The 57,671-nt window shown below is 36.3% G+C and carries 53 protein-coding genes (1 of these 53 only partly in view); 36 read left to right on the top strand and 17 right to left on the bottom strand.

Features of this window, described 5'->3' with window-relative positions; translation table 11 throughout:
- Positions 1 to 206, bottom strand: partial view of a hypothetical protein gene (locus ODR02_RS14370; protein ID WP_309513379.1) — the 5' portion only. Its footprint begins 298 nt before the window's first position; the window shows 206 of its 504 coding nt (coding positions 1-206); it begins with the start codon at positions 204 to 206; its stop codon lies off the left edge, out of view.
- Positions 207 to 255: 49 nt separating this feature from the next.
- Positions 256 to 1,098: an alpha/beta hydrolase family protein gene (locus ODR02_RS14365; RefSeq protein ID WP_309513378.1), complete on the bottom strand. Its 843-nt coding sequence runs from the start codon at positions 1,096 to 1,098 to the stop codon at positions 256 to 258.
- A 61-nt stretch (positions 1,099 to 1,159) separates the two neighbouring features.
- On the opposite strand from ODR02_RS14365, the gene ODR02_RS14360 reads away from it, so the two are divergent.
- From ODR02_RS14360 to ODR02_RS14340, 5 genes are all read left to right on the top strand, one after another.
- Positions 1,160 to 2,416 (top strand): PKD domain-containing protein, encoded by a 1,257-nt coding sequence (locus ODR02_RS14360; RefSeq protein ID WP_309513377.1) that lies wholly within the window; start codon positions 1,160 to 1,162, stop codon positions 2,414 to 2,416.
- A gap of 15 nt (positions 2,417 to 2,431) precedes the next feature.
- Positions 2,432 to 3,205: a HipA family kinase gene (locus tag ODR02_RS14355; protein WP_209785789.1), complete on the top strand. Its 774-nt coding sequence runs from the start codon at positions 2,432 to 2,434 to the stop codon at positions 3,203 to 3,205.
- Positions 3,192 to 3,575 (top strand): DUF3037 domain-containing protein, encoded by a 384-nt coding sequence (locus tag ODR02_RS14350; RefSeq protein ID WP_209785790.1) that lies wholly within the window; start codon positions 3,192 to 3,194, stop codon positions 3,573 to 3,575. The genes ODR02_RS14355 and ODR02_RS14350 overlap by 14 nt, the downstream gene beginning before the upstream one ends.
- A 20-nt stretch (positions 3,576 to 3,595) precedes the next feature.
- The gene (locus ODR02_RS14345) at positions 3,596 to 4,630 is read left to right on the top strand and encodes an alpha/beta hydrolase (protein ID WP_309513376.1); all 1,035 of its coding nucleotides are present in this window, start codon (positions 3,596 to 3,598) and stop codon (positions 4,628 to 4,630) included.
- 194 nt (positions 4,631 to 4,824) lie between these two features.
- Complete coding sequence (locus tag ODR02_RS14340; RefSeq protein ID WP_245169770.1) at positions 4,825 to 6,666, top strand: carbon starvation CstA family protein; 1,842 nt, start codon at positions 4,825 to 4,827, stop codon at positions 6,664 to 6,666.
- Positions 6,667 to 6,890: 224 nt separating this feature from the next.
- On the opposite strand, the gene ODR02_RS14335 is transcribed toward ODR02_RS14340, so the two are convergent.
- Positions 6,891 to 9,659 (bottom strand): TonB-dependent receptor plug domain-containing protein, encoded by a 2,769-nt coding sequence (locus ODR02_RS14335; protein WP_209785792.1) that lies wholly within the window; start codon positions 9,657 to 9,659, stop codon positions 6,891 to 6,893.
- A gap of 413 nt (positions 9,660 to 10,072) precedes the next feature.
- Positions 10,073 to 12,403 (bottom strand): ATP-dependent helicase, encoded by a 2,331-nt coding sequence (locus ODR02_RS14330; protein ID WP_209785793.1) that lies wholly within the window; start codon positions 12,401 to 12,403, stop codon positions 10,073 to 10,075.
- Between the two features lie 431 nt (positions 12,404 to 12,834).
- On the opposite strand from ODR02_RS14330, the gene ODR02_RS14325 reads away from it, so the two are divergent.
- From ODR02_RS14325 to secG, 3 genes are all read left to right on the top strand, one after another.
- Positions 12,835 to 14,148 (top strand): M16 family metallopeptidase, encoded by a 1,314-nt coding sequence (locus ODR02_RS14325; RefSeq protein ID WP_309513375.1) that lies wholly within the window; start codon positions 12,835 to 12,837, stop codon positions 14,146 to 14,148.
- A 52-nt stretch (positions 14,149 to 14,200) separates the two neighbouring features.
- Positions 14,201 to 16,246 carry a M16 family metallopeptidase gene (locus tag ODR02_RS14320; RefSeq protein WP_309513374.1) on the top strand — a complete coding sequence of 682 codons (2,046 nt, stop codon included), beginning with the start codon at positions 14,201 to 14,203 and terminating at the stop codon, positions 16,244 to 16,246.
- Between the two features lie 133 nt (positions 16,247 to 16,379).
- Positions 16,380 to 16,730, top strand: coding sequence for a preprotein translocase subunit SecG (gene secG, locus ODR02_RS14315; protein WP_079240630.1), 351 nt, complete (start codon positions 16,380 to 16,382; stop codon positions 16,728 to 16,730).
- Positions 16,731 to 16,781: 51 nt separating this feature from the next.
- Here secG and ODR02_RS14310 read toward each other — a convergent pair whose 3' ends face one another.
- Positions 16,782 to 17,615: a glycosyltransferase family 2 protein gene (locus ODR02_RS14310; protein WP_309513373.1), complete on the bottom strand. Its 834-nt coding sequence runs from the start codon at positions 17,613 to 17,615 to the stop codon at positions 16,782 to 16,784.
- A gap of 1 nt (position 17,616) precedes the next feature.
- The gene (gene recR / locus ODR02_RS14305; RefSeq protein WP_209785798.1) at positions 17,617 to 18,228 is read right to left on the bottom strand and encodes a recombination mediator RecR; all 612 of its coding nucleotides are present in this window, start codon (positions 18,226 to 18,228) and stop codon (positions 17,617 to 17,619) included.
- 237 nt (positions 18,229 to 18,465) lie between these two features.
- Between recR and ODR02_RS14300 the strand changes: the two genes are divergently transcribed.
- From ODR02_RS14300 to ODR02_RS14285, 4 genes are all read left to right on the top strand, one after another.
- Positions 18,466 to 19,071 carry a hypothetical protein gene (locus tag ODR02_RS14300; protein WP_309513372.1) on the top strand — a complete coding sequence of 202 codons (606 nt, stop codon included), beginning with the start codon at positions 18,466 to 18,468 and terminating at the stop codon, positions 19,069 to 19,071.
- Between the two features lie 23 nt (positions 19,072 to 19,094).
- Entirely contained in the window at positions 19,095 to 19,586 is a 492-nt protein-coding gene (locus ODR02_RS14295) for a hypothetical protein (RefSeq protein ID WP_309513371.1), read from the top strand.
- Positions 19,587 to 19,670: 84 nt separating this feature from the next.
- On the top strand, positions 19,671 to 21,113 hold the full coding sequence (locus tag ODR02_RS14290; protein WP_209785800.1) for an aminoacyl-histidine dipeptidase: 1,443 nt from the start codon (positions 19,671 to 19,673) through the stop codon (positions 21,111 to 21,113).
- A gap of 96 nt (positions 21,114 to 21,209) precedes the next feature.
- Positions 21,210 to 21,791 (top strand): TIGR00730 family Rossman fold protein, encoded by a 582-nt coding sequence (locus ODR02_RS14285; protein ID WP_209785801.1) that lies wholly within the window; start codon positions 21,210 to 21,212, stop codon positions 21,789 to 21,791.
- A 58-nt stretch (positions 21,792 to 21,849) separates the two neighbouring features.
- On the opposite strand, the gene ODR02_RS14280 is transcribed toward ODR02_RS14285, so the two are convergent.
- Positions 21,850 to 22,179: a 2Fe-2S iron-sulfur cluster-binding protein gene (locus ODR02_RS14280; protein WP_034697026.1), complete on the bottom strand. Its 330-nt coding sequence runs from the start codon at positions 22,177 to 22,179 to the stop codon at positions 21,850 to 21,852.
- A 12-nt stretch (positions 22,180 to 22,191) separates the two neighbouring features.
- Positions 22,192 to 23,247 carry an NAD(P)/FAD-dependent oxidoreductase gene (locus ODR02_RS14275; RefSeq protein WP_034697025.1) on the bottom strand — a complete coding sequence of 352 codons (1,056 nt, stop codon included), beginning with the start codon at positions 23,245 to 23,247 and terminating at the stop codon, positions 22,192 to 22,194.
- 151 nt (positions 23,248 to 23,398) lie between these two features.
- On the opposite strand from ODR02_RS14275, the gene ODR02_RS14270 reads away from it, so the two are divergent.
- Positions 23,399 to 24,169, top strand: coding sequence for a DUF3108 domain-containing protein (locus tag ODR02_RS14270; RefSeq protein WP_309513370.1), 771 nt, complete (start codon positions 23,399 to 23,401; stop codon positions 24,167 to 24,169).
- 286 nt (positions 24,170 to 24,455) lie between these two features.
- Here the strand turns inward: ODR02_RS14270 and pheS are convergent, their stop codons facing one another.
- Both pheS and ODR02_RS14260 read right to left on the bottom strand, forming a co-directional pair.
- Entirely contained in the window at positions 24,456 to 25,466 is a 1,011-nt protein-coding gene (gene pheS / locus ODR02_RS14265) for a phenylalanine--tRNA ligase subunit alpha (protein WP_047429302.1), read from the bottom strand.
- A 127-nt stretch (positions 25,467 to 25,593) separates the two neighbouring features.
- On the bottom strand, positions 25,594 to 26,253 hold the full coding sequence (locus tag ODR02_RS14260; RefSeq protein ID WP_105684498.1) for a YceI family protein: 660 nt from the start codon (positions 26,251 to 26,253) through the stop codon (positions 25,594 to 25,596).
- A gap of 75 nt (positions 26,254 to 26,328) precedes the next feature.
- On the opposite strand from ODR02_RS14260, the gene ODR02_RS14255 reads away from it, so the two are divergent.
- Positions 26,329 to 27,264: a sulfate/molybdate ABC transporter ATP-binding protein gene (locus tag ODR02_RS14255; RefSeq protein ID WP_309513369.1), complete on the top strand. Its 936-nt coding sequence runs from the start codon at positions 26,329 to 26,331 to the stop codon at positions 27,262 to 27,264.
- 306 nt (positions 27,265 to 27,570) lie between these two features.
- On the opposite strand, the gene ODR02_RS14250 is transcribed toward ODR02_RS14255, so the two are convergent.
- Complete coding sequence (locus tag ODR02_RS14250) at positions 27,571 to 27,915, bottom strand: zinc ribbon domain-containing protein YjdM (RefSeq protein ID WP_089694356.1); 345 nt, start codon at positions 27,913 to 27,915, stop codon at positions 27,571 to 27,573.
- Positions 27,916 to 28,160: 245 nt separating this feature from the next.
- On the opposite strand from ODR02_RS14250, the gene ODR02_RS14245 reads away from it, so the two are divergent.
- The 14 genes from ODR02_RS14245 (at position 28,161) to ODR02_RS14180 (ending at position 42,195) form a co-directional block, all read left to right on the top strand.
- Positions 28,161 to 29,366, top strand: coding sequence for an RsmB/NOP family class I SAM-dependent RNA methyltransferase (locus ODR02_RS14245; RefSeq protein WP_309513368.1), 1,206 nt, complete (start codon positions 28,161 to 28,163; stop codon positions 29,364 to 29,366).
- A 187-nt stretch (positions 29,367 to 29,553) separates the two neighbouring features.
- Entirely contained in the window at positions 29,554 to 31,221 is a 1,668-nt protein-coding gene (locus tag ODR02_RS14240) for a GLPGLI family protein (RefSeq protein WP_309513367.1), read from the top strand.
- A 320-nt stretch (positions 31,222 to 31,541) separates the two neighbouring features.
- Complete coding sequence (asnB, locus tag ODR02_RS14235; RefSeq protein WP_309513366.1) at positions 31,542 to 33,209, top strand: asparagine synthase B; 1,668 nt, start codon at positions 31,542 to 31,544, stop codon at positions 33,207 to 33,209.
- 408 nt (positions 33,210 to 33,617) lie between these two features.
- Complete coding sequence (locus ODR02_RS14230; RefSeq protein WP_245169771.1) at positions 33,618 to 34,460, top strand: hypothetical protein; 843 nt, start codon at positions 33,618 to 33,620, stop codon at positions 34,458 to 34,460.
- A gap of 139 nt (positions 34,461 to 34,599) precedes the next feature.
- On the top strand, positions 34,600 to 36,003 hold the full coding sequence (locus ODR02_RS14225; protein ID WP_309513365.1) for an MFS transporter: 1,404 nt from the start codon (positions 34,600 to 34,602) through the stop codon (positions 36,001 to 36,003).
- Positions 36,004 to 36,134: 131 nt separating this feature from the next.
- Positions 36,135 to 37,010 (top strand): pirin family protein, encoded by an 876-nt coding sequence (locus ODR02_RS14220; protein WP_309513364.1) that lies wholly within the window; start codon positions 36,135 to 36,137, stop codon positions 37,008 to 37,010.
- A gap of 147 nt (positions 37,011 to 37,157) precedes the next feature.
- Positions 37,158 to 37,469 (top strand): GNAT family N-acetyltransferase, encoded by a 312-nt coding sequence (locus tag ODR02_RS14215; RefSeq protein ID WP_209785811.1) that lies wholly within the window; start codon positions 37,158 to 37,160, stop codon positions 37,467 to 37,469.
- A 60-nt stretch (positions 37,470 to 37,529) separates the two neighbouring features.
- Positions 37,530 to 38,429, top strand: coding sequence for a pirin family protein (locus ODR02_RS14210; protein WP_309513363.1), 900 nt, complete (start codon positions 37,530 to 37,532; stop codon positions 38,427 to 38,429).
- Positions 38,430 to 38,450: 21 nt separating this feature from the next.
- On the top strand, positions 38,451 to 38,981 hold the full coding sequence (locus ODR02_RS14205) for an NADPH-dependent FMN reductase (RefSeq protein ID WP_309513362.1): 531 nt from the start codon (positions 38,451 to 38,453) through the stop codon (positions 38,979 to 38,981).
- A complete protein-coding gene (locus ODR02_RS14200; RefSeq protein ID WP_309513361.1) occupies positions 38,982 to 39,560 on the top strand; it encodes a TMEM175 family protein in 579 nt (192 codons plus the stop codon).
- A gap of 1 nt (position 39,561) precedes the next feature.
- Positions 39,562 to 39,780 (top strand): (4Fe-4S)-binding protein, encoded by a 219-nt coding sequence (locus tag ODR02_RS14195; protein ID WP_209785815.1) that lies wholly within the window; start codon positions 39,562 to 39,564, stop codon positions 39,778 to 39,780.
- Positions 39,780 to 40,175 carry an OsmC family protein gene (locus tag ODR02_RS14190; RefSeq protein ID WP_209785816.1) on the top strand — a complete coding sequence of 132 codons (396 nt, stop codon included), beginning with the start codon at positions 39,780 to 39,782 and terminating at the stop codon, positions 40,173 to 40,175. The genes ODR02_RS14195 and ODR02_RS14190 overlap by 1 nt, the downstream gene beginning before the upstream one ends.
- Before the next feature lies 1 nt (position 40,176).
- On the top strand, positions 40,177 to 40,464 hold the full coding sequence (locus ODR02_RS14185) for a GNAT family N-acetyltransferase (protein WP_209785817.1): 288 nt from the start codon (positions 40,177 to 40,179) through the stop codon (positions 40,462 to 40,464).
- A gap of 171 nt (positions 40,465 to 40,635) precedes the next feature.
- Positions 40,636 to 42,195, top strand: coding sequence for a sodium:solute symporter (locus ODR02_RS14180; protein ID WP_309513360.1), 1,560 nt, complete (start codon positions 40,636 to 40,638; stop codon positions 42,193 to 42,195).
- Positions 42,196 to 42,261: 66 nt separating this feature from the next.
- Here the strand turns inward: ODR02_RS14180 and ODR02_RS14175 are convergent, their stop codons facing one another.
- Both ODR02_RS14175 and ODR02_RS14170 read right to left on the bottom strand, forming a co-directional pair.
- The gene (locus tag ODR02_RS14175; protein WP_309513359.1) at positions 42,262 to 44,490 is read right to left on the bottom strand and encodes a reprolysin-like metallopeptidase; all 2,229 of its coding nucleotides are present in this window, start codon (positions 44,488 to 44,490) and stop codon (positions 42,262 to 42,264) included.
- Between the two features lie 301 nt (positions 44,491 to 44,791).
- Positions 44,792 to 47,029, bottom strand: a complete 2,238-nt coding sequence (locus ODR02_RS14170; protein WP_209785820.1) for a reprolysin-like metallopeptidase — start codon at positions 47,027 to 47,029, stop codon at positions 44,792 to 44,794.
- A gap of 341 nt (positions 47,030 to 47,370) precedes the next feature.
- Here ODR02_RS14170 and ODR02_RS14165 point away from each other — a divergent pair, with 341 nt between their 5' ends.
- The 3 genes from ODR02_RS14165 to ODR02_RS14155 all read left to right on the top strand — a co-directional run bounded on the left by ODR02_RS14165 (position 47,371) and on the right by ODR02_RS14155 (position 49,895).
- Complete coding sequence (locus ODR02_RS14165) at positions 47,371 to 47,889, top strand: hypothetical protein (RefSeq protein ID WP_209785821.1); 519 nt, start codon at positions 47,371 to 47,373, stop codon at positions 47,887 to 47,889.
- A 78-nt stretch (positions 47,890 to 47,967) separates the two neighbouring features.
- A complete protein-coding gene (locus ODR02_RS14160) occupies positions 47,968 to 48,852 on the top strand; it encodes a transketolase (protein WP_309513422.1) in 885 nt (294 codons plus the stop codon).
- A gap of 98 nt (positions 48,853 to 48,950) precedes the next feature.
- On the top strand, positions 48,951 to 49,895 hold the full coding sequence (locus tag ODR02_RS14155) for a transketolase family protein (RefSeq protein ID WP_105684517.1): 945 nt from the start codon (positions 48,951 to 48,953) through the stop codon (positions 49,893 to 49,895).
- Between the two features lie 172 nt (positions 49,896 to 50,067).
- On the opposite strand, the gene ODR02_RS14150 is transcribed toward ODR02_RS14155, so the two are convergent.
- The 4 genes from ODR02_RS14150 to ODR02_RS14135 form a co-directional block, all read right to left on the bottom strand.
- Positions 50,068 to 50,586, bottom strand: coding sequence for a hypothetical protein (locus ODR02_RS14150; RefSeq protein ID WP_309513358.1), 519 nt, complete (start codon positions 50,584 to 50,586; stop codon positions 50,068 to 50,070).
- A complete protein-coding gene (locus ODR02_RS14145) occupies positions 50,564 to 51,043 on the bottom strand; it encodes a hypothetical protein (RefSeq protein ID WP_209785823.1) in 480 nt (159 codons plus the stop codon). Before ODR02_RS14145 ends, ODR02_RS14150 begins: the two co-directional genes overlap by 23 nt.
- A gap of 153 nt (positions 51,044 to 51,196) precedes the next feature.
- Positions 51,197 to 51,730, bottom strand: a complete 534-nt coding sequence (locus ODR02_RS14140; protein WP_309513357.1) for a DUF4303 domain-containing protein — start codon at positions 51,728 to 51,730, stop codon at positions 51,197 to 51,199.
- 205 nt (positions 51,731 to 51,935) lie between these two features.
- On the bottom strand, positions 51,936 to 52,256 hold the full coding sequence (locus ODR02_RS14135) for a DUF4870 domain-containing protein (RefSeq protein WP_309513356.1): 321 nt from the start codon (positions 52,254 to 52,256) through the stop codon (positions 51,936 to 51,938).
- Between the two features lie 238 nt (positions 52,257 to 52,494).
- Here ODR02_RS14135 and ODR02_RS14130 point away from each other — a divergent pair, with 238 nt between their 5' ends.
- The 5 genes from ODR02_RS14130 (at position 52,495) to ODR02_RS14110 (ending at position 57,252) form a co-directional block, all read left to right on the top strand.
- Positions 52,495 to 54,345 (top strand): helix-turn-helix transcriptional regulator, encoded by a 1,851-nt coding sequence (locus tag ODR02_RS14130; RefSeq protein WP_309513355.1) that lies wholly within the window; start codon positions 52,495 to 52,497, stop codon positions 54,343 to 54,345.
- A gap of 609 nt (positions 54,346 to 54,954) precedes the next feature.
- On the top strand, positions 54,955 to 55,155 hold the full coding sequence (locus ODR02_RS14125; protein ID WP_209785827.1) for a TIGR04139 family peptide modification target: 201 nt from the start codon (positions 54,955 to 54,957) through the stop codon (positions 55,153 to 55,155).
- A gap of 113 nt (positions 55,156 to 55,268) precedes the next feature.
- Positions 55,269 to 56,174, top strand: coding sequence for a hypothetical protein (locus tag ODR02_RS14120; RefSeq protein ID WP_209785828.1), 906 nt, complete (start codon positions 55,269 to 55,271; stop codon positions 56,172 to 56,174).
- Positions 56,171 to 57,073 carry a grasp-with-spasm system ATP-grasp peptide maturase gene (gene gwsG, locus ODR02_RS14115; RefSeq protein ID WP_309513354.1) on the top strand — a complete coding sequence of 301 codons (903 nt, stop codon included), beginning with the start codon at positions 56,171 to 56,173 and terminating at the stop codon, positions 57,071 to 57,073. The genes ODR02_RS14120 and gwsG overlap by 4 nt, the downstream gene beginning before the upstream one ends.
- On the top strand, positions 57,070 to 57,252 hold the full coding sequence (locus tag ODR02_RS14110) for a hypothetical protein (RefSeq protein WP_209785830.1): 183 nt from the start codon (positions 57,070 to 57,072) through the stop codon (positions 57,250 to 57,252). Before gwsG ends, ODR02_RS14110 begins: the two co-directional genes overlap by 4 nt.
- Positions 57,253 to 57,671 lie beyond the last annotated feature (419 nt).

Genomic DNA, 57,671 nt, shown 5'->3' with positions numbered 1-57,671 from the left:
TATTTCCCTACATTTTTAGTAATAATCCGAGCAGATGTAGCAGAAGGTGGTGGTGCAACAGAGTCATTTTTTGGAGTGGACACGGAATCTTTAGGCATTACTGTAGCCAGAGTATCTGTACTTGTTGAAGATTCTGTTTTAGTTTCTTTTTTACAGGAAACGACACACAATGTAAGCGCGAATGCGCCCGCAATAACTTTTTTCATAATTATACTGATATGGTGGTTAATTTATAATAACGGCATTTTATCTGTTTTATTTCAATTTTTCCTTGATAAAATCAATACACTTTTCGGTTACAGTATGCAGATCCTTTGGTAGATCTTTTTCTGTCCATGGTTCTTTTGCTCCGAAGGTATGGTTGGCATTTTCAATCAGAAACAGTTCAGAATTCGGGTGAAGAATATGAAGGTGTTCCGCCTGTTTCACCTCTACCGCTTCATCGTCTGTTCCATGAATAATCAACATATGAGCTTTAGCCATCTCTGTAGCCCGCTCTACATCAAAACGATGAATATTGTTCTCATAATCTTCATAAAACTGATAATAATGAGGCATTTCCTGCTTCGTACGTCCGTTCAGCGCATAATATACTCCATTATTTTTCCAGTTCTCAAAAGCTTCTCCTTTTGGAAAACGATCTAGAGTATCTACACTGGCCAATGTAATCAATCCGTTGATTCTCTCGTCTTCAAAGGTTTTAATAATAGAAATCCCTCCTCCTCTGCTATGTCCTATCAAAACAATCTTTTCCCCATCCACATGAGGATTCCCACTAAAATGATCAATGACCACACCAAGATCAGAAAGCTCTTTAGAATAATTGTTATGACCAAAGGCTTCAAGATCTGCAAAGTCTAGCGGATCAGCAACCGTAGTTCCATTATGGGAAAAATTAAACTTAACGAAGAAAAAACCTGCTTCTGCAAATTTTTCAGCCATCAGATGCCAGGCTCCCCAATCTTTATACCCTTTATATCCGTGAACAAATATGATCAGGGGAAGTTTTTCTGTGGTGTCTTTATAAAAAATATCAGCAAGAAAACCTTTTGTTTCTTTATTTTCTAAGTATATATTCTTTTCAATAATCAAATTCATAATATAATTAAATTTTGTTTAATAATATTTATATTTATAACCATAATCTAAACTGAAATTTATGAAAAAAACTCTACTTTTTTTATTTTTAATTACTTTTTCTTTACTCCTCAGTCAGACCACCAAAAGGGTTTTCTTTATTGGAAACAGCTACACGTATGTTAATAATCTGCCCGGGCTTATCCAAAGTATTGCGGCTTCTAACGGAGATGTACTGGAACATCATAGCCAGACTCCGGGAGGTGCTACCCTACAGAACCATGCCAATAATCCCGATGTTGCTTCAGACATGAATCAGGGAAACTGGGATTACGTGGTATTACAGGAACAAAGCCAGCTGCCATCATTTCCTTATTCTCAGGTTCAAAACGAGGTATATCCTTTTGCTCTTCAACTTTCAAATCTTTTTAAAAATGCAAATGCATGTGGAAATGTAATATTTTATATGACCTGGGGCCGTAAAAATGGAGATGGAACCATCTGCCCGGGCTGGCCATCTGTCTGTACTTATCAGGGAATGGATGATTTGATCTATGCACGCTACATGGAAATGGCAATGAATAATGAAGGGATTATCTCTCCTGTAGGCAAGGTTTGGAGAACGATCCGAGAACAGAATCCGACTATTGAATTGTATGATCAGGACGAATCACATCCGAGTTACATTGGTTCTATGGCTGCAGCCTATACATTTTACACTATTATATTTAAAAAAGATCCCACACAAATTTCTTTTAACGGGAACCTTAGTCCGGCACATGCTCAATTGATTAAAGATATTGTTAAAACAGAGGTGTATAATCAGCCTGGTAAATGGTATGTAACGAACAATGATGTTCACAGCAGATTCACCTATCAGATGAATGGAGCAGGAACCGTTCAATTTACCAATACCACACAGAATGCAGCCAACTATTCATGGGATTTTGGTGACGGAACGACTTCTACCCTGGAAAATCCGGCACACACCTATACTACAGGCGGAAATTATAATGTAAAACTTACAACAGATGCGTGTGGAGCGACTACGACCAAAATGAAACTGGTAGTTGTAAGTACATTAAATACCTCAGAAACACTAATGGAGAATGGAATTCAAATTTATCCAAATCCGGCTCTGGAACATATTGACATTGTTTCTAAAAAGAAATTTGAAGTAATTTCACTTACTGAAGCTTCAGGAAAAATCATGTCTTATCATTTGAATAAGACAGAGACTGGCTACCGTATTTCACTTCAGCATTTAACGAGTGGAGTTTATTTCCTTCAATATAAAACAGATGAAAAGGAGTTCACTAAAAAAATAATTAAAAAATAACCTTATTTTTGCTTCATGCAGAATTTAAGAACTGTAACCGTGATGCGTTACATTCTGCCACTGAGAGAGGGAGGATCTCTTCCCGCCCTGGCAGAAGCTGATGATGATTTCAAGTATGTATTAAAATTCCGTGGTGCAGGCCATGGAGTAAAAATGCTGATCTCCGAACTTATAGGCGGAAAGATTACGGAAGCTTTAGGACTTAAAATTCCTGAATTAGTTTTTGTAAATCTTGATGCTGATTTTGGGAGAACGGAAGCCGATGAAGAAATACAGGATCTTCTGAAACATTCTGAAGGCCTGAATCTCGGGCTGCATTATCTTTCCGGTTCTATTACCTATGACCCGGGAGTAAGTGTAGATCCGCTTCTGGCTTCAAAAATAGTATGGCTGGATGCATTCATTACCAACATCGACCGTACTTTTAAGAACACCAATATGCTCATGTGGCATAAAGAACTTTGGATCATTGATAATGGTGCTTCATTCTATTTCCACCACTCATGGCAGAATTTTGATGCAGCAGCAAAGACACCTTTCAAATATGTAAAAGACCATGTTCTTCTTCCTAAAGCAAAAATGCTTGACGAAGCAGATCAATTTGCTCATGGAATCCTGAATGATGCTCTTTTCAGAGAAATTGTCAATATGATTCCTGAAGACTGGTTGCATTGGAATGATGCCGATGAAACACCCGATGAAATCCGTGAGATCTATTTTCAATTTATGAAAACCAGATTAGAAAATTCTCAAATCTTTGTAAACGAAGCGAAAAATGCAAGAGGATAAAATATATGAATATGCGGTAATACGCCTGGTGCCCAAAGTTGAAAGAGAAGAGTTTTTCAATATCGGACTGGTGATGTTTTCTAAGAAAGAAAAATTCATCAAAGCGGAATTCTATTTGTGTCCGGACAAATTCAAACTGATGCACAGTAAGCTTGATTATGATGATATTATCCACAATCTGGAAAGCTTTCAGAAAATTGCGAATGGAGATAAAGATGGCGGGCCTATTGCTTTTCTGGATATTCCGGAACGCTTCCGCTGGCTTACGGCTGTAAGAAGTTCTGTGGTACAGACCTCAAGACCTCATCCGGGGAAATCTAAAGATCTGAATACTACTTTTGGTAAGCTTTTTGAGGAGTTAGTAAAATAACACATCCTTAAAAATTTATTATGAATTCATCGATAAACAACATATCAATCTACAGGTTTTTTACAAACCTGTTTTTTGTTTTATTCTTAGGTTTTTCTAGTTTATTTTTTTCCCAGAACTTTTCACAAGTACAGGTTAAAACACCTCCAGTAAAAAGTACAGTACTTCCTAATATAGCCAATCTGTCTGAGGATATTGTATATAAAACCAATAAAAAAGGAAAACCTCTTGCTCTGGATTTATATATTCCTAAAAATGTTTCCACTGAAAAAATACCTGTACTGATCTATGTTCATGGAGGCGGATGGATTGAAGGCGATAAAGTAGTTCATGCAGACAATTATCTGGAAACCACTGTTGAAAAATTATTGGCAAAGCAATATGCCGTGATCAGCATTAATTATACACTGCTGAATGACAGTACTCATTTTCCATTGCCTCTGGAAGATACCAAAGATGCTATCAGATGGGTAAGAAAAAATGCAGATAAATATCATTTCGATACCCATAATATAGGTCTGTTCGGAGCTTCAGCTGGAGCTCACCTTTCCCTGATGGCGGCTTATACTCCCGACAATACCTATCTGGGAAGTCCGGAGCTTTCGTCTTATTCTGCCAAAGTAAATTATGTAATTGATCATTATGGTCCTGCTGATCTCAACAAACTTTTCCATACAAGACTAGGAACAATTCCGGTAGGAATGATCGGGTTGATGTCAAAAAAGATTGTCAGTTTACAGGAAAATCTGGTGAAAGGAATTTCCGGATATGATATCAGAAAAGATCAGGACAGAGCTATTGATTACCTTAAAACCCTATCTCCAGTTAATTTTGTTTCGGAAGGAGTTCCAACTTTAATTGTTCAGGGCAATAATGACAAAATTGTTCCGTTAAACCAATCTAAAAAACTTCACAGAAAATTAAACAGAGCCAAAATACAGAACTCCCTGATCGTCGTTGATGGCGGAGTACATGGTTTTGGAACAACTGATAAAGCTTATCTGGACAAAATTACTGATGAAATGGTAGATTTTGTTCTTTCACAAAAGAAGTAATATACATTCACCTGTCAAATCATAATACAAACAACTACAAATCAATACAATAAAATACATTTCGACAACAAATTTGCTAGATTGATATACATATTGATATTTTTTCATTGAGAATTAATTACCTTGGCTATTATTTAAATTATTAACAACGAAAATGCCAATCAATTAATTATTTATCAATAAAAATAAGCAATATGGAATCTTTAAACAATATCAATGCGCTTACTCTCATATTTGTATCTGTTCTTATTTTTGCGATAGCTTACCGTTTCTATGGTATTTTTATTGCCAATAAAGTCCTCCGGCTTAACGACCAGAATACCACCCCTGCCGTGGAATTTGCAGATGGTAAAGATTATGTTGCAACCAATAAAAATGTACTTTTCGGACATCATTTTGCCGCTATTGCTGCTGCCGGACCTTTGGTAGGGCCTGTTCTTGCAGCACAGTTCGGATATCTTCCCGGCGCTTTATGGATACTGATAGGATGCGTACTGGGTGGCGGAGTACATGATATGATCGTACTTTTTGCTTCAGTAAGGCATAAAGGACAGAGTCTTGCGACTATCGCCTCTAAAGAAATCGGAAAAACAACAGGAACTGTAGCAGGTTTTGCCATCCTTTTTATTTTGATTCTCACATTGGCAGGATTGTCTCTGGCTTGTATCAATGCAATGCATGAGGCTTCATGGTCTCTTTTTACCGTTGTAATTACCATGCCCATTGCCATCATTATGGGACTGATTATGCGTTATAAAAAGAACAGTGTTCTGTTTGCCAGTATCCTTGGAGGAATCCTCCTGATTGCCGGAATTATCGGGGGACATACGCTCATGCAGAATCCTACGATGAATGGTTTATTTTCATGGGATATTAAAACAATTTCAATTGCAATTCCTTTGTATGGCTTTATTGCGTCTGTATTACCGGTTTGGCTTCTTTTAGTTCCTAGAGATTATCTTTCAACCTATTTAAAGATCGGAACTATTATTATGCTGGCTATCGGGGTAATTGTTATTCATCCTACGATACAGATGCCTGCGATTACAGCTTTTGTGAATGGTGGCGGCCCTATTATTGGCGGCCCTGTACTTCCTTTTATCTTCATTGTAATTGCCTGTGGTGCTATTTCCGGATTTCATGCTGTGATTGCAACAGGAACCACTCCGAAAATGCTTAACAAAGAGAGAGAAATTCTTTTCGTTGGATATGGAGCAATGCTTGTGGAAGGTTTTGTAGCCTTAATGGCACTTATTGCTGCCTGTACGCTAATGCCTGGTGATTATTTTGCCATCAATACTCCAAAAGAAGCTTATGATTCATTTCTTGCAGCCCATCCGTCACTACACGGAGTAGATATTGATTATTACTCACAGAAAATTGGGATTGATCTTTATGGCAGAACCGGAGGTGCTGTATCTCTGGCTGTAGGAATGGCTCATATTTTCAATAAAATCCCGTACATGGATCAGCTGACAGCTTATTGGTATAATTTCGCCATTATGTTTGAAGCAGTATTTATTCTTACCGCTATTGACGCGGGAACAAGGGTGGGACGCTTCTTTTTACAGGAAATGCTGGGGTCAGTAGTTCCAAAATTCAATGATAAAAACTGGATTCCGGGAATTATTATCAGCAGTATTCTTTTCACTTTTGCCTGGGGATATCTGGTGTATACCGGAAATGTAAACAGCATCTGGCCATTATTTGGAATCAGTAATCAGCTATTGGCAGCCTGCGGACTCATTGTCTGTACAACAATGCTGATCAGGATGAACAGAGGAAAATATGCTTTATGCTCGGCTATTCCCGGCGTTTTTATGGCTGGAATTACATTCTGGGCGGGCTATATTCAGGTGACCGCTATTTATATTCCAAAAGGACAGTATTTACTCGCAGTTTTAGCAGCAACAGCAATGGCTCTTATGCTTGTTGTATTTATAGGAGCTTTCATCAAGTGGTATCAGCTGCTTAAAATCAACACCACGGAAATTGATCATTATGGTGAACCCGTGAAGGAGCTGGTAGAAAGATAAAATTCAAATTTTATAAAGAAAAACTATTTAGGATGATTAAAGAAATAAGTATAGTTAAGATGAATCTTTCTGATTCTTAAGCTAAAAGCGAAGCTTATCTTAATACTCTTAAGCTCTTATTACATCTTAATGGTTCAAAAATAAAAGTTTAATTCATATTAAATAAAGAAAAACAGTTCAGGATTTCTGAACTGTTTTTTTTAAGCATTATCTTTTGTTTTTATTTAAAAATTGAAATTAAGTCTTGCGAAAACATACCTTCCATTCTGTCCAAACTGTGAAGTGGAACGTGAATAGATGAATTGGTCGTTATTAGTAGAAGCGGTAAGGTTTTTTGTTGGATAAATATCAAACAAATTATTTACCCCTAAGGTCAGTCCTACATTTTTAGTAAACTGATAAGCAGCAGATAAATCAGTGATAATCTTATCTCCGATCGGTTGGTGCTCATTAAAATCAATGATTCCGTCTCCATTCACATCAATAATATCAGCGCCTGTTACTTTTCCGAAATAGGTATTTCTCAGGTAGAAAGTTGCATTCTTCCATGACAGCGTGTGCGAAAGACTGGCTTTCACTCTCGGTACGGCTTCTTCCAGATACACTCTTGATTTTTCAGAAAAGTATACTTTCTCAAGCTGTGGCGACTGTAAAAGTCCTGCAGAATGGATATCTCCTACCTGCTTGGTTTTATTAAGGTTAATGGCAAAATTATTATCCAGTTTAAATCCTGAGAATCTTGCATTATGTGAGATTACCACATCTAAACCTTTTGTTTCAGTATCAATGGCGTTGGTAAAGAACTGTGCGGCATTGATTCCTAACTGATCATAAGCTTCCTGTGCTTTCTGAGGAACGCTTGCTCTCAGGAACTGGTCAGTAAGAATAATACGGTTATCAATTCTCGTGAAATATCCGTCTGCAGTAAAGCTAAGTCCAACAGCAGGGATTCTGTAAGTAAATCCTACACTTGCCGATTTTGAAGTCTCCTGCTTCAGTTTTGGCATATCCAGCAATCCTGCCAGCTGCGAATCATTACTGAAAGTTCCTACTTCCAGAAGTTGATTATTCGTAAACAATGTAGACGTTACGTTATAATAAATCTGGTGAATAGATGGTGCTCTGAACCCTGTAGAACCTGCAAATCTCACATTGAAATTAGGGGCTACCTTGATTCTTGAAGCCAGTTTATAATTGAAAGTCGATCCGAAATCCGAATAGTTTTCATATCTCGCTGCAGCATCTACCAGTAACCAGTTGGTAAAATTAAATTCAACATCTGCATAGGCTGCTACCGACTGTCTGTTTTTATCTACGGCATTTCCAGGTTTAAACCCGTTGAATACCTGAGATCCCCCGGGAAGCGCTGCTCCGAAGAAATCTGTAGGTCTCACGGAATTTCCGTTCCATACATTTCCGGAAACATCATAGGTTGCATAGGAAGCTTCCTCACCCTGAGTAATTTTAAAATTCTCATAACGGTGTTCAGCTCCAAATGCTACGTTGATTCCTTCCCATACATCATATTTTTTAGAGAAATCTAAATTGATGGTATTTTGAGAAAATCGCAGTCCACCCGCATTAAACTCTCTTGGTGAAGCAAAACGCAAAGAGGTATTTCCTGTATTCTGAATATTATAGGTAAAGGAATTCTGTCCGTAAGTATTACTGAAATCAATATTCCAGCCGTCCCATTTCCCTTTGATCCCGGCTGCTAATGAAATATCCTGAATATCTGTTCCGATCTGCGGAAGATAACCGTTAGGATATAACCCTGTAAAGGTTCTGCTTTCGCTTGGTCTTCTGTAAAACCCTCCGGAAGTTCCGTGTCTTAAGCTATATCCTCCAAAAGTATACACTTTCCAGTTGTCACTTACAGGAATTTCAGCATTCACAAAAAGCTGGTGATTATTAAGCTTAGACTGTCCTACCTGCATATTAAAATCCTTTCTCGTCTGTCCTCTGTAAGCCAGCTCCTGATCTGTGATATAATTAAGCTGATCTCTGGTGAAATTTGCCGATTTCAAAACATTTTGTAACGCAGAAATGGTATTGGCTCCCTGGATTGAATTTTGCAGATCCGGAGAGAAATAGCTTACATTTTGCGCATACTGATGTACATAATTTACAAGCTGTTGTGAATTGGGAGTATTGTTGATATTTGTAAAAAGAGAAGAAAGATTCACTCCGTCATTCAAAGCACGTTGTTCAATGGCGTTATAAGCATTATAAATAGGACCACTTTCAGTTCCTGCTCTGTATGTTGGGTTTCTGAACTGTGAAGACCAGGTAATATTAAAAAAACCTCCTTTAGTACCTATTTTATTACCATAGTTCAAATCCAGCTGAATATTCTGTCCGTCAAAATCTCCTGTATGGTCATTAGCCGTTGGCGTTAAATTTCCTCCATAGCTAATCTGTCCTGCCAGTTTTCCGGTGTCTCTTTTCAGATCAAGGTTAATTACTCCGGCAATAGCATCAGATCCGTATTGTGCAGAAGCACCGTCCCTTAATACTTCAATTCTGTTTAAAGCGAAAGACGGAATAGCATTCAAATCGGTTCCTACAGTACCTCTTCCGGGTGTTCCGTTTACATTCACTAATGCTGAAGTATGTCTTCTTTTCCCATTCACCAAAACCAAAACCTGATCCGGTCCTAATCCTCTCAGCTGTGCAGGATCCAAATGATCCGTTCCATCGGAATTAGTCTGAATAGTAGAAGTAAAAGAAGGCGCTACCGCATTCAGAATCTGTCCGATATTGGTTTGCGGAAGGATGATTGAAGATTCTTTCACATTGAATACATCTACAGGAACCGGGCTGTCTACTTTAGATCTGGCTCCAGCTCTTGAACCCAATACGACTACTTCTTCTACCGTATTGGTTTTTATGGTGTCTTTATTTGCTTTTATGCTGTCTTTTTCCTGTCCGTAAGTAAATACGCCGAGGAAAAATAAAACAGAGGCCGAAAGAATAGTTTTCTTATTTTTCATAGTTTAGAATTTGATAACATTTATGTTTTTACAAGGTGCAAATGTAAAATTTATTTATTAGTCTACAAAATAGATAGACTTTGTTTTTGTAAAAAACTATTATTGTTTCTTTCTATCCCTCACTTAAAGTTATGATAATTTAAGGAAACATTCATAAAAAACATTGTTTTATGGAAGGTTAACGGTAAAATAAATATTGAAAAAACGCTATGAGCGCAAAGAAATTCTTATTTAGTGATTATTTTACGATCGCAACGGCACTTCGTTCAGCAAGGAAAATCATCTCTGCTAAGTGAAACGCCTTCGTGAATGAAAAATATACATAGTGTGAGAGCAACATTGCGAACTTCAGTTTAAATAAAAAACGGATCCAAAAATTGAATCCGTTCGTTTTATATTGTTTTGTTCTGAAATTAAATCTTAGTCAGTTTCGCATATTTCAGGATCAGGTTTTTCTCTCCTTCATGGATGAAAATAACTTTTGCTTTGATATTCTGAGGATCTGTTCCATCCAGAAAACTAACTTCCCCTATTCCAAAACGGTCATGTCTCACTTTATCTCCTACTTCAATATCCTGAGAAGAAGCTCCGCTTGGATTGATAATTTTAGCAGTGCTTACGGGTTTCAACTTTCTGACTTCCGGTGCCGGTTTCGATGTATCTCCTCTGTCAATTGATTTTTTCTCAACCTTTTTGAAAGATTTCATTTCGGAAGGATGCTCATCAAAGATATTGGATCTTACTCCTGAATTATTAATAAACCTTTTTTCCAAAGCAGGATTAAGGAATTCAATATATTCATCATCAATTTCACTTAAGAATCTTGAAGGCTCTGCATCGGTAATTTTTCCCCATTGGAAACGCGAAACAGCATATGAAAAGAATACTTGTTTTTCAGCTCTTGTCAATGCTACATAAAATAATCTTCTCTCTTCTTCCAGATCTTCTCTGGTAGCAGAACTCATAAAACTAGGAAACAGGTTTTCTTCAAGCCCAACCAAATGTACTACCGGGAATTCCAACCCTTTTGAAAGGTGAATCGTCATCAAAGAAACCATATCATCTTCCAGGTTTTTATCCTGAGTATCTGCGGAAAGAGCAATGTTCTCAAGGAAATTAGAAAGGCTAGGATCTCCATCCTCCAGCTGCATCTGTTCTTCAATGAATCCCTGCATAGAGTTCATCAATTCCTGTACGTTTTCTACTCTGGAAATTCCTTCAGGAGTCTGATCATCTTTTAAAAATTTGATTAAACCGCTTCTTTTTGCCACTTCCATCGCAACACTGTAAGCCGTTTCTGTTTTCAGCAATACCTGAAAAGCCTTGATCATTGACCAAAAGTCATTCAGTTTGTTTAAAACTCCGTTGTTAAGACCTAACTGAGGGGCGTACATCGGAAGATTATCCAAAACTTTTGAAACCGCAATATTGTGAGCATCCGCAAAAACGATCAACTTATTCTGAGTGGTTTCCCCAATTCCTCTTGCAGGATAATTGATAATCCTCATTAAAGCTTCAGAATCATTTTCATTGATCAGAAGACGAAGATAACCAATAAGGTCTTTTACTTCTTTCCTTTGGTAGAAAGAAAGTCCTCCATACACTTTATAGGGGATATTTTTACGTCTCAGTGCATCTTCAAAAGCACGGGTCTGAGAGTTCGTTCTGTATAAAATGGCAAAATCGCTGTACTTTCTCTGGTCACGGTTACGAAGTTCCCAGATATTTCCTGCTACGAAATTGGCTTCATCAGCATCGGAAAGAGATCGGTATATTTTAATCTTATCTCCTTCTTCATTATCACTGAATACATTTTTCTTAAACTGCTGTAAGTTTTTTGCAATGACTACATTAGCCGCATTTACAATATTCTGTGTAGAACGGTAATTCTGTTCCAATGATACCGTTTTGGCATCAGTATAATCTTTTTTAAAGTTTAAGATATTATAGATATTTGCTCCACGGAAAGAATAAATAGACTGTGCATCATCTCCTACCACACAGATATTCTCAAATTTTGAAGCTAAAGCTTTTACGATAAGATACTGAGAGTGGTTGGTATCCTGGTACTCATCTACCATGATGTATCGGAATCTATCCTGATATTTTGCCAGCACTTCAGGAAAACGGGTCAATAATTCATTGGTTTTCAGCAACAGGTCATCAAAGTCCATAGATCCGTTTCTGAAACACTGATCCACATATTTCTGATAAATCTGTCCGATGAATTTCATGTTCGCCTTCTCATCTGCTTCCATCAGTTCAGGGTTGTTGAAGTAAGCTTTTACTGTAATAAGGTTATTCTTATACGTTGAAATTCTGGCCTGAACTTTTTTAGGTTTATAAAGATCGGCATCAATATTCATATCCTTCAGTACTTTTTTGATCACATTCAGGGCATCCTGCTGATCATAAATGGTAAAGTTGGAAGGATATCCCAGATAGTGGGCTTCAATTCTTAAAATTCTTGCAAAAACGGAGTGAAAAGTTCCCATCCAAAGACTTCTTGCATTGCTGTCTCCTACTACTTTTGCGATACGGTCTTTCATTTCACGTGCCGCTTTATTGGTAAAGGTAAGCGCCAGGATATTGAAAGGGTCTATTCCATTGTGAATTAAATGGGCGATACGCATAGTCAATACACGCGTTTTGCCGGAACCTGCTCCCGCAAGCACCATCAAAGGTCCTTGTAAAGAGGTAACGGCTTCATATTGTGATTCGTTGAGTCCTTTCAAATAGTCCATACAGCAAAAAATTTTTGGGAACACAAAATTAAGGTATTCAGAGCAGAATTCAAACTTTCATAGAAAAGTTCAAAATTTTGAGTACCAGGATTGGATCGTGGGATTATTTGTCAATGGTCAATTTTGCTTCGCAAGTGAATCGTGAATGATTACCCATTGATTAAAAAATTTCTCTACAATAATTATTGGCAACCTTAAATCTCACAACCCGAATCATGCAAATAAACAAACACAGCGCATTACTATCAATTAGGAAATTTCTTCCTATTAATTATTCATAAACTTAAATCACGCAACCCGAATCCCGTAACAAAAAATTCACAAGCGAAGCGAATTCACCATTCACCACTCACATTTACCTATCTATTTCTATTCATTTTGTAACATTTAATTCACTTTTCATACTAATTGGTAAACAATTTCTAAATTTTATGAAAAAGCGACTTCTTTCTGCTGCTGCCGTAGCTTTCTTCGGGCTAATGCTGAATGCACAGCAAATCAAATTCGAAGAGTATGACCTTCCCAATGGTCTTCACGTAATTCTTCATCAGGATAACTCGGCGCCGGTGGTAACGACAGGTGTAATGTACCATGTAGGTGCAAAAGATGAAGTAAAAGGCAGAACTGGTTTTGCTCACTTCTTTGAACACCTTTTATTCGAAGGAACTCCTAACATCAAGAGAGGAGAATGGTTCAAAATCGTTTCTTCAAACGGAGGGCAAAACAACGCCAATACGACTAATGACAGAACGTATTATTATGAAACATTTCCTTCCAACAATGAGCAACTAGGACTTTGGATGGAGGCTGAAAGAATGCGTCAGGCTGTAATCAACCAGATTGGGGTGGATACACAGAGAGAAGTTGTAAAAGAAGAGAAAAGATTGAGAATGGATAACCAGCCTTATGGAAATCTTTTCACAACAATTCAGAAAAATTTATTTACCAATCACCCATACAACTGGCCAACAATTGGTTCTATGGAAGATTTGAACTCAGCGAAACTGGAGGAATTCCAGGCATTCTACAAAAAGTATTACGTTCCAAATAACGCAACTTTAGTAGTAGCAGGAGACATCAAGCCTGAGCAGACTAAAAAATGGATTGAAACGTATTACGGAGGGATTCCAAAAGGAACACTTTATCCAAAAGATTACCCGAAAGAAACTCCTATCACACAGGAAAAAGAGGTTACTGCTACGGACCCGAATATCCAGCTTCCAGCTTATGTTTTCGCATACAGAACTCCGGCTAACAAAGAAAAAGATGCGTATGTTTTAGATATGCTTTCTTCTTATTTAAGCAGTGGTAAATCTTCCGTTTTATATAAAAAATTAGTAGACCAGGATAAAAAAGCACTTCAGGTAGCTGCTTTCAACCAGGGCCTTGAGGATTACAGTATTTTTGCCTTCTTCGCGATTCCAATGGGACAAACTACGAAACAGGCTTTACAGACTGATATTGATGCTGAAATCAAAAAGCTTCAGACTACTTTAATTTCTGAGGAAGATTACCAAAAACTTCAAAACCAATACGAAAACCAATTTGTAAATGCTAATTCAAGCATTCAGGGAATTGCTGCTTCATTGGCAACCAACCACGTATTGATGGGTGACACGAATTTGATCAACAAAGAAATCGACATTTACAGATCTATCACCAGACAGGATCTTCAAAATGCAGCTAAAAAGTATCTTAATTCCAACCAAAGAATAATCATTAATTACGTACCTGAGAAAAAGTAATTATTTCAACTTTCAGGTTACCATATGATTATCAAAAATTAAATTTTTACAAATGAAAAAGCAATTAACATATATAGCTGCAGCGTTTTTCTTTACAGGAATGGTTTCAGCACAAAAAATAGATCTTAATGCCATGCCAAAGCCAGGACCTACTCCTGCGATTAACATAGCGAAGCCAAAAACTTTCCAGCTAAGCAACGGTCTTACGGTAATGGTAGTAGAGAACAACAAACTGCCAAGAGTAAGTGCTAGCCTTTCTATGGACAGACCTCCATACCATGAAGGAGCTGTAACCGGAGTAAGCGAAATTATGGCTGAACAGTTCGAAAATGGAACCACCAACATCAGCAAAGATGATTTCAACAAAAAAGTAGACTACCTTGGAGCAAATCTTAATTTTTCTTCGGGAGGAGCTTCTGCCAACTCTCTTTCAAAATATTTCCCTGAAATTTTAAATTTGATGGCTGATGCAATCATTAATCCTAAATTTTCTGCTGAAGAAATTCAAAACTCTAAAGAAAGAGCTGTTGAAGGATTAAAATCTGAAGAAAAAAATGCTTCTTCTATCGCACAAAAAGTTTCTAAAGCTTTGATGTACGGAAAAAATACTTCAAGAGGTGAGTTTGAAACCGTTGAATCAATCAACAAAATTCAGTTAGCTGACGTTCAAAATATTTATAAAAAATACTACGCTCCGGATAATGCTTACTTAGTAATCGTTGGAGATGTAAAATTTGATCAGGTAAAACCTTTGATCGAAAAAGCTTTCAGCGGCTGGAAAAAAGCAAACACTCCTATCGCTCAATTAGAGCCGGCATCCAATGTTGCTAAAACAGAGATCAATGTAGTGGACGTTCCTTCAGCAGTACAGTCTGTTGTTTCATTAAACAACCTGAACACCCTGAAAATGAAAGATGCCAACTACTTCCCGGCTACCATCGCCAACTATATCCTTGGCGGAGGTGGTGAAGCAAGACTTTTCATGAACCTTCGTGAGAAAAACGGGTTTACATATGGGGCTTACTCCAATATGGTTGCCAGCAAATACTCTCCGGAATTCTCTGCCAGCGCAAGTGTAAGAAATGAAGTTACCGACAAAGCGGTTAAAGAGTTCATGAATGAGCTGAATGCTATTTCTACAGTAAAACCTGAAGAGCTGGCTAATGCGAAGGCTAAACTGAAAGGAGCTTTCATCATGTCTTTAGAGCAGCCAGCAACGATCGCAAGATTTGCTTTAAATCAAAAAGTTCAGGATCTGCCTGCTGATTTCTATACCAATTACTTAAAATCTATTGATAAAGTAACTGCAGCAGATGTTTCCAATGCAGTAAAAGCTACTATTTTACCAAATCAAAGCAGAATTTTCATCGCTGGTAAAGCATCTGATATTTCTGAAGGTCTTGAAAAACTAGGTTATCCTGTAAAATATTTCGATAAAGAAGCTAACCCAGCTGCAAAGCCAACAGTACAAAAAGTAGATGCGAACGTAACAGTAGCTTCTGTAGTTGACAAATACATCAATGCTATCGGAGGAAAAGCTAATCTGGCAAAAATCACTTCTTATACAACGAATGCGTCCATGTCTATGCAAGGACAAAGCATCGATTTTAAAATCGTTAGGGCACAAGGTGGAAAGGAGCTTACTACAGTAACTGCAATGGGACAGGTTGTTCAGAAGCAGGTATTCGACGGAAAGACAGGCTACTCAATGCAAATGGGCCAAAAAGTGGATATCACACCGGAAGAAGTTGCTGAAAAACAAAAGAATCCTGAACTCTTCGAAGAATTAGGTTTCGCCAAATCTGCTGATTATAAATTAGGAGGAATTGAGAAAATTGCGGGTGAAGATTCTTATGCAATTAAAGGTGGAGATACAACCTATTACTACAGTGTTGCAACTGGATTAAAAACCGGGGAAACCAAAAAGGTAAAAGCTAAAGGTCAGGAAATGACTATTCCAACAACATTTTCTAATTACAAAGAGGTAAACGGCGTGAAAATGCCTTACACCATTTCTGTAAGCCAAATGGGAATGGATATGACTATGGCTGTGAAGTCTTATGAGATCAATAAGGCTACTGATGCTGATTTTAAATAATAACATCCTATTTTTATAGAAAAAACGGCAACAATTGTTGCCGTTTTTATTTTTATCAACATTTGGCGACATCTTTTTTTGTCATTCAGTAAAAAAAGATTAAATTTGCCCATTCAAAAAGATATCAGAATTAATGGATACTATATTTACACTATTGATGGTTCTTGTTATGGTTGCCAGCGTTTTATTGGTAATTATCGTTATGGCACAAAATCCAAAAGGAGGAGGCCTTTCCAGTACATTCGGAGGTGCATCATCAGCACAGTTCGGGGTACAAAGAACCAATGATTTCATGGAAAAAGCAACATGGACTCTAGGCGGAACTATCATCGTTCTTATCCTTTTAAGCGTTGTTATTACAGGTAAGCCCTCTCAGGCACTTCCTGCACAACAGCCAGCAAAGAAAGAAGCGCCGGCAAAACAGTCAGCACCAGCTTCTTCTACAACAACTCCGGCACAGACACCTGTTGCTCCGGCAAAATAAGAAGAACATTATCTTACATACAAAAAAAGCAACTCAAATTGAGTTGCTTTTTTATTTTAACTTGATCTTTTCAATCTGATGGCGGAGCTTCAACCCTGCCTTTAAAAATGAATACTGCACAGGTTTTGATTCTTTATAATATTTATCAATAAAGATCTGCATGGCTCCATAAAATCTGTTGAGGTATACCTCATCTTTAACCGTGCTTTCGCCCTTGTGATGAAGAATAGAAACTTTCCCGTAATAGAAGTTCTTATATCCGTTTCTTAAAAATGTATAACAGAGATCAATATCTTCGCCATACATGAAGTAAGCTTCATCAAGCCCTCCTATTTTCTCATAAACTTCTTTTTTAGCCAATAAAAATGCTCCGGTAATCACTTCCACTTCTGCAACAGCATTTTCTTCTATATCGTCTCTGTAATAGGATTTGGAACTGTTTTTTTTAAAATTGGTAAACAGCTTTTCAAAAGAATTGAACATATCCGGAACCGAACGCTTACTTTCAGGAAGAAAATTTCCTTCTGCATCATGCATCCTCACTCCCAGACATCCGAAAGAAGGCTGTAAGTCTGCAAAATCCAGAAGTTCCTTCATATAAAATCCTTCAAATTCAGTATCAGGATTCAAAAGCAATACATATTCTCCTTTTGCCGTTTTTATAGCCTGATTATTAGCTTTTGAAAAACCACCATTCGTTTCAGAAGAGATAAAATGTACATTGGGAAATTCCGGAATAAGATCTCCCCAGGAACTATCCGTAGAAGCATTATCAATGACAATGACTTCATATTCTATCTCCTGTACGTATTTCTGAAGAGACACGAGACAGCTTCTGAGCAATTGGGTCACATTATAATTAACAATAATAACAGACAGCTTCATATTAGTCTTTTTCGTTGTACGGCAACCTGTTGATAATAGATCTTCCTAAAGAGATTTCATCAGCATATTCCAATTCATCCCCTACTGAAATTCCTCTTGCAATGCTTGAAAAATTCACATTGAAATTTTTAAATTTCTTATAAATATAATAAGCGGTGGTATCTCCTTCCATGGTGGCGCTCAATGCAAAAATAAATTCCTTTACCTTTCCATCATTCAGTTTCTTTTCTATACTTGGGATATTTAACTGGCCAGGCCCTACTCCTTCCATCGGAGAGATTTTTCCGCCAAGAATCAGATATTTCCCTGTGTACTTGCCTGTATTTTCAATAGCAATTACATCACGCACATCTTCAACGATACAGATCAGTTCACCATTTCTCTTTTCATTACTGCATATTTCACAGATCTCAAAATCTGAGAAATTATGACATTCTTTACAGTATTTTATTTCGTTGACAAGGTTAATCAGGGAGTTTCCAAGACTTACAGCTCTGGAATTGGGTTGCTTCAATAAATGTAATGCTAACCTCAAGGCCGTTTTCCTACCAATTCCGGGCAGTCCTGAAATCTCATCAACTGCCTTTGCCAACACTTTACTAGGGTAATCCATAGGTACAAAAATAAGGATTAAAGTTGATAATTAATAGTGAATAGTGAATGGTCAATTCACTTCGTTTGTGAATTTGTATAAAGTGATTATTGATAATTGACTTTGCGCAGCAAAAATTGACAATTGATCAGGAATCCAATGTCTCAATATGATATTTTAAATTTCTCCCATACCTGAGAACTCTAAAAAAACCTCTATATTTGCGGCTTAAATTAAATATGAAAAAAATAAACTAACATGGTACTTAACAATCTTAATTATCCTCTGGATTTCAAATTCAAAATCACTACTTTAGCAAGTGACTTTAACATTACTGACAAAAACGGTAATTATGTAGCATATGTTCGTCAGAAAATGTTCAAGTTAAAAGAAGATGTTGTCGTTTTCAATGATGAAAGCAAGTCTAAAGAACTTTTCAGAATCAGAGCAAATAAATGGATTGACTTCAACGTCTCGTATTCTTTGAATGATCTTATTGACAATAAAAACTTCGGTAGATTAGCAAGAAAAGGAATGCGTTCTATCTGGAAAGCGAGTTATGATATTCTGGATGCTCACGATCAGCCTAAGTTTAAGGTTCAGGAAGACAGTGCATGGGTAAGATTCTGGGACAGCTTTGTAGGGGAACTTCCTATCATCGGAATGTTCACAGGGTATTTCCTTAATCCATCATATACGGTAACAGGTATTGATGGAAAGGCTTACTTCAAGCTGAAAAAAATGCCTTCATTCTTTGGAAGAAGATTCCAGCTGGACAGACTGATCGATATTGATGACGAAGAAGAAAGCCTGGTAATCCTTTCTTTATTAATGATGACGCTTCTTGAAAGAGCAAGAGGATAAACAAATAATAAAACCACAAACACATGAAATATTTAATCATTTTATTTTCCGCATTTCTATTGGTAGCCTGTAAAAAGGAAAAAGAAACGGTTTCAGGTTCTGCTTCTGTAGATTCTTTACATATTACCAAAGACTCAGCTTCAGTAAAACCTTCGTCAGGAAATATTCTGGTGGGAACCATTCCGTTTCCTAAAGAAATCAAAGAATGTTCCTGCTATTTTGCAGCAAGCAAAACTGATTTTGAAAATGAGAGATATATCTATGCAGATGACGCCGGAAAAACAGCTTATATGATGCTGGATGGTAAAAGGCTGGCCATGAATCTTATCTCATCAAGTGATATGGAGGTAGATGAATTGCTTACCAAAGAAATAGAAAATGATGATTACAAAATTTCTGTAAAAGGTAAAAAAATAAAAGGCGAAGAAGCTTTACTGTTTGAAGGAACTCTGACAATAGAGAAACCAGACGGAACTACATTTACTACTCCGATCTATGGAGAATGCGGATGTTAATAAAAGCGAAATCATACAACAAAAATGCTTCTGTATCTCACAGAAGCATTTTTTATTTTGTAAATTTGAGAAAAATAAATTTCAATGGAATTATCTAATATAGAACCGCAGATTATCTGGAAAAATTTCTCCAAATTAAATGCTGTTCCAAGACCTTCAAAAAAAGAAGAGAAAGTAATCGCTTTTATCAAAGGATTTGGTGAAAATTTAGGACTGGAAACTACGGTAGATGAAGTAGGAAACGTTATTATTAAGAAACCTGCCACAGCAGGCATGGAAAATCGCAAATCTATCGTGCTTCAATCGCACCTTGATATGGTTTGTCAGAAAAACAATGACGTTAATTTCGATTTTGAAACAGAAGGAATTAAAATGGAAATCGATGGCGACTGGGTAAAGGCAAAGGGAACTACTTTAGGTGCTGATAACGGTTTAGGAGTAGCAACAATCATGTCTATCCTTGAAAGCTCGGATATTCCACACCCTGCACTGGAAGCTCTTTTTACCATTGATGAAGAGACAGGAATGACCGGTGCTTTAGGATTAAAACCAGGACAGCTGACAGGACAAATTCTATTGAACCTTGACACTGAAGAAGATGATGAAATTGATATCGGCTGTGCCGGAGGTATAGATGTGACGATCACTCAAACTTATGCCACAGAAACTTCAAAAGGACAAATTGTAAGAATTGAAGTAAAAGGACTTCAGGGTGGACACTCCGGAATGGATATTCATAAAGGTTTCGGAAACGCCAATATTATTTTGGGAAGACTTCTTTACAGCGGTTTAGAAAATCAAAATATTGAACTGATTTCTATCGACAGCGGAGGTTTAAGAAATGCTATTCCAAGAGAAGGCTCTGCTATAATTTCTGTGAGAAATGCTCAGGAATTTATAGAAAATGCCACTGTTCTTAAAAAAGATATCTTAGAAGAATTTGCTACGGTAGAGCCGGGAATTCAAATCAATATTGAGAACTCTACCTCTTCTGACAAAACGATTTCAGAAGGAGATTCTAAAAAAGTGATTCTTACTTTAAAAGCTCTTCATAACGGAGTATACAGAATGAGCCCGGATGTAGCTGACCTTGTAGAAGCTTCCAACAACATAGCCAGAGTAGAACTGAAAGGTGGAGAACTTAAGATTTTAAACCTTACAAGATCTTCTGTAGATTCTTCTAAATATTCAGTAGCAGAGCAATTAAAATCTGTAGCAGAATTAGCTGGAATGAATGTTGAATTCAAGGGATCATATCCGGGATGGAAGCCAAAACCAGGTTCTGAGATTGTACAGCTGATGGAGAAGCTTTATACTGAAAAGTTCAGTGAAAAACCTCATGTAGTAGCTTGCCATGCAGGTCTTGAATGTGGAATCATAGGAGCCAACTATCCTGAAATGGAAATGGTAAGCTTTGGACCAACCATCAGAGGAGCACACTCACCTGACGAAAGAGCCAATATCCCTTCTACACAGAAATTCTGGAGCTTCCTGAAAGATATTTTAGCAAACATTCCTCAGAAATAGAATAGTAAAATTACTATATTAAATATCCAAAGTCTTATGATTTTGGATATTTTTAGTTTTAATCTAAATATATTTATTGAAATAAAACCTTATACAATGAAAAGTATCACCGTATTCTGCGGCTCAAGTTTTGGCTCGCATGATATTTATAAAGAACAGACATTTTTACTTGGTAAGACCTTAGCCAGACAAGATATACAGCTTGTTTATGGCGGTTCGGAAACGGGCTTAATGGGAACGGTAGCCAATGGGGCTTTAAGTGAAAATGGTAAGGTAATCGGAGTTCTTCCCAAATTTTTACAAACCAAAGAAATTGCCCATAAAAATCTTACCGAGCTTATCATCGTGGAAACCATGCATGAAAGAAAAACCAAAATGAATGAACTCTGCGACGGAGTCATCGTTCTTCCTGGTGGCTACGGAACGCTGGAAGAGTTTTTCGAGATGATCACCTGGGCACAGCTCGGGCTCCACAAAAAACCGATCGGAATTCTGAATATTGATGGATTTTATGATGATCTTATCAAACTTATTCAAACCATGGTAGATAAGGGATTTTTAAAACAAGTCAATAAGGATATGGTGCTGATTAGTGAAAGTATTGATGATTTGTTGGACCAAATGAGAAATTATGAGGCTCCTACAGTTTGGAAAGTGATCAGTAAGGATGAAATATAAAGAAAAAACCCGTCCGGAAAATCCGGACGGGTTTCTTATTAAGATTAAAAAATATTTTCTAAGGATAAGGAGCAATCTCCACTTCGAGCCCTTCCATGGCATCGGCAATATGTAACTGGCATCCCAATCTGCTGTTGTCTTTCACATGGAAAGCCTCAGCCAGCATGGCATCTTCTTCATCTCCCATCGGTTCCAGACCGGGATCATTGATTACATATACCTGGCATGAAGCACACATCGCCATTCCTCCACATACTCCAATAGTACCTTCTTCTGCCAATTCATAGGAACGGATAATTTCCATTAAGTTCATGGACATATCCGTAGGAGCTACGACATCGTGGGTTACACCTTCTCTGTCGGTGATTTTAATATTAACGTCTGACATAATTCTACAAAATTAGTCAATTTTTTTCACAACTGCCTTCTCTGCTTCCTTACGGCTTCCGTCAAATCCGTCTACACCACTTACGGTTGTATATTTTAATACGAATTTTTTACCAGGATTCAATCTGTTATAAACACTCTGGCACATTAAAGTCGCTTCGTGGAAACCACAAAGAATCAACTTTAGTTTTCCAGGATATGTATTGATATCTCCAATTGCGTAGATTCCGTCAATGTTGGTTTGATAATCAAGTGCATTGTTTACAACAATTGCATTTTTCTCGATGTTCAGTCCCCAGTTTCCGATCTCACCCAATTTCGGCGTCAATCCGAATAAAGGAATGAAATAATCTGTTTCAATATCGTAAGCTTCCTGCCCTTCCACTTCTACCGTGATAGCTTCTACTTTTCCGTCACCTTTAATACCGGTAACTTCAGCAGGCGTAATTAATTTAATTTTCCCCTGGTTTTTCAGATCTTGAACTTTCTCTACAGAATCCAAAGCTCCTCTGAACTCATTTCTTCTGTGAATCAAAGTCACTTCACTGGCAACATTAGAAAGGAAAACACTCCAGTCCAGTGCAGAATCTCCTCCTCCGGCAATTACTACTTTTTTGTTTCTGAAATGCTCAGGCTCTTTCACGAAATATTCAAGCCCTTTTTCTTCGTAATCAGCAAGATTATCAAAAGTAGGCTTTCTAGGTTCAAAAGTTCCCAGTCCACCCGCAATAGCAATTGCTTTACATCTGTGAACCGTTCCTTTGTTAGTAATCACCTCAAACCACTCATCATCAACCTTTGTATAAGAAACCGCAGTTTCCCCTAAAGTAAATCCAGGCTGAAACTGTTTGATCTGCTCCATCAAATTATCCACCAATTCTCCAGCATTTACTGAAGGATAACCTGGGATATCGAAGATAGGTTTTTTAGGATAAAGTTCCGCCAACTGCCCTCCCGGCTGTGGAAGCGCATCAATAATATGGCACTTCATTTTTAATAAACCAGCTTCAAAAACTGCAAAAAGTCCTGTAGGTCCCGCACCTATGATCAATATATCAGTGGTTATCATAATTTAAGATAATTTAATTATACATGTAACTGCAAATTTACTAATTTTAATGCGAAGCATATTTAATTGATTCTAAATAAAAACCTGAGATTTGTCAAATATCTATCAATTAAGATTTTAAATTTGGCAATGTTTTTGTAAATGTCTTGTTATGAAGAAAATTTCAATCCTTTTTGCATTCCTTATATTCTTTTTTGGCTCAGCCCAGATTGATAATATCGCGGACGGCGAATCCATCACTCTCAGGATCCACTACGGCTTCCTTAATGCAGGTACAGCGAACCTTACTACCAAACAAACCAATTACAAAGGGGTACCTCATCTCTATGTAAAAGGTACAGGAGAAACGACAGGTGCTGTAAAAGCATTCTTCAAAGTGGAAGATTTATATGAAAGCTTCATCAATACGCAGACAGGGTTACCAAGTTTCTACGTAAGAAATGTACGTGAAGGAAGCTATCGCCAGCATTTTGAAACCGTTTTCAATCACGATAATAATACGTTGATTTTAACAGATAAAAAAACTCCGGCCAATGGTTCAAAGGTTTTAAAATCCGTAAAAGGGGTTCAGGATATGCTTTCATGTTTTTATTATTTGAGAAGTAAAAGCCCGGACGAATTGAAGGTGGGAACGATCATCAATATGAATGTATGGATTGATGATGAAATGTTTCCTTTCCAGCTTAAAGTAGTGGGGACAGAAAATTTAAAAACAAAATTCGGTACGATTAACTGTTTGAAGATTATTCCATCTGTGAAGAGCGGAAGAGTATTTAAAGAAAAAGAAGGAGTAACGATGTGGGTTTCGAATGATGCTAACCATGTTCCTATGCTATTGAAGGCGGAACTGGCAGTAGGCGCATTGAAAGCAAGTATTGATGATTACAAGAATGTAAAATATCCTTTAAAGTTCAGTAAATAACAACGATCAGTTTTTTTTTAAAGATACAAGCCTGTAACATTTACAGGCTTTTTTTATTTCTAATGTAATAAATCCCTGACACCTGTTGTCTTTATTATAGAGGCAGCAATAATGAAGCTGCAGCATGTCAATACTTCATTGAGGTACCTCGCGGATTCGAACCGAAGTATGGGCATAAGAAACAGACACGTGTAAATTTTCAATAAGATCAGTTTTTAGTTACGTTTTGTTTCTTAGGTCAGTAATTAAAAACAAAAAACCTCCGGAGCTCCGGAGGTTTGATTTTTTATAATGTTTTGAACTGTTCCAGTGTTCTGATATCATTTTCAAAGAACATTCTGATGTCACTCATCTGGTAAAGAAGCATCGTAATTCTTTCAATTCCCATTCCGAATGCATATCCCGAATATTTCTCAGAATCGATATTCACATTTTTCAGTACAGCAGGATCTACCATTCCACATCCCATGATTTCCAGCCATCCTGTTCCTTTTGTGATTCTGTAATCCGTTTCAGAGTTTAATCCCCAATACACATCAATTTCAGCACTTGGCTCTGTGAAAGGGAAGAAAGAAGGTCTCATTCTGATTTTAGATTTTCCGAAGAGCTCTGTCGTAAAGAACTGAATCGTTTGCTTTAAGTCTGCAAAGCTTACATTCTCATCAATATATAATCCTTCAATCTGATGGAAAATACAGTGAGAACGTGAAGAGATTGCCTCATTTCTGAACACTCTTCCCGGTGATAAAATTCTGATTGGCGGCTGGTTTTCTTCCATATAACGGGTCTGTACGGAAGAAGTATGCGTTCTTAGAAGAATATCCGGATTCTGCTCAATAAAGAACGTATCCTGCATATCTCTTGCCGGGTGGTATTCCGGAAGATTAAGCGCCGTAAAGTTATGCCAGTCATCTTCAATCTCAGGACCATCTGCTACTGCAAAGCCAATCGATTTGAAGATTTCAATAATTCTGTTTTTTACCAGATTGATCGGATGTCTGGAACCCAATTCCAATGGAAAAGCAGGTCTTGTAAGATCTTCTTTTTCTACCACCACAGAAGATGTGGAAGCATTTTTCAAATCCTCCAGTTTTACAGCCACTGCCTGTTTCAAAGTATTGATCTTCTGTCCGAATTCTTTCTTTTGGTCGTTAGGAACTTCTTTAAATTTTTCAAAAAAATCATTCAGAACCCCTTTTTTACCGTTGTACTTGATTCGGAAGTTTTCGATATCTTCCTTAGAGGTAGCATTGAAGCCATTTACTTCGACCAGTAGTTCTTCTATCTTTTCTATCATTATTTTACCCTTTCAAAATGTTTTGCAAAAATACGACTTTTAAGTTGAATATTAAGTCCGTCATAAAAAAATCTGCCTCTTTTTCGGGAGGCAGACTTCAATCACTTATTTCACTTAAATAAAAAAATTATTTCTTTTCTAAAGCTTTAACGCTGATTTGAAGAGTTACCTCGTCTTTAATCACGCCGTTTTCAGCCGGAGCCTGGAACTTTACGCCAAACTCTTCTCTCTTGATATCTTTCGGTTCAGTAGCTACACTTACTTCTCCATCTTTTACAGAAACATTAGCTTTAAACTGAACAGGTTTTGTAATTCCTTTAATCGTTAAATTACCATCCAAAAGAGTATTATAATCACCTTCTGTAGCCGGAGTAACCTTTGTAATCTCATAAGAAGCTGTTGGGAATTTTTCAACTTCAAAGAAATCACCGCTCTTCAGGTGGCCATTTAATTTTCCTAAATCTTCCGGGCTGTCTTTTAAATCCACAGAAGTTAAAGAGTTCATATCAGCAACGAATTTTCCGCTTTCCAGTTTTCCGTCTTTCACCGTCACATCTCCACTTTCAAACCTGATGGTTCCAAAATGACTCGTATTTTCAGATTTAAATACTTTATATCCCTTCCATTCAACCTTACTGTTTAGCGTATCCAAAGTGAACTGGCTACCTTCTTTAGTAGTCGTCACCTCATTACTCTCACTGGTAAGCGGTTTATCTTTTTTACAAGAAACCATTACAGCAGCAACAAATAATGCAGGGATAGCTATCGAAAACAGTTTTTTTCTCATTTTTGATTTATTTTTATTAGTTCCGCTAATATAATAAAAAAAATTGTGTTTTCATAAAAACCTTACATTTGTAATATGCTATTAGAAATAAACAATTTATTTTTCTCTCACAACAAAGAAAATCCCCTGTTTCAGAACCTTAACCTAAGGTTTGAAGAAAACAGAATTATAGCTCTTGCCGGAGAAAGTGGATGTGGAAAATCTACTCTTCTCAACCTGATTTATGGTCTTCTGGATTGGGAAAGCGGAGAAATTATTTTTAACGGTACAAAGCTTTCAGGCCCTAAAGGAAATCTTGTTCCCGGAGAGCCCGAAATGAAATTCGTAGCCCAGAATTTTGATCTTATGCCTTACGCTACAGTTGCTGAAAACGTAGGAAAATTCATTTCAAATATCAATTTAAAACAAAAAAAAGAAACGGTAGCAGAACTTCTTGAGGTGGTAGGCCTTCAGGAATTTGCCCATGTACTTCCTAAATATTTAAGTGGCGGACAGCAGCAGCGGGTAGCTATTGCCAGAGCCCTTTCTGTACTTCCAAAGCTCCTGATTTTAGATGAACCATTCAGTAATCTGGATTTTCCGAGAAAAATTGAGCTCAGAGAAAGACTTTTCAGATATGTGAAGCAGCATGGAGTTTCTTTAATTATCTCCACGCATGAACTTCAGGATATCATGCCATGGCTGGATCAGATTGTCATTTTGCAGGATGGAAGACTCATTCAGAATGACAGTCCGGAGAAGACCTACAGAAATCCTTATAATTCTTATGTGGCAAAATTATTTGGAGAAGTGAATATTTTCAGTGAAAATGAAGCTGAAGATTTCCAGCTTTCCAAATTTTCCTACTATCCCAAAGAAATAAAAATCACCGAAATGGGTCTTGAAGCCGAAGTTCTGGAAAGCAGATTTGCAGGAAATTATTATTGGAATAAATTGAGCGTAAAAGGAAAGGAAGTTTTTATGTATACTGATGAGAAAATATCAGGATTTGTAAATATTTCGTTTACCTAAAAACTAAAGTGCAAAAGGTAAAACAGCAAGGTAAATCATCATCAAATCCGCCATTACACCTTTTCGTTATTCTACACATAACGTATACATTCACTTACACTTATCAACAAAAAAAATACAAACATAAGAATCTGTTATAAAACTTTTTCTTACATTTGTATTTCCAAAGTATAAGGAAATTTTTGGTTATTTCTCTTTCTGCCTTCCAGACGGACATTAGCAATCTTGCAATTAAGTCTTATGAAAGATTACACTGTCCAATTTTTTCCTTTTCTTATTTTTAGGCCATAAAAAAGCACAGTTTTCTTACGCCTTCTTTACAAACTCTGACTTAAGAGCCATTGCCCCGAAACCATCAATTTTACAGTCAATATTATGATCACTTCCTGGTCTAAGACGGATATTTTTCACTTTAGTTCCAGCCTTTACCGGTTTTGGAGCTCCTTTTACAGGAAGATCTTTTACCACTACTACAGAATCCCCATCCTGAAGTTCATTTCCATTAGAATCCAATATCTTTCCTTCGTTTGCCGCTTCAGAAGCAGCCTCTGCAGGATCCCATTCGTAGAAACACTGGGAACATACCATCAAATTATCGCTTGGGTAGGTAAACTCAGAACTGCATTTTGGACAAAGTACTGTATCACTCATATTTTTATTTTTTGCAAAGGTAGAGCTTTTTAGAGGTTGAAGTCAAGAGGAAATAGTGAACGCGTCAATAGTCAATTTTTGCTTCGCAAAGTGAATGGTGAATCTAGAGTTCCAACCTCAGGCCCAAATCCGCAAACCAAAAAATTCACAAGCAAAGCGAATTGACTATTCACCATTCACAACCTCATTCATCAACTCTCAATTAAAAGTCGTATTTTTGCAGATTCAAACAGCGAAGCAAATTTATGGAACTTATTCACAGAAACTTGGCAATCGGGATTCACGATGCCTTACACGAAACATTTTTTGAGAAAAACAAATATGCAGATAAAGTTATTGAAAGACTTTTGAAAGCAAACAGAAAATGGGGAAGCCAGGACAGAGCCGTTGTTTCTGAAATTTTTTACAATATTATCCGTTGGAAAAAACGCCTTGAATACTATATGGGTGAAGGGGTAAAACCCAACAATATTTACAAATTGATTATTGCGTATTTACTTTGGAGTAAAACCAATTATAAAAAATTTGAAGAATTTGACGGAATCAAAATTGCCGACATTCTTACTAAACTTAAAAAGAATACTGTTCCTACAAAAGCAATAGAACATTCTATTCCTGAATGGCTGGCTGAAACTCTTGAAAAAGAGCTGGGTGCCAAATGGGAAAGAGAAATGCTTGCTTTAAATGAGCAGGCTCCAACAGTTTTAAGAGCCAATTCTTTAAGAACAACCACTAAAGAACTTATTTCTGATCTTTCGGATGAAGGGGTTGTTTCTTTTCCTATTAAAAATTATCCTGATGCTGTTCAGTTGGAAGAAAAGAAAAATGTTTTCCTGACGACAGCTTTTAAAGAAGGATTATTTGAAGTTCAGGATGCCTCTTCTCAGAAGATTGGATATTTCCTTGATGTTAAAGAAGGACAAAGGGTTGTAGATGCATGTGCGGGTGCGGGAGGAAAAACTCTTCACTTAGCAGCCATCATGAAAAACAAAGGTCAGATTATAGCACTGGATATCTTTGAATGGAAATTAGCTGAATTGAAGCGCCGCGCAAAGAGAGCCGGAGCTCACAATATTGAAACCCGTATGATTTCTGACAACAAGGTAATCAAACGTCTTCATGAAAAAGCAGACAGACTTTTGATTGATGCTCCATGTTCAGGTCTTGGAGTTTTAAAAAGAAACCCGGACAGTAAATGGAAAATCGATCAGGATTTTATTGACAGAATTAAAAAGGAGCAGCAACAAATCCTTCAGGACTATTCTAAAATGCTTAAAAAAGGAGGAAAAATGGTGTATGCTACATGTTCTATCCTTCCTTCTGAAAACAATCTTCAGGTAGATGAATTCATCAAAAACAATCCTGGATTCAAAATGATTAAAGATGAAAAAGTAATGCCTAGTGAAGGCTATGACGGATTCTATATGGCTTTGATTGAGAGAATTTCTTAATCCAAACCCAATTGACAATACATACAACTACTCTATTCTTTGGAGTAGTTTTTTTATTTAAAAACCTTTTCAAAAAAATGTAACAATTTTTGTAACATTTCACCCCAATTGTCTACTAACTGTATAGATTAAAACTATTTGATGCTGTAGAAAGTTTAAAATAACTTTGCAGTAAACTCGCTTATTTATGCATAAAAAAACTGCGCTCAATTTTCTGTCTGTTTTCTTATACTGTCTGTTTTCTGCACAGACCTATGAAATTCAGTACACAAGTTCATACAACGGAAAAACAACAGCTGATCAACCCTCAACAATAGTTTGGGTCAATGAAAAAGAAAATTTCATTCTCAACAGTGCGATTAAAGAACAAAAGAGCAGCTATCCCTATGAGATCACTAAGGTAGAAAAACCATCAAACACCATTTTTTCTTATGCTTTTCTAAAACCCGGATCTATTATCTCGACATCAGATGCTGAATCAGTAGGAAAACAGGATTTTGAACTCACCAGTGAAACCAAAAAAATCCTGGGCTATACCTGTAAGAAAGCAGTTACAAAGGTCAATTCAAACACGATTGAAGTCTGGTACACTCATGATCTGAAACTGAAAGGCGGACCTTCTGTTTTGGGGCAAAATTTGGGATTGGTTCTGGAAGTGGAGAGAAATAAAAACTCTTTAATTACCGCAGGCTCCATCAAAAAAATCAAGAATAACGGCATTGAAAATATTTTAAAAGGAAACATACAGGCAACAGATCAGTTAGGATATAAAGACCTGCTTTGGAAAAGCAGATTTACCATACTGACTGTTTTTGAAAATGAAATCATCAACTTCTCTGATGCTTCAAAATCAGATGAACAGATAAAAAGATATGCCAATGGAACGATCATTCTGAAAAAAATAAAATTTCCAGCCATTACAGAAGGAGAAAATATTTTTGTAGAACTGAAACAGCAATCCAATGGAGATGCCTATGACAGAACCGGAACCGTATTCTTCATTCCGCAGGATAAAGAAAAGTCTTTTTTTGATGGATTGGAAAAAGGAGCAAAAACGCTTCCTGTCTACGAAAACGGAAACGGAAAACAATATTACGGAATAACTTCCACTGATACCTATAGCCCTGCTATGGAAATGATGCGATTCTTTACTGCATTTGGTATTCAGAAGTTCAATCATATTCAGCTGAAAGGAAAAACCTGGCAAACCATCAGTCCTTACCGACAGGATATTACAGAATTGAAACCTTCTCTATCAGGAAAAGAACTTTGGGTTGGAACATTTATTGGCAACTATGATAAAGGCGGCCATAAAGTAAGCCTTGATATCACCATTCATAAAAGCGATCAGACCGTTCATAAAAACAATATAGCTATTCCTTTGTTCAATACTTTAAATATTATGGAAATGGCCGGACAGGACTACTCCACGATGTTCAATCAGGAGAAAGGACTTATGGTTAGTTTCACTTTAAATAAAGATCTGAAAAACGCACAGCTAAGATATACCACAACAGGACATGGCGGTTGGGAAAACGGAGATGAATTTGTTCCTAAAGCCAATTCTATTGTTGTGGATGGAAATCCGGTGTTTTCATTTGTACCCTGGAGAACAGACTGTGGTTCTTACCGCCTATACAACCCTGCTTCAGGAAATTTTCAGGACGGGCTTTCATCATCAGACCTAAGCAGATCAAACTGGTGTCCGGGAACGGTAACCAATCCTAACTTTATCCCTCTTGGAGATCTGAAGGCAGGAAAGCATACCATACAGATAAAAATTCCGCAAGGCCCTACAGAAGGAACAAGTTTCAGTTCATGGAATGTTTCGGGAGCATTACTTGGAGTTCAATAAAAACAAAACCTTCTTGCATGAGAATTGCAAGAAGGTAAAAACACAAATGATGAAAAAAAATTATTTCGAGCCACAAAGTAAGGGGTAAAATTCATATAATTAATTACCATAGATTAATAAATATGTCATTTTTATTTCGTATGTGAATTTCATCAATTCCGGCTCAACGAAAAAAATTAATCAAAAACATGTCAATTTCAACAAATAGTTAAAATTTTTAACTTAAAAATACAAATTGATTAAAAATTTTCGCTTTTAAATATTTTTCATTGTTATTTATAAACATCCCTTCTACTTTTGTTCCATAAATAATAAAAATCATGTGTGGAATTGTATGTTTATTCGACGCCAAGCAAAAAACTGAAGTATTAAGACCTCAGGTATTGGAAATGTCAAAAAAAATCCGTCACAGAGGACCGGATTGGAGTGGAGTTTTTCAGGATGAGAAAGTAATTTTTTCTCACGAAAGACTTGCCATCGTAGATCCTACCTCTGGAAAACAGCCTCTATTTACAAAAGACGGAAAAGTAGTATTAGCGGTAAACGGTGAAATCTATAACCATAGAGAACTCAAAGAAGAATTTCCGGATTATGAGTTTCAGACCCAGTCTGACTGTGAAGTCATCCTTGCACTTTACAGAAAATACGGAAAGGATTTCGTTGAAAAACTGAATGGAATTTTTGCATTCGCATTATACGACACTGAAAACGACATTTATCTTATCGCCCGCGATCATATGGGAATCTGCCCACTTTACCAGGGTTGGGATAAAAACGGAAACTACTATGTTGCTTCTGAACTGAAAGCTCTGGAAGGCATCTGTAAAAAAATAGAAACCTTCCTGCCGGGGCATTTTCTGTACAGCCCAGACGGAACCGAGCTTCAGCAATGGTACACAAGAGAATGGGACAGCTTTGATCACGTAAAAGAAAACGAAACTGATATCTCAAAACTGAGAAAAGGTCTTGAAGATGCCGTACACAGACAATTGATGAGTGATGTTCCTTATGGAGTGCTCCTTTCCGGAGGTTTAGATTCATCAGTAATTTCAGCGATCACTGCAAAGTTTGCCCGTCAGAGAATTGAAAGCGGCGACACCCAGGAAGCATGGTATCCAAGACTTCATAGTTTTGCCGTAGGACTTGAGGGTTCTCCTGATCTTGCAGCCGCTCAAAAAGCTGCGGAACACATCGGATCTGTTCATCATGAAGTTAACTTTACCGTTCAGGAAGGTCTGGATGCAGTCCGTGATGTGATTTACCATCTGGAAACCTATGATGTAACGACTATCAGAGCATCCACTCCAATGTATCTTCTGGCACGAGTGATTAAGTCTATGGGAATTAAAATGGTACTTTCCGGAGAAGGTTCTGATGAATTGTTCGGTGGCTATTTATACTTCCACAAAGCTCCCAATGCAAAAGAATTCCACGATGAGACCGTAAGAAAACTGGGTAAACTCCATCTTTATGACTGCTTAAGAGCCAACAAAGCGTTGATGAGCTGGGGTATCGAAGGCAGAGTACCTTTCCTTGATAAAGAATTTATGGATATTGCCATGACTCTTAATCCGCAAGATAAAATGATCAATACTGCTGAAGGGAAAATTGAAAAGTGGGTTTTAAGAAAAGCTTTTGAAGATCTTCTTCCGGATTCTATTGTATGGAGACAGAAAGAACAGTTCTCGGATGGTGTAGGATATTCATGGATTGACACCTTAAAAGAGGTTGCTGAAAAAGAAGTAACGGATGAGATGATGGCAAACGCCAGATTCAGATTCCCGCTAAATACGCCTCAGAACAAAGAAGAATACCGATACAGAACTATTTTTGAAGAGCATTTCCCAAGCGAAACAGCAGCTGCTACCGTTCCATCTGTACCGTCTGTAGCCTGCTCCACTCCTATTGCCTTAGAATGGGATGAAGCCTTCAAAAAAATGAATGATCCAAGCGGAAGAGCAGTGAAAGTGCATGAAACTTCGTACTAGAGGGGAATACTGATGAATGGTCAATTGTCAATCCGCTGCGCTTGTGAATTTTTTACATTATTAGGGATATTTTAACGCGGAGTACACTAAGATATTTCTAATATTTAAAAATGATCGCAAGGGCGTTTCACTCAGCAATAGACAAGTCGATTTCCTAGCTGAACGAAGTGCCTTTGCGAACAAAATATATAAGATCAAATATAAACCTTGCGTTCATTGCGTTTGTTTTTCAATTATTTACCATAATAATTCGCTATTGACATTTATACTTTTCTCATTCAAACATCTAACTCCCTCAGTTATAATTTATCAATCCTGTAGCAATACAGGATTTTTTCTTGAATTAACAATAACAATATGGCATAATTTAACTCACAATCCAAAATAATATCTAATAAATAATTATATTTGGAAAACGAAAATATCAATTATAAAAAAATGAGAAGAAACCTTACTGTTTTATTTGTCTTATTATCCATAAGTTTTGCTTTTGGACAAGGAAAATACGGCAAATATCTGAATTCAAAGAAGCTTGCTTTGACTTATAAGAGTGTGAAAGATCAGGATAAAGATGACTACTACCAACAATACTATTGGCTTGTAAAAGCAGAGCAGCTGAAAACTTATCCTCACCTAAAGGATATCAAACCTATCGTTTTATATGAATTTGTAAAGTACGTAAACCCTCAGAATCCGACAAAAAAACTGGATGCCAGAGGTAAGGAGCTTAGAGCAACTGCAGAATTATCTTTGAATCAGTATTTTAAAAACAAGAATTTTGAAAACAATTCTGTTTTAATGTACAACCTTGAAACCTATGTAGATCCTTCTAAAGGATTATACTACACAAAGGTAGATCCTGAAAAGATTAAAGAACTGGTACCGAAAGAACTGTTTGCTTTCAACTCATTCAACAGAAATATGGGAGAAGAAAAAACATATTATCTTTGGGTAGATAAGAAAAAAGATGATCTGAACATTGTAGATATCATCCCTAATGAAAAAGAAGACAAAGCTTTCTACGCAAGACTAAAACAATATCTTCCAAGTTATAAGTTTTCGAAATATGTTCCTTCTGTAAAAAAAGGAAACAAATCTGATAAAACAGACATCGAATATTATTACATCATGCCATTTGAGCAGAATACCGATAACATCGAATACAAAACAAAAGATTTCAAAACTTTCATTTTAAGCCAGTACAGAAAAGCTGGTGATGAATGGAAAGGAGTAGAAAAACCTAGAAAATAAATCAAAAAGTCCTGTGAAATCTCACAGGACTTTTTTAATTTTATATGGATTTCTTTATCTAAAGATTGATCCCGCTTAAAGCAGGCAGGTTCTTCAAATAAAAATAAGTCTGGAAGTTCTTCTATCCAGCCTATACCCAATGACAGAAGCAAACATACAACAGACATCCATAAAAAAAATACTACCACTTATTCTGGCTACTGCTATTTTCATGCAGATGCTGGATTCTACCATTCTGAATACTTCCCTGCCCTCTATTGCAAAAGATCTGAAAGAGTCTCCGCTTAATATGCAGAACGCCATCATCAGTTATGTTTTGACATTAGCCGTTTTTATGCCCGCCAGCGGATTTCTGGCAGACCGGTTCGGGACAAAAAAAATATTTATTTTTTCATTGGTACTGTTCAGCTTAGGTTCACTGTTTTGTTCCCTGTCTCAAAATCTTACTCATCTTGTTATTTCAAGAGTTATTCAGGGTGTTGGAGGAAGTTTGATGACTCCAGTCGGAAAATTGGCACTCATTAAAACCTTTGATAAGAATGAACTGCTTAAAGCCATGAACTTTGCCATTATTCCAGCGCTTATCGGGCCTGTACTGGGACCATTAGTCGGAGGCTATATGGTAGATTATCTTTCATGGCACTGGATATTTCTGATCAATATTCCGATCGGTGTTCTGGGAATACTTTTAGGATTAAAATTCATGCCCAATTATAAATCCGATGATGTTGATTTTGATTTAAAAGGTTTCTTAATCTTTGCAGCCGCCTCTCTCCTGCTTTCTGTTTCATTGGAACTTTTTGGAGATATGCAGAATATTACTCCTGTTTTGCTTGTATTTATCATGGGTTTCCTGTTTTTATACTATTATTACAAACATGCAAAAAGAGGAGGAAATCCTATCTTCCCGTTAAATCTGTTTCAGGTAAGAACTTTCCGTGTAGGTATTGTAGGTAATCTGGCTACAAGACTAGGAATCAGTTCTGTTCCGTTATTGCTGCCGCTGATGATTCAGATTGCCTACAAACAGTCTGCTGTAACTTCAGGCTGGATTATTGCTCCTATGGCACTCACAGCAATCTTCGGGAAATCATCCGTTATTAAAATTCTGGATAAATATGGCTATCGGCAGACTTTAATGGTCAATACATTCATTATCGGAACCTTGATATGCCTGCTTGCCATTCCTGATATACACACTTCCCTGTATTGGTTCATTCCGATTATTGCAGTGTTAGGTTTTTTCAACTCGATACAGTTCACCTCCATGAACACCATTTCTATTGCCGATCTCCGGAACTTCCAGACCAGCAGCGGAAATTCTTTAATCTCCGTGAATCAACAGCTAGCCATCGGTTTTGGTATTGCATTTGGACTGATTGTTTTAAAACTTTTTGAAAACACAGACCTTATCAAAGGAGAAATCCACAATGCCTTTCGATTGACATTTCTCACAGTTGGAATATTAACTATTTTATCAGGATTTGTTTTCAGAAGACTGCATATCTCAGATGGTAAAAACATGAAATCAAAGGAAGAATAGTTAAGGACAAAAGCAAAACTGCTATTATATCCGTTTAATTTTCCGTCTATCATCCATACTACGAACTTAACACAGATCAATGCTTATCGTATATAAGTATGGTAATTTTGTTTACACAAATCAACAATGTGATGGCAACTAAAAAAATAGAAATCGTAGTATCTCCAAGACCTGCGCACTTTGTAGGCGATGGATTCAGAGTTCACAATTTTATTCCGGGAGTACCTGGATTGGATATGAAAAGAATGGATCCGTTCATTATGCTGGATTACAATTCGAAATTTCATTTCAATGGATCAGAAAGACCAAGAGGTGTGGGCGTTCATCCACACAGAGGTTTCGAAACAGTAACCATAGCCTATAGCGGAAAAGTAGAGCATCATGATAGTGCCGGCGGCGGTGGCGTGATTGGAGAAGGTGACGTTCAGTGGATGACTGCTGCCAAAGGTGTTCTTCATAAAGAATATCATGAAACAGAATGGGCAAAAGAAGGAGGAATTTTTCAGATGGTTCAGCTTTGGGTGAATCTACCTGCAAAAGATAAAATGAGCTGCCCAAAATATCAGGCTATTGAAAACTCTACAATGGAAAGAGTGGATATAGGTAAAAATGGTTATGTAGAAGTAATTGCCGGAGAGTATGACGGTCATAAAGGACCTGCCAGTACTTTCACTCCGGTTCATATGATGAATGCAAAACTTAAAGCAGGAGGAACAGCGGAATTTAATTTCCCTGCCCATTTTAATACTGCTGCTTTGGTGATTGAAGGAAGCATTACCATTAATGGGGAAGAAACCGTTAAAGCAGATCATTTTGCATTATTTAAAAACGAGGGTGAAACATTCACTATCGAAGCAAAAGAAGATGCTGTTGTTTTAATCATTAGCGGTGAGCCTATCAATGAGCCAATCTACCCTCATGGTCCTTTTGTGATGAATTCCAGAGAAGAAATCATGCAGGCTTTTGAGGATTTTAATACCGGAAAATTCGGATATCTGGAAGACTAGAAGATTTAAATTTATCTTAACCTTCAATTATTCCTTTTTTTATTAACTTTATATAATGGCAAACCTTATAGGTTGTAGAAATCTGTAAGGTTTAGCTTTTCATTCTGTTTTACTGTAGAAAACAGAATCTTTTTAACACAAAATATTATGAAACCAGAATTCGAAAATATACCTCTTGTAAAAGCGGAAAAAAGATTTGAAATAGAAGTCAACGGACATTACGCACTCATTGATTACCGTGAGACAACGCATCAGATTGCTTTGGTACATACTGAAGCAGAGCCTGAACTGGCGGGAACAGGTGCCGCGGCTGCCGTAGTAGAGAAAACATTGAACTACATTGAAGAAAGCGGAAAAAGGCTTCTTCCATTCTGTCCGTATGTTTTTGCTTTTATCAAGAAGCATCCGGAATGGAAACGTATCGTGGATGAGAAATTTGAAGGATATGACAAACTTTAAATTTCAGCAGAACCACTCAATTTATTTTAAATAACATTTTAAACAGCATCACACACTATCATGTCAAATATCGGACTTATTATTGAAGAAAAAGCAGCAGATATCGGAAATTTCCTGGTAGGAAGACTCCTTCCTTTCCGTGAAAAAAGAGCAGTTGGCCCTTTCGTTTTTATTGATCACATGGGACCTTCAGAATTAAAAGATTATCAGAATCTTGATGTTCCGCCTCATCCGCATATCGGTTTATCTACATTAACTTATCTTTTGGAAGGTTCTATTTTCCATAGAGACAGTATCGGAAGTGCTATAGAAATAAAACCGGGTGCCGTGAATTGGATGACTGCCGGAAAAGGAGTTGTACATTCTGAAAGAACCCCAGAATATTTAAGACACAGTGATAAGAGACTTCACGGATTTCAGATCTGGGTAGGACTTCCAAAACACCTTGAGCAGTCGGAGCCTACTTTTCATCATATTGAAGCTGATGATATTCCGGTTTGGGAAGAAGATGGCATTCAGTATAAATTAATTGCCGGTGAAGCATTTGGAAGAACTTCCCCGGTTCCGGTACACAGCAAATTATTTTTCCTTGAAATCAAAACAAAAGAGGCTAGGAAAATAAGTATCGGAAAAGATCTTTATGGAGAAGCTGCCATGTATGTTCTGGATGGAACCGTGAGCACAGAAGGAAATTCTTATGGTTCAAAACAGCTGATGATCGCTAAAGATACAAAGCTTTGCGAATTTGATATGAGCGAAAACGGAACAGTTTATCTTTTTGGTGGCGAGCCCTTCGATGAAGAGCGTTTTATATTCTGGAATTTCGTTAACTCTGATAAAGAATTACTTGATCAGGCCAAAGTAAACTGGAATGATCAGAATCACGATGCCTTCCCTTTGGTTCCGGGTGATGACAAAGAATATGTTCCGCTTCCCAAGGCGATTTTAAACAGAAAATAATTTCAGTTCAGATTATCTATCATGAAAATATTAGCTTTTGCCGGAAGTACATCTTCCACTTCAATTAACAGAGAACTCGTAAAGTTTGTTCTGAAAGATTTTCAGGATGAGGAAATCAATCTGATTGACCTCAACGATTTCACCATGCCTGTTTTCTCTGTAGATCTTGAAAAGAAAGGGTTTCCGGATGAAGCCCACAACTTTTTAAAAGCCATTGAAGAATGTGATGTCATCATCTGCTCTCTTGCAGAACACAACCGTTCTTACAGCTCGGCTTTTAAAAATGTTTTTGACTGGTCTTCAAGGATTAATGTAAAAGTATTTCAGAATAAACCAATGCTTCTGATGAGTACTTCTCCGGGAGGTTATGGCGGAGGAAATGTAATGAATACCGCGAAAACATTTTTCCCACAGTTTGCAGCAGACATTAAGGATACTTTTTCATTACCTAAATTTTATGAAAACTTTGATATGGAAAGCGGAGTCATCAATCCGGATATGCTGAATGATCTGAAAGGGAAGATACAAAACTTTAAAAATCAGGTAAAGTAAATGAATAAGGGAAGACTGGAGGCATTCAGTGACGGTGTTCTTGCTATTATCATCACCATTATGGTACTTGAGCTGAAAGTACCGGAGGGAAATAGCTGGAGCAGTCTCAAACCTCTTCTTCCTAAATTTTTAGCCTATATTTTCAGTTTTATCTATGTAGGAATCCACTGGAACAATCATCATCATTTGTTTCAGACCGTAAAGAAAGTAAATGGCAGCATTCTTTGGGCCAATCTTCACCTTTTGTTCTGGCTTTCTCTGATGCCTGTTGCAACAGAATGGATCGGGACTACAAGTTTTGCCAAAAACCCTGTTGCAGTCTATGGAATTGGCCTCATTATGTCAGCCATTGCTTACACCATTCTGGAGCATGTTATTATCCGGTGTGAAGGCGAAGAATCAAAGCTGAAAGAAGCCATTCATTCGAAATATAAAGAATATATCTCTATTGTATTTTATGTCCTGGGAATCGCTACTTCATTTTTTTATCCTTATATTGCCATAGGTTTTTATTATATCGTGGCTCTTATATGGCTGATTCCGGACAGAAGAATCGAAAAAACATTAAAAGAAAATTGATATGGAAACACACGAATATCCTAACGGAAACATTACTGTCATCTGGCAGCCTCAAAAATGTATCCACTCTGCCATATGTGTAAAAACACTTCCAAAAGTCTATAATCCTAAAGAAAGACCTTGGATAAAAGCAGAAAACGCAAGTCCTGAAGAACTTAAAAATCAGATAGATCTATGCCCATCAGGTGCATTAAGTTATAAATTCAATACAGAAAAATAATGGCGGTAACGGTAAAAGCAAGTTTAGGAAAAACAAAATATTATACAGAAGTCACTGCCGGTGAAAATAAGATCATTACGGATGAACCGATTGATAAAGGCGGACAGAACAAAGGTCTTAATCCCATGGAAATTCTGGCAACATCACTGGCAAGCTGTACAGCAGCTACATTGAGAATGTATATTGAAAGAAAAGAATGGGAGGTAGAAAACATCAATGTAGAAGTAGAGCTTGAAAATTTCCCCTTAACAAAAAGAGCAGTTTTCAAAAGAGACATCAGCTTTGAAGGTATCCTGGATGATGAGCAGCGAAAAAGACTGCACACCATCGCAGATGCATGCCCTGTTCATAAAATATTAACCAACGATATAGAAATACTAACTAAATTCTCATAACATGATCGAAGTAAAACAAAACAACGACGAAAAACACGGAAGTTTTGAAGCTTTCATAGATGGAAGTCGCGCAGGAATGATGACGTATACCTGGGCCGGAGAAGAAAGATTTATTATAGACCACACCGAGGTGGAAGAAGCTTACAACGGAAAAGGAGTAGGCAAGGAAATGCTTCTGGCTGCAGTGGATTTTGCCAGAAAAAACGAGAAGAAGATCATTCCTCTCTGTCCTTTCGCTAAGGCAAGTTTCCAGAAAAGTGAGGAACTTCAGGATGTTTTAGTGAATTAGTCACTGTTTCCACCCTTACAATACAACCCTTTCAGAGAGATTTCTGGAAGGGTTTTTATTTTGATCTAAAAATATTCAATCATCGGAATTTGCTTTGAAAACAACAGTATTTCAAATTCATGATTCCCGACTGATCTTTTTTATATATTTGCTAAAATTTAAAAATCAAGAATGAATCCAGGAACTATCCTTTTGTTATTTGTTTTCGTCTATTTTATCGGCCTTTTGGTAATTTCTTATTTTACCAGCCGGAATTCTGATAACCAGTCATTTTTTATTGGTAACAAAAAGAGTAAATGGTGGCTCGTAGCATTCGGAATGATAGGAACCAGCTTAAGCGGGGTTACTTTTATTTCAGTTCCGGGAACTGTGGGGAAAATGACCGGTTCCGAATATATTTACGGAGGCTTTGAATACTATATGATGGTGATCGGGTTTTTCATCGGATATTTTATCGTTGCCGCAATACTGCTTCCTCTTTATTATAAGATGAATCTGACTTCAATCTATACCTATCTGGGAAAAAGATTTAATGTGGAAGCTCATAAAATTGGTTCTATATTTTTTATTATTTCAAGGGCAATTGGTGCTACGGCAAGGTTATATCTGGTAGTAAACGTTTTACAGATATTCTTACTTGAAGGGTTAGGAGTTCCGTTCTGGGTAACTTCACTTGTTCTTTTGCTGATGGTACTTCTATATACTTTTGAAGGCGGAGTAAAAACGATTGTCATTACCGATACCCTGCAGACTTCTTTTATGATTATCAGTCTTGTAGCTTGTATTGTTTTTATTTTATCCAACCTGAATTTATCATTTGGTGAAGCCTATACCATTCTCGAACAGAAAAACTACACTCACTTCATTAATTTTGATCCCAATTCCAAAACCTTTTTCCTGAAAACCATTCTGGGAGGAATCTTTATTACGATTGCCATGACTGGGCTGGATCAGGAAATGATGCAGAAAAATATCTCTGTAGATAATCTTAAAAATTCAAAGAAAAATATGCTGACCTTTGCAGGAACACTTCTTATCGTGAACCTTGCATTCTTGTTCCTGGGTGGATTATTATACCTTTTTGCATTGCAGTACGGTGCTGAATATGGAACGATAAAAGCTGAAACAGTAACGAATATTTTCGGATTTAAAGATGCAGCAGGAAATATTAAAAATGTAATGGGAGACGACCTTTTCCCGGCTTTATCACTTCAGGGATATTTCCCGATGGCTATTTCCGTTATTTTCATCATTGGATTAATTTCAGCATTATTCCCGTCTGCGGATGGAGCCTTAACAGCTGTAACGAGTTCGTATTGTGTAGATTTACTCAACCTTAATGAAGATAAAACCAAAACTGAAAAAGAAAAGAAACGTCTTCGTATGAAAGTACATTTGATTTTCACGGTAGTTTTCTTTATCCTGATTATGGTCTTCAAAGCGTTGAATGACAAATCTATCGTTTATCTGATCATGGAAATTGCAGGATATACTTACGGACCGCTTTTAGGTCTTTTCGCCTTTGGGATTTTCACGAAGTTTCAGATTTCCAGAAAATATTCAATTCTTACCGTTACTCTTTTAGCACCTGTACTTACCTATCTCATCAATCTGGCTGTTACCACTTATACAGATTATAAAATCGGTGTAGAGCTGATTGTTCTGAACGGATTACTCACCTTCATTGGTTTGTGGCTGGTAAAAAACAAACAACATTTAAGGGTTGTTTAATCTCATAAAAAATGCTGTCCTCAAGATGAAGACAGCCTTTTTATTGTAATCAATGGAGTGAAGTAATTATTCTTTAACCCATTTGATGGTTTTCTCTGTATTCTTAGATTTAACTTTAATCAGATAATCTCCTGTAACAAGGTGAGACAAGTCAAAAGTACCTGTTTTATCATGTTTCAGTTTGTTGTTAGTCTGTGTGAATACTAATTTTCCGCTTACGTCATATACGGTCATATCATATACTTCGTTTGAGTTGGTAAATTTAATATTCAGAATTCCTTTGCTTGGATTAGGATATACTACGAATACATCTTTGTTTGCAGCCGTTTCACTCAAACCCAATGTCTGGGTAATGGTAAAGTTGATAGGATTAATATTGTAAAAAACATTAGTCTCTGCTGCAACCATAATTCTAGCCTGTGTCGTATTTACGTTAGGAAGGGTAATGGTTTCAGAACCGTCGTTCGGAGTGGAACCCAGGATCAGTGTAGGATAAGTAAGACCTCCATCTGTTGAAAGGTAAATATTTACCGTAGCTGCATTCACAGGGGAAGCTGTTGTATTGGCCACATTCCAGGTTATTGTTTGATTAGAATTAGCTACCCAGGTTACCGCTGTTGTAGGTGCAGTTACATTAAAAGGTCCGGAATTTCCATCAACAGTAATGATAGCATCATCGTTGGCTACTCCTGCGCAACCTGCATTATTATCTCTTACAGTCAGCCTGAACTCCATCGTTCTTGCATAAGCCGGCCTAACTTCTCCTTTGGAAACCGTACCATTGATTACATCGGTAAGTTTCGGAAAATATCTGTAAGGAACAACTACAGGCATAAATGATCTGAATATAGCCGCATTTCCTGTAGGTACATTCCAGTCACCCGCTGGCCCTGCATCATTCTGTTCCCAGCAATAAGTAAGTGGATTATTTTCAGTATCAGTTGCAGAACCTGTTAACTTAAATGGTGTTCCCTTTGGGATTGTATAGTCATTTCCTGCATTTACAGTAGGTGCTGTATTAGCCACTGCTGTTGTTACCTGACATGGGAGAGATTCAACTTCTGAAGTAATTGTTTGAAATGAATTCGTATGAAAAATAGGAATACTGTGAGCGTCTAAATTATTGATACTTTCACAAATACCAGCGTAAGCCATGATGGTAATTCCACTTCCCGGTTCTACAGCATCATCTGCGCTTCGGTTTCCTCCACAACTTCCGGTAGTTGCATTAAAGGTATGTTGAGCACTAAACTGGTGTCCCATTTCATGAGATACATAATCAATATCGTAAGGATCTCCTACAGGATTAGAAGAACCGGTAATTCCTTTTCCTTTGTATGAAGAATCACATATACCTGAATCAGCTAATCCACCACCTCCGGTACTAAAGGTATGTCCTATGTCATAATTAGCTGTTCCAATTATTGAGTCAATGACCGTTTGACTTTCATTAATTAATACACTTCCATCATCATTTCCTGTGAAAGGGTCATTCGTATCACTCACAAATATAATATTGTTTTCAGTAGGAATGAGGATCAATCTTACAGCAACCTCTTGTTCATACACTCCATTCACCCTATTTACAGTAGTTACAATAGCAGACAAGGTTTGGGCTACGGTAGGTGAAGCTGATCCTGTTGCTGCTACTGCATATTCTCCAGTACATGCAACTGCTAACCGAAAAATACTAATTTGACTTCCTATGCTTGGAGCTACGGTTTTTTGAGCATTTTTTTTTCCTGATTTAAAATTCTCATCTTTTGATCCACAGCCTCTTTGCTTTTTATCAATTAAATCACCTTTTTTGTAAATGATATAATTATTGATATCCTGTTTTGCATAAGGATCAATATAAGTATCTCCCGATACTATTGATTTTATTTGAGCGTGGAATCCTAACGTTGTAAAATCGAGTTTTATGGTAGCATATTGATCATCTACACCCTGCCCTGTCAAAGTAATAATTTGGGGAAACTTACCGGCTAACTCCGGAGCCATTACTGAGGATTTCCAGATTCTGAATTTTGCTTTCGTTCCATCAGACATTGGTAAAACAATAATTGGGGCATTATCTTTACGTTCATTATCTCTCAGCTCAGGAACTGAGGCAAAATAGTTTTTCAAACCACTCACATCCAGCTTATAAGTAAGAGATTTTTCAGGCTGTACTGTTCTGCTTTTAGATTCAGCTTTAATTGTTCGTTCACTGATTTCAGTAAAGAAATCCTGAGCTTTTCCTAGAGAAATTGATAAAATGAATATCCCTAAATAAAATAGTTGTTTAATTTTCATACAATGATGTTTTTTAAGAGTTTCAAATATAAAAATAAAAACCACAACACAATGAAAAACAGTATTTTACATCAAACAACCATCATAACCAACATAAAATAAATCAAATATTTACATTCGAAAAATAATCATCTATTAATCCATAATAATTATTAAAATTGTTTAAACTTTTATTTCCTGAGAACCGATAGAAAAAACCAAATTACCCATTGAATATTGAGATTTTCGAATTATTACAATAAAAAAATGCTGTCCTCAAGATGAAGACAGCATTTTTATTGTAATTAATGGAGCGAAGTAATTATTCTTTAACCCATTTGATGGTTTTCTCTGTATTCTTAGATTTAACTTTAATCAGATAATCTCCTGTAACCAGGTGAGACAAGTCAAAAGTACCTGTTTTATCATGATTCAATTTGTTGTTAGTCTGTGTGAATACTAATTTTCCGCTTACGTCATATACGGTCATATCATATACTTCGTTTGAGTTGGTAAATTTAATATTCAGAAGTCCTTTGCTTGGATTAGGGTATACTACAAATACATCTTTGTTTGCAGCCGTTTCACTCACACCCAATGTCTGGGTAATGGTAAAGTTGATAGGATTAATATTGTAGAAAACATTAGTCTCTGCAGCAACCATAATTCTAGCCTGTGTAGTACTTACGTTAGGAAGGGTAATGGTTTCAGAACCGTCGTTCGGAGTAGACCCCAGGATCAGTGTAGGATAAGTAAGACCTCCATCTGTTGAAAGGTAAATATTTACAGTAGCCGCATTCACAGGGAAAGCAGTTGTATTGGCCACATCCCATGTTATCGTTTGGGTAGAATTACCAGCCCAGCTTACCGCTGTTGTAGGTGCGGTTACGTTAAACGGTCCGGAATTTCCATCAACAGTAATAATAGCATCATCGTTGGCTACTCCTGCACAACCTGCATTATTATCTCTTACAGTCAATCTGAACTCCATCGTTCTTGCATAAGCCGGTCTGACTTCTCCTTTGGAAACCGTACCGTTAATTACATCGGTAAGTTTCGGAAAATATCTGTAAGGAACAGTTACCGGCACATATGATCTGAATATAGCAGCATTTCCTGTAGGTGCATTCCAGTCACTTGCCGGGCCTACATCATTTTGTTCCCAGCTGTAAGTAAGTGGATTGTTATCTATATCTGAAGCAGATCCTTCTAACCTGAACGGAGTACTCTTAGGGATGGTATAATCACCTCCTGCATTTACAGTAGGAGCGAAATTATTGGTTGGAAGGGTAACCTGGCATGTTGTTGACTGAACTTTCGTTGTGATAGACTGGTAGGATTTGGTATGGAAAGTAGGAATACTGTTAGGAGCTAAATTATTTGTGCTTCCACAAATTCCTGCATAAGCCATGATGGTAATTCCGCTTCCAGGTTCTACAGCATTGGCTGCACTGCGGTTTCCTCCGCCACAGCTTCCGGTAGTTGCATTAAAAGTATGTGGGCCTCCAAACTGATGCCCTACTTCATGCGCCACATAATCAATATCATAAGGATCTCCTACGGGGTTAGGTGAACCGGTAATTCCTCTTCCTTTATTGGAGTTGTTACAGATTACCCCTAATCCGGCTAATCCGCCACCTCCGGTACTGAAGGTATGTCCGATATCATAATTGGCATTTCCTATCAGTAAATCGATCTGAGTCTGGCTTTCATTGATTAATGTACTGGCGTTATTATTTCCGTTAAATGGATCTGTCGTTGCATTTGTAAAGACTACATTGGCTTCACTATCCACTAATACGAGCCTTGAAGCAACTTCCTGCTCATATACTCCATTCACTCTGTTTACAGAAGTTACAATGGCTGAAAGGGTTTGTGCCACTGTAGGAGTAGCTGTACCCGTTGCCGCTACCGCATATTCTCCAGTACATGCAACTGCAAACCTGAAAACTCTAATTTGAGTTCCTACGCTTGGAGCTGTGGTTTTTTGAGCGTTTTTTTTTCCTAGCGGAGTATCATCTTCATCCTTTACTCCGCATGATCTTGGGTTTTTATCAATCAAATCACTTTTCTTGTAAATGATATAATTGTTGATATCTAATTTTGCATAAGGATCAATATAAGTATCTCCTTCTACTACAGATTTGATCTGAGCATGGAATCCAAGTTCTGTAAAATCAAGTTTTAGGGTTGCATATTTGTCATCAATTCCCTGTCCGGTAAAAGTGACAATCTGAGGAAACTGGCTGGCTAATCCGGGAGACATCACTGAAGATTTCCAGATTCTGAATTTTGCTTTCGTACCGTCAGGCATTGGCAATACAATGATTGGAGCATTGTCTTTACGGTCACTGTCTTTTAGTTCAGGAACTGAATTAAAATAACTTTTCATTCCCGCTACATCCAGTGTATAAGTCAATGACTTTTCCGGCTGTACTGTTCTGTTTTTAGGATCTGCTTTGATGGATCTTTCACTGATTACTGTAAAAAAGTCCTGGGCTTTCCCTGAGGAAATGGATATCACAAATATCCCCAAATAAAATAATTGTTTAATTTTCATATATAATATAATGGTATGTAATTTTTATTAACTCAAACATTCAGACCAAAAACCAAAGAATAATTAGTTAAAGGTTTATAATTCAAGATTATTTGAATTATAAAATTAGTTAAATTAATCTAATTATCACATATGAAAATTCAAAAAAAATCAATGTTTGCTTACGAAAAATCAACAATCCAGCTATTACAAAGCATTCTCCTCAATAAATATTTTTCATTTTTTTTCCTTCATTAAAATAACTGATTTTATAGACTTTTCTATTTTAATTATCTTTGATCCGGACGATATTAACCAAATGCAAAATTTAACAGAATAAAAAAAACAAAATTTAAAAAACAATGAAAAAAGTTATTACAATTTTCGTACTTCTATTAACATTCAATTTTATGAATGCTCAGGAAAATTTTGAAGTATCCACATTAAGAATCGGGCCGTTTAAAGTCTTTATGCCCAAGGTTGAAGCCGAAAAAATTGCGGGAACAAAACTTACGAACTCAGGTGGAGAGAAAAAAAACAGGGTAAATTATAATGGCGAAACCATCCAGATTGATCTTTTTGACAACTACATCAATGAAGCCAATCCGAGTGTTCCCTCTATTACTTACATGACGACCACCAGTAAAAAATTTAAAACCAAAAGCGGAATCGGAGTTGGAAGTACCCGAGATGATCTTATCAATGCCTACAGAAATTATCCCAACTTCAGCGTACGTCCGGATTGGGATAAAAATGATAAAACAATTAAAGATTCCGGTTATTTCAATATTGAAGACAGCCAGGCAGGAACCTTATTAAGCTTTAAATTTGTTAACAATATCGTTACCGAAATCTCCGTTTACCTCAATGAAGGCTGTTAAAGGCAGAAAAATATTCAATTCAGTCGAAATCCGGGTTTTCATAATCCGGATTTTTGCATTTCCATAAGCCGGTAAAAAATTGTAAATTCGCATGCAAATAAATCAGATATAATGAGTAAAAGTATCGAAGAGTTAAAAACTCTTACTACGCAGATCAGAAGAGACATTTTAAGAATGGTTCACGCTGTAAATTCAGGACACCCAGGTGGGAGCTTAGGTTGTACAGAGTTCTTTACAGCACTTTATGGAAAGGTAATGAACTATAAACTTCCTTTCACCATGGAAGGCAAAAATGAAGATCATTTTTATCTATCAAACGGACACATTTCTCCGGTATTCTACTCTACTTTAGCAAGATTTGGTTTCTTCCCTGTAGAAGAACTTAAAACTTTCAGAAAATTAGATTCAAGATTACAGGGACACCCTACTACTCATGAAGGACTACCAGGAATCAGAATTGCTTCCGGTTCTCTTGGGCAAGGACTTTCTGTAGCATTAGGTGTAGCTGACGGTAAAAAACTAGATGGTGATCCATCTCTTGTTTACTCTCTTCACGGAGATGGTGAGCTTCAGGAAGGTCAGATCTGGGAAGCATTGATGTATGCTGCTGCTAAAAAAGTAGATAATATCATTTCTACTATTGATTACAACGGACGTCAGATTGACGGAGATACAGATGATGTATTAAGCTTAGGAAATCTTCATGCTAAATTGGAGGCATTCGGATGGATTGTTTTGGAAGAAAAGAACGGGAATGATCTTGAAGCTGTGATTGCAATCCTTGAGAAAGCAAAAACAGAAACTGGAAAAGGAAAACCTGTAGCTATCCTTCTTCATACAGAAATGGGGTACGGAGTTGATTATATGATGGGATCTCATGCTTGGCATGGTAAAGCTCCTAATGATGAGCAGCTAGACACAGCATTCAAGCAATTGTACCTAGAAGCTCCGGCTGATTATTAATTATAAATGATAAATTATTATTGATAAATGATGCCCGTAGAACTTTAAAATATTGTTAATCTGCTATCATCTATCAATGATCAAAAACTTTAGTAAAAATGAAATATACATATACAGAAAAAAAGGACACTCGTTCAGGATTCGGAGCAGGATTAGCGGAACTAGCTGACAAAAATCCTAATGTAGTAGCACTTTGTGCAGACCTTATCGGTTCTTTGAAGATGGAAAAATTCATTGAGAAGGCTCCTGAAAGATTCTTTCAGATTGGGATTGCAGAAGCGAACATGATGGGAATTGCTGCAGGTCTTAGCATTACAGGAAAAATACCTTTCACCGGAACTTTTGCTAACTTCTCTACTTCAAGAGTATATGACCAGATTCGTCAGTCTATCGCTTATTCTAACAAGAATGTAAAAATCTGTGCATCTCACGCAGGTCTTACTTTAGGAGAAGATGGAGCAACTCACCAGGTTCTTGAAGATATCGGGATGATGAAAATGCTTCCTGGAATGACAGTGATCAATACTTGTGATTACAACCAGACAAAAGCAGCTACATTAGCCATTGCAGATTTTGAAGGTCCTGTATATTTAAGATTCGGAAGACCTGTAGTTCCTGTATTTATCCCTGAGGATATGCCTTTCGAAATCGGAAAAGGAATTTTACTTCAGGAAGGAACTGATGTAACCATTGTTGCAACAGGACACCTTGTATGGGAATCTCTTGTGGCTGCTGATGAGCTTGAGAAGGAAGGTATTTCTTGTGAGGTAATCAATATCCACACTATCAAGCCTCTTGATGAAGAGATCATTTTAAAATCTGTTGAAAAAACAGGTAAAATTGTAACTGCTGAAGAGCACAACTACCTTGGTGGTTTAGGAGAATCTGTTGCAGGTATGCTTGCAAGAAAAAGACCCACAAGACAGGAATTTGTAGCAGTAAACGATACTTTCGGAGAGTCTGCAACTCCTGCTGAACTGATGAAGAAGTATAAAATTGATTCTACTGCAGTAAAAGAAGCTGTAAAGAGAATTTTAGCTTAATCTAAGCTATTCTATATAGATAGATAAAATCCGGCGGTTTCTTCGAAACCGCCGGATTTTTGTTTTGAAGATTAACCACCCGTCAAAAATTCTTTGAGTTTTTAATATCTCTCCAGAGGAAGAAAATGGTTATACTTCCATTTTTCATTGTATTAGTTTTTACCCTTCATTATTATTCCGATTGCTGATTCAGAGGAATTCCAATAGTGATTAAAACAGGACATAAGATTTTTTCTATATATTCATCTTCTCTTCTCTGTGAGGCTTTCGAACCAGAAAAATAATTACTGATTCTGTAATTTTTCACAAACTGATTTCTCTTTTTACCGATGGAATAGTAATATCCACCTCTTTCATCATTGACAAAATAGGTCATTTCATCAAAATTCATCAGTTTTTTAGAGAGTAAAAGCTTTCTGTAGATACACTTCTCAGATTTATCAAAAATATATTTCACAGGAATCCTGAAGAAAAGATCAAACAGGAAATAGATCATATAAATGCTCCATAGTCCCATTGCAATTTTAAACGGGTCACCGGACATCTTATCCATAAAATAGTAGATAATCACAGGAAGTGCTATCACTCCCAATACCAGCCACACTATTAAGATGCGCAGGAAATTATAATTGGGCATAAAGCTTATTTCACTTCCGTTTTCTTCAAACTTATAACGGTCTCTGATGTCCATTTTCAGGATTATTAATGTTCATAATATCTTCTGTCTCATTCACCATCTTCTGTATTCCTTTTTGGGTAAGAGCCTGTCCAATCGTAAGGTGTTTTTCTTTACCATCAACTTCAAAATAAATGGACAACACCACATTAGTTGTGATAAAACCCAGATATTTTGTAGCCAGTACATGGAAATTCCTGAAGTTTTCTAAAGGATATGTTCTTGCGGGAACAAAAATCGTATGCTTGCCTGTAATAGTCATTTGATCCATATCAATAATGAATTTCTTGGTAAAGAAATTAATCATAATAAGGGCTACCACAGCAATAATGACATAACTGACAGTTCTTGCACTGTTAAAAATAAGTCCTGCAATAATTAGAAAAATAATACAAAGCACCGTTATAAATACCGGCTGATTTTTAAAAATATATTGGTTTCCTTCTTGTTTATAAAATTGATAGTTGTTCATAATTAATGTAATTGTTATTTATATTTTGGTTAAAGATCTAGTTACTATAAAAAGCAGTTATAGAAATTGCAGTTGATAAGAGGCTTCTGAGACAATTATTTTATCGGGCTTCATATGTATATATTTAAAGTGTTTTTTTAATTCGTCATACTTTTAATTGCCCCAGGTAGCCATCCAGTTCAGATATTCACTTTTGTATTCATTATCATTAAGCCTAATGATAAGATCTTTCAGGTCTTTTTCCTCAAACTCATAATCTGAAACCGTGAAAGTCAGGAAAATATCTTTGCCAGTTATCTTTGTGAAAAAGTTTTCATTTTTAAGTTTTTCCAGTACTTCAATGCAGGTAGAATATAACTTATTCTGAAAACCATCAAACCATTGATCCTCATCATCATGTTTAGTAAGTTCCTCTCTCAACTGAGTACAGATTTCACCAAATTCTTTATCGGCTCCTTCCATTTCATAGGTCCATTCTGCCGGTTCATATTTATAATAAAGAGCATCTTCTTCATCTGCATTTTCTATTGCTTTCATTGTATTGGCAGCAGGACATACCGTCATTGCTCCCTCATCACTATACAGTGCGAAACTATAAATCTCCTCTGCACCATGCTTTTCATACACTTCTAAAAAAGCTTTCTTAGCAGCGTCTTCAATCTGCTGTTTCAAAATTTCAAAATCCATACTTCTTTTCTTTTTTAAAATGGGCGGTAAAATTACCTTTATCCTGTCAAATCAGCTCATTATATTTTTAAAAGGGCTGGTCAAATTCATGATTATAGCTATCCTATTTCCATCATTTTATGATGAACTGTTCTATTATTCATGAAATATCTCTTGTTGATCCATCGTAAAAGTATTATAACCCCAGATATAGAAATCTCAAATATTATCCGATAAATGAAAATTTATCTTCAACCATTTTCCCAATCAGTGGTAAAGGTTTTTCAACATCATTGGCTGCATTAATGATTCCGATAATCATCAATACTAAAGGAATACATCCAAAGATCCCCAGAATTCCAATTTTGGTCGCCATCAACAGGATATTAAGAATGATGAACAATACAATTGAAAAAATAATCAGTCCCAACGACTGCTTCAGATGATACTTTAGAAAGCTGCTCGATTTTTCTTTTCCGATGATGAAGGAAATCAGCCATCCGAAAAGCGTAATGTAAGAGACAATAGATAAGGTTTTGTTGTCCATAGCGGTAAAATTTTTAATTAATATTCTTTGATTTTTTCCGACCCAAAATTGCAGCAGAAAAATGTTCCCGCAGTTATTTCTGCAACTACAAAACATCTTCAACTTAAATGGAAGACGACTACAAAACGTCTACAAAAACAAATAAAATACTGATTATCAACAAAATAAAAACAATCATTATTTCTGATTTTTTAATTCGGAAATTGACAGGTGTCTACAATTTTTGTACTTTCACCCTATGAAATTAAAGTACTCACTTTTATATTGTATACTTTTTATCTGCACCTTATATCCCGCACAGAATACATTTATTGATGGTCTTAAAATTCAATTGAGGGAAGACCATATTTCAACTGCAGAAAAGTTCAAAATTTACAATGAGCTTACAGAATATTACAGAGTCAGTGATCAATATGAGACAGCCGAAAAATATGTTCAGCAACAGCTTGAACTGGCTAAAAAGGAACAGAACTATGCTGAAGAAGTAAAAGCGCTTACCCAAAAAGGAATTATTAAGCTCAATCAGTCTCAGTATGATAAGGTTCCTCCTATCATAGATGCAGCGAATATAATTGTTCAAAAGAGTAATAATAAAACAGCAGCATTATATGCCCATTATCTGAATATCTATTACAACAATACCCTTGGCGAATCTGAAAACACCATAAAACTCATTCAGAAAGCTCTTCCACTGGTTGAAAAACAGCCTTCAGAGACCATGCTGAATGCAAAGCTTAATTATCTTCTCTATGGAGTCTATACAGAATGGAATGATGCTGAAAATGCGACCAAATACGCCAAAAAATCCATTGAGCTTGCTGAAAAATCAGGAAATAAAAACCTGTTGAGTTCAGCCTACTCTGCTCTGGCCGTATGTTATTCTTTTCGATATGAAAAAACGGGAGATTTAAAAGATCTGAAACCTGTTATAGAAATGTGTAAAAAGGCAGCAGCCCTGTATCATCAGTTTCCGGGACATGTTTCGGCTCATGTACAGGCTATGGCATTACTGAACCTGATCAATTATTATCTGAATTATCCTGTCATGACTCCGGAAATCCGTTCGGAAATTCAGAATAATGCCAACGAAATATTGGTTCTTACTCAGCATACAACCCTTAATCAGGGCATTCAGGCAGGAGCACTTGGAGTATTGAGCAATCTTGCATCAAGGGATCAGAATGATGCTTTATCAGAACAATATCTTCTGAAAGCTGAACAGATTCTTCTTACTCAAAAACCGGTGTATTACCATGTGATGATCAATGTTGTAGAAGGTCTTGCTCAATTGTACGCAAAGCAAAAAAATTATCAGAAAGCCTATGAATACGAATCAAGAGTAACAAAATACAGTAACCTTCTCTTTGATGAAGGTCAGGCTGAAACTGCCAAAAGACTGGAAGCTCAATATCAATCTCAAAAAAAAGAATCTGAACTTAGGTCTCTTACCGAAAAAACAGCCAGTCTGAAAAAAGAAAAACTGCTATACATTGGGTTGGGAATCATTGGACTGATGGGTGCTTTTTTCATGTTCCGTTCTTATCATTTTAAACTGCGGTATTCTATAGAAAGAGAAAATACACTTGATACGGAAAAACATGAAGCAGAAATGCAGATTAAGCTTCAAAAGGAAGAACAGGCCAGATTAAAGGCTGAACAGGAACTTCTTACGCTTCAACAGCAAAAACTTCAAAGTGAGGTATTGGCAAGTCAGCTTCATATTCAGCATAAGAATGAAGTTCTGCAACAGCTTCAGACCCAGCTTTCTGATACTGATATTAATATTCAGCAGGTGGTAAAGGGAGAAAACCGTGTAGATAATGATTTTGAAAAGATCAGATTCACCATTCAGGAACTGCATCCGGATTTTTTTAAAAATATCAATGAAAGAGCCCAACAAAAATTGACCGCCCTGGATTTGAAATACTGCGCCTATATTTATCTGGGGATGGATACGAAACAGATTGCCAATCTCCTCAGCGTAGAACCCAAAAGTGTAAGAATGACCAAATACCGCCTTAAAAAGAAATTCGGACTGGATGAACATACTGCTTTAGAATCTTTTTTTCAGGGAGTATTCTCAGAGTAATCAGCAATTTTTAAATAAATAATAAAAGCTTTTTAACTTCGGGTTGAAAAGCTTCATTCCTATTGTCCAAATTCGTTGGTCTTGATCTGTATTTTTTAAAATCATAGTTTTCTAATCAAAATTCATAGGATATTACACTCTTTTATGGAGTAAAAAATAAGATTTTAATACAAACAACAACATTGAAAGCATACAAATTTTGATTAACACCCATTGATTTCAATCTGATTTGCAATCCAATATTATATATTTTCCCATATTGTACAATAGAAAATATTCCCATACAACATCTTATTAAAGTCGGGAATTTTCTTTGGATGATGAGGGTTTACTTTATAGTTTTTCAAATTTCAAATATTTCACCAAACCTCAGCCATCATCAAGAGGAAAACTTGCATTTGTGCATAAAGCAAAATACAAATCATTTACACATTTTATCCCAGTAAAGTGAACTGAATATTTATAGTTTTATCCCATCAACGTTGACGAAATACATTCTTCGCATTTAAACTGCATGTGTACAGTGTATGATAAATGAACAGAATATTTCACCCTAAAGTCAGGGTTTATCTGACATCAATAATTTTCAACAACACAAAAATTACAAACATGAAAAAGTTAATTGGAATGAAGAGCAACTTCTCTTCAACAGAAAACAAAAAATTACAAAGAAAAGATTTAAAATCTATTTTAGGTGGAGATGATTACAAATACGTAGAAACAGATTGTGGTTCTACCTGTTATGATAAAGAGACATGGAAAGATGGAGTTCGTATCAATACTTTACAAATAGATACTGGTGCTAATTAAGGTTAATCAACAGATAGAGGGTTAAAATCCTCTATCTATTATTATCAATTTCTATAACATTCTTCAAGCATTTACATGAATAACCTAATCAATTACACTTTTTTACAATGTCTATGAAAAAAAATATTTGGAACTGTAGATCATATGTTTTATTGGTTTTGCTTTTTATTCATACAGCTTGTAAGAATAGAAATTTAAATTATATAAATTATTATAATAAAATCTATGATATTGACAGTATATATCGTTTAAAAAAAGATACTGTATATGCTATTAAACAATACAAAAAGATATTCAGACAATATTCTCCCAAAAACCAGGAACGAATAAATGAATATGAAAATTACATAAGATTTTCAGATCAACATCATAAAAATTTCGGTGGAAAGAAAAGTCTTTACAAACTTATTCTATTAATTGCCCCTAATTGGAAGTATAAACAAAAAGACACAAGTTTCATACAACTATATCACAAATACGGAATAGGCAAACTGGAAATAGAATTTAAAGTTGAAGAATGGAGAAAAAGCCTTAATCAAAAACTCATAGATTCTTTTGCTGTTGCATTTAAACGTGATCAAAGTAGCCGTATTGAGACAAATTATCAGGACATTACTAAAAATGATAAAAAGAATGCTGAACTTCTAAAATGGATGTTTGATAATTATGGATTTCCAAGTATGCAAAAAATAGGTTTATGGAAAGGGGACTTTTTTATGCCATCAGGGCCGCTGTTACTTCATATGGCCGATTACGAAGAATATCACCAATATTTTAAAACCAAAATATTAGAGTATGTAAAGTCCGGTGACTGTCCACCTCGTGATTATGCTGCGATGATAGATCGAAATAATTTACATAATAAAATACCTTACACTTATGCTGTTTATCAAGGATATGAAAATATAAAAGATTCTGCAAACGTAAACCGTAATCGTAAAAGGATAGGACTACCAAGTTTAAAACACGCTCAATTGATCACAAAAGATTTTTTCAAAAAAATAAAAAATAAAAATTGATACTTATCATTTCTCAAAATAACGAAATAACCACTACAGAAGTTATTAAATGGCTGCTAAAGTTAGGGAAAAGCTTCATACGGGTACATGAAGATGAAATTTTTGATATTAAGATCAATGAAAAACGGATTTATATAGAAAGCCCTAGAAATTGTTTTTTTATTGATGAAATTACCAGTGTATGGTATAGAAGAGGAGGCTTGAAGTTTAATCGTCTGCATTATAAAAATGAAGCAATTCATCTTAATATGAATGAATATCAGCATTGGTTGGAAGATTATGTAATAAAGGTTTTAGAGTCAAAAAAACATATCAATAAGCAGAGCAATAGTGATATCAACAAGCTTATTGTACTTGAGGAGGCTCAAAAGGCAGGACTAGATATTCCTCCTTATTTTCTAGCTGACAACACAAATGATGTCATTTTAAAAAAAACAATCATCAAAACCATTGGTGGAAATCCAAGAATGGAAGGCATACTCAAAGATTCCAGTGGTATGATGTATACAACGGTTATCAAACAAAATGAAAATGAAAATTTTTTTATCACTTTCTTTCAAGAGAAAATTGAAAAACATTTTGAAATAAGAAGTTTCTATCTAAATGGCAAAGTTTGGTCTATTGCTATTTTTTCACAAAATGATGACCAAACTAAGGTTGATTTCAGGAAATATAATGATGAAAAACCCAACAGAAAAGTACCTTATAATCTTCCGAAAAATATTGAGCAAAAAATACATCAACTCATGCAGTCTTTAGACCTCAATTCCGGTTCTCTTGATTTCATTAAGAGTGATAGTCAATACTATTTTTTAGAAGTCAATTCTGTAGGCCAGTTTTTGGGAATGTCAATCCTTTGTAATTATTTATTAGAAAAAGAAATAGCAGAATATTTATGAAAAAAGACTTTACCAACAAAGAAAAGAATAAACTACCACTTACCTTTAAACATATTGATATTGTAAAAAGTAAAAATCGTGAGAAAAAACATTTTAGCATCGTGATTCCTTGTAAAAAATATGATACTGATGCCTATGCAAAACTTAATCCTTACAAGTTTCTGACAAGATTGATATAAAATATCTTACTATATTATGGGTGTCTTGGTGGACAAAAATAGGCAGATTAGGAAACAATGATATTTTCATCGCCATGCCTACATTGCTAAGCCAGCAGTAAACGATACAACAACACCAGCCAAACTGATGAAGAAGTATAAAATTGCGGCTGCAGTGAAAGATGTTGTTAAGAGAATCTCAGAGAAATAATTTTTATTTTAAGAATAAAGTAAAGCATCCAGTTTAGGACATCCTGTAAAATGCAGAAATAAATACCACAAAACAATATTAAAATATAATTTATTTCAGTTACACAAGTCTAAAAAAAACAACACAATCAACTGAATACCAACAAATAAAACTACAATTCTATATAATTATTCATATTTTTGGGAAAAACAAAATGTATGAAAAAAGCTACTTATCGGGATAGAGAAAA

Origin of the sequence: Chryseobacterium sp. CFS2 (assembly GCF_036543225.1) — a bacterium.
GTDB lineage: Bacteria > Bacteroidota > Bacteroidia > Flavobacteriales > Weeksellaceae > Chryseobacterium > Chryseobacterium culicis_A.
This window is presented reverse-complemented; position numbering and strand designations above follow the sequence as displayed.

Excerpts from the sequence above, each read along its gene's own strand:
- ODR02_RS14365 (WP_309513378.1), bottom strand. The coding sequence starts at position 1,098 with ATGAATTTGATTATTGAAAAGAATATATACTTAGAAAATAAAGAAACA.
- ODR02_RS14360 (WP_309513377.1), top strand. The coding sequence starts at position 1,160 with ATGAAAAAAACTCTACTTTTTTTATTTTTAATTACTTTTTCTTTACTC.
- ODR02_RS14355 (WP_209785789.1), top strand. The coding sequence starts at position 2,432 with ATGCAGAATTTAAGAACTGTAACCGTGATGCGTTACATTCTGCCACTG.
- ODR02_RS14350 (WP_209785790.1), top strand. The coding sequence starts at position 3,192 with ATGCAAGAGGATAAAATATATGAATATGCGGTAATACGCCTGGTGCCC.
- ODR02_RS14345 (WP_309513376.1), top strand. The coding sequence starts at position 3,596 with ATGAATTCATCGATAAACAACATATCAATCTACAGGTTTTTTACAAAC.
- ODR02_RS14340 (WP_245169770.1), top strand. The coding sequence starts at position 4,825 with ATGGAATCTTTAAACAATATCAATGCGCTTACTCTCATATTTGTATCT.
- ODR02_RS14335 (WP_209785792.1), bottom strand. The coding sequence starts at position 9,659 with ATGAAAAATAAGAAAACTATTCTTTCGGCCTCTGTTTTATTTTTCCTC.
- ODR02_RS14330 (WP_209785793.1), bottom strand. The coding sequence starts at position 12,403 with ATGGACTATTTGAAAGGACTCAACGAATCACAATATGAAGCCGTTACC.
- ODR02_RS14325 (WP_309513375.1), top strand. The coding sequence starts at position 12,835 with ATGAAAAAGCGACTTCTTTCTGCTGCTGCCGTAGCTTTCTTCGGGCTA.
- ODR02_RS14320 (WP_309513374.1), top strand. The coding sequence starts at position 14,201 with ATGAAAAAGCAATTAACATATATAGCTGCAGCGTTTTTCTTTACAGGA.
- secG (WP_079240630.1), top strand. The coding sequence starts at position 16,380 with ATGGATACTATATTTACACTATTGATGGTTCTTGTTATGGTTGCCAGC.
- ODR02_RS14310 (WP_309513373.1), bottom strand. The coding sequence starts at position 17,615 with ATGAAGCTGTCTGTTATTATTGTTAATTATAATGTGACCCAATTGCTC.
- recR (WP_209785798.1), bottom strand. The coding sequence starts at position 18,228 with ATGGATTACCCTAGTAAAGTGTTGGCAAAGGCAGTTGATGAGATTTCA.
- ODR02_RS14300 (WP_309513372.1), top strand. The coding sequence starts at position 18,466 with ATGGTACTTAACAATCTTAATTATCCTCTGGATTTCAAATTCAAAATC.
- ODR02_RS14295 (WP_309513371.1), top strand. The coding sequence starts at position 19,095 with ATGAAATATTTAATCATTTTATTTTCCGCATTTCTATTGGTAGCCTGT.
- ODR02_RS14290 (WP_209785800.1), top strand. The coding sequence starts at position 19,671 with ATGGAATTATCTAATATAGAACCGCAGATTATCTGGAAAAATTTCTCC.
- ODR02_RS14285 (WP_209785801.1), top strand. The coding sequence starts at position 21,210 with ATGAAAAGTATCACCGTATTCTGCGGCTCAAGTTTTGGCTCGCATGAT.
- ODR02_RS14280 (WP_034697026.1), bottom strand. The coding sequence starts at position 22,179 with ATGTCAGACGTTAATATTAAAATCACCGACAGAGAAGGTGTAACCCAC.
- ODR02_RS14275 (WP_034697025.1), bottom strand. The coding sequence starts at position 23,247 with ATGATAACCACTGATATATTGATCATAGGTGCGGGACCTACAGGACTT.
- ODR02_RS14270 (WP_309513370.1), top strand. The coding sequence starts at position 23,399 with ATGAAGAAAATTTCAATCCTTTTTGCATTCCTTATATTCTTTTTTGGC.
- pheS (WP_047429302.1), bottom strand. The coding sequence starts at position 25,466 with ATGATAGAAAAGATAGAAGAACTACTGGTCGAAGTAAATGGCTTCAAT.
- ODR02_RS14260 (WP_105684498.1), bottom strand. The coding sequence starts at position 26,253 with ATGAGAAAAAAACTGTTTTCGATAGCTATCCCTGCATTATTTGTTGCT.
- ODR02_RS14255 (WP_309513369.1), top strand. The coding sequence starts at position 26,329 with ATGCTATTAGAAATAAACAATTTATTTTTCTCTCACAACAAAGAAAAT.
- ODR02_RS14250 (WP_089694356.1), bottom strand. The coding sequence starts at position 27,915 with ATGAGTGATACAGTACTTTGTCCAAAATGCAGTTCTGAGTTTACCTAC.
- ODR02_RS14245 (WP_309513368.1), top strand. The coding sequence starts at position 28,161 with ATGGAACTTATTCACAGAAACTTGGCAATCGGGATTCACGATGCCTTA.
- ODR02_RS14240 (WP_309513367.1), top strand. The coding sequence starts at position 29,554 with ATGCATAAAAAAACTGCGCTCAATTTTCTGTCTGTTTTCTTATACTGT.
- asnB (WP_309513366.1), top strand. The coding sequence starts at position 31,542 with ATGTGTGGAATTGTATGTTTATTCGACGCCAAGCAAAAAACTGAAGTA.
- ODR02_RS14225 (WP_309513365.1), top strand. The coding sequence starts at position 34,600 with ATGACAGAAGCAAACATACAACAGACATCCATAAAAAAAATACTACCA.
- ODR02_RS14220 (WP_309513364.1), top strand. The coding sequence starts at position 36,135 with ATGGCAACTAAAAAAATAGAAATCGTAGTATCTCCAAGACCTGCGCAC.
- ODR02_RS14215 (WP_209785811.1), top strand. The coding sequence starts at position 37,158 with ATGAAACCAGAATTCGAAAATATACCTCTTGTAAAAGCGGAAAAAAGA.
- ODR02_RS14210 (WP_309513363.1), top strand. The coding sequence starts at position 37,530 with ATGTCAAATATCGGACTTATTATTGAAGAAAAAGCAGCAGATATCGGA.
- ODR02_RS14205 (WP_309513362.1), top strand. The coding sequence starts at position 38,451 with ATGAAAATATTAGCTTTTGCCGGAAGTACATCTTCCACTTCAATTAAC.
- ODR02_RS14200 (WP_309513361.1), top strand. The coding sequence starts at position 38,982 with ATGAATAAGGGAAGACTGGAGGCATTCAGTGACGGTGTTCTTGCTATT.
- ODR02_RS14195 (WP_209785815.1), top strand. The coding sequence starts at position 39,562 with ATGGAAACACACGAATATCCTAACGGAAACATTACTGTCATCTGGCAG.
- ODR02_RS14190 (WP_209785816.1), top strand. The coding sequence starts at position 39,780 with ATGGCGGTAACGGTAAAAGCAAGTTTAGGAAAAACAAAATATTATACA.
- ODR02_RS14185 (WP_209785817.1), top strand. The coding sequence starts at position 40,177 with ATGATCGAAGTAAAACAAAACAACGACGAAAAACACGGAAGTTTTGAA.
- ODR02_RS14180 (WP_309513360.1), top strand. The coding sequence starts at position 40,636 with ATGAATCCAGGAACTATCCTTTTGTTATTTGTTTTCGTCTATTTTATC.
- ODR02_RS14175 (WP_309513359.1), bottom strand. The coding sequence starts at position 44,490 with ATGAAAATTAAACAACTATTTTATTTAGGGATATTCATTTTATCAATT.
- ODR02_RS14170 (WP_209785820.1), bottom strand. The coding sequence starts at position 47,029 with ATGAAAATTAAACAATTATTTTATTTGGGGATATTTGTGATATCCATT.
- ODR02_RS14165 (WP_209785821.1), top strand. The coding sequence starts at position 47,371 with ATGAAAAAAGTTATTACAATTTTCGTACTTCTATTAACATTCAATTTT.
- ODR02_RS14155 (WP_105684517.1), top strand. The coding sequence starts at position 48,951 with ATGAAATATACATATACAGAAAAAAAGGACACTCGTTCAGGATTCGGA.
- ODR02_RS14150 (WP_309513358.1), bottom strand. The coding sequence starts at position 50,586 with ATGGACATCAGAGACCGTTATAAGTTTGAAGAAAACGGAAGTGAAATA.
- ODR02_RS14145 (WP_209785823.1), bottom strand. The coding sequence starts at position 51,043 with ATGAACAACTATCAATTTTATAAACAAGAAGGAAACCAATATATTTTT.
- ODR02_RS14140 (WP_309513357.1), bottom strand. The coding sequence starts at position 51,730 with ATGGATTTTGAAATTTTGAAACAGCAGATTGAAGACGCTGCTAAGAAA.
- ODR02_RS14135 (WP_309513356.1), bottom strand. The coding sequence starts at position 52,256 with ATGGACAACAAAACCTTATCTATTGTCTCTTACATTACGCTTTTCGGA.
- ODR02_RS14130 (WP_309513355.1), top strand. The coding sequence starts at position 52,495 with ATGAAATTAAAGTACTCACTTTTATATTGTATACTTTTTATCTGCACC.
- ODR02_RS14125 (WP_209785827.1), top strand. The coding sequence starts at position 54,955 with ATGAAAAAGTTAATTGGAATGAAGAGCAACTTCTCTTCAACAGAAAAC.
- ODR02_RS14120 (WP_209785828.1), top strand. The coding sequence starts at position 55,269 with ATGAAAAAAAATATTTGGAACTGTAGATCATATGTTTTATTGGTTTTG.
- ODR02_RS14110 (WP_209785830.1), top strand. The coding sequence starts at position 57,070 with ATGAAAAAAGACTTTACCAACAAAGAAAAGAATAAACTACCACTTACC.